The following is a 57,671-nucleotide window of genomic DNA, read 5'->3' as shown; positions in this document are numbered from 1 at the left end:
GCCCTGTACGAACACCTTGTGCTCGTACAGCGCGATCAGTTGGCCGAGGACCGAGGGGGTCAGCTCGGGTGCCAGGACGGTCGTCGTGGGGCGGTTGCCGCGGAACGTGCGGTGCGGCACCTGCTCCTCGGGCACCCCTTCGGCCCGTACCTCCTCGGCGGTCTTCCCGAAGGCCAGCGCCTGGCCCTGCGCGAAGAGGTTGGCCATCAACAGGTCGTGCTGTGCGGCGAGTTCGGGCTCCAGCTCGGCGACCGGGCGGGCGAAGCCGATGAGGTCGGCCGGGATCAGCTTGGTGCCCTGGTGCAACAACTGGAAGTAGGCGTGCTGACCGTTGGTGCCGGGCGTGCCCCACACCACCGGACCGGTCTGCCACTCGACGGGCAGCCCGTCGCGGCCCACGGACTTGCCGTTGGACTCCATGTCCAGCTGTTGCAGATACGCGGTGAACTTGGACAGGTAGTGCGAGTAGGGCAGCACCGCGTGCGACTGGGCGTCGAAGAAGTCGCCGTACCAGATCCCCAACAGGCCCAGCAGCAGCGGGGCGTTGGCCTCCGGCGGTGCCGTCCTGAAGTGGTCGTCGATCGTGCGGAAGCCGTCCAGCAGCTCCCGGAAGCGGTCCGGGCCGATGGCGATCATCAGGGAGAGGCCGATCGCCGAGTCGAAGGAGTAGCGGCCCCCGACCCAGTCCCAGAACTCGAACATGTTGTCCGGGTCGATCCCGAACTCGGTGACCTTCCCCGCGTTCGTCGACAGCGCCACGAAGTGCCGGGCCACCGCCTTCTCCGCCCCGCTCCCGATCCCGTTCCCGGCTCCGTCCGAGTGGGAGGTGCCCCCGTCGCCGAGTCCGGCCAGCAGCCAGGACCGCGCCGACGTCGCGTTGGTGAGCGTCTCGATCGTCGTGAACGTCTTCGACGCGACGACGAACAGCGTCTCCGCCTGGTCGAGGTCGCGCACCGCCTCGTGCAGGTCGGCGCCGTCGACGTTCGACACGAACCGCACGGTCAGCGACCGGTCGGTGTACGCCCGCAGCGCCTCGTACGCCATCGCCGGACCGAGGTCGGAACCGCCGATGCCGATGTTGACGACATTGCGGATACGGCGGCCGGTGTGGCCGGTCCAGTCGCCGGAGCGGACCCGGTCCGCGAAGGCGGCCATCCGGTCGAGGACCGCGTGCACGGCCGGAACGACGTTCTCGCCGTCCACCTCGACCACGGCGTCGCGCGGGGCGCGCAGCGCGGTGTGCAGGACCGGCCGGTTCTCGGTGACGTTGACGCGCTCGCCGCGGAACATCGCGTCCCGCTGCCCGAACACATCGGTCGCAGCGGCGAGTTCGAGGAGCAGCGCCAGCGTCTCGTCGGTGATCAGGTGCTTGGAGTAGTCGATCCGCAGATCGCCGGCGTGGACGACGTAGCGTTCGGCGCGCCCGGGGTCGGCGGCGAACAGCTCGCGCAGCGAGGGATGGAGCATCGGGCCCGCGCGGTGGTCCCCCAACCCGGCCCACTCCGGGCGCCGGTTGAGGCGGGGGGCGTCACTCATCGCCGGCGGCCTCCCCGGTGTGCTCGCCGCCGCGCAGGGCGATCTCGTACATCTCGTCCGCGTCGAGACGGCGCAGTTCCTCGGCGATCAGCTCGGAGGTGGCGCGCACCTTCAGGGCGAGGGTGCGGGACGGCTGGCCCGGCAGGGTCAGCGTGGCGAGCGGGCCCTCTGGGCGGTCGATGACGATCTCCCCGTTCTTCGTGCCGAGTCGCACACCCGTCACGACCGGCCCGGCGGTGACGACGCGCTCGACGGCGACGCCGAGACGGGCCTCCAGCCAGCGGGCCAGCAGTTCGGCGCTCGGGTTGTCGGCCTCGCTGTCCACGGCCGCCGAGGTGATCCTCGTGCGGGCCTGGTCGAGGGCGGCGGCGAGCATGGAACGCCACGGTGTCAGCCGCGTCCAGGCCAGGTCGGTGTCACCCGGCGTGTACGAGATGACCCGCTGCTCCAGCGCGGCGAGCGGGGACTCGACGGCGTACATGTCGGTGATCCGGCGCTGCGCCAGCGCCCCCAGCGGGTCCTTCGCCGGGTTCTCGGGGGCGTCCACCGGCCACCACACCACGACCGGGGCGTCCGGCAGCAGCAGCGGCAGCACGACGGAGTCGGCGTGGTCGGAGACCTCGCCGTACGTCCGCAGCACGACCGTCTCGCCGGTGCCCGCGTCGGCGCCCACGCGCACCTCGGCGTCCAGGTGCGACCGGGTGCGGTCGCGGGGGGTGCGGGCGTGCCGCTTGATGACGACCAGGGTGCGCGCGGGGTGCTCGTGCGAGGCCTCCTCGGCCGCCTTGATCGAGTCGTAGGCGTTCTCCTCGTCCGTCACGATCACCATCGTGAGGACCATGCCCACGGCGGGCGTGCCGATGGCCCGGCGTCCCTGCACCAGGGCCTTGTTGATCTTGCTTGCCGTGGTGTCCGTCAGGTCGAATTTCATGGCCTGCGCCAGCTCCGTCCGTCTCGTGCGAGCATCTCGTCGGCTTCCTCGGGGCCCCAACTGCCCGAGGGGTACTGCGCGGGCCTGCCGTGCTTGGCCCAGTACTCCTCGATCGGGTCGAGGATCTTCCAGGACTCCTCCACCTCCTGGTGGCGGGGGAAGAGGTTGGCGTCGCCGAGCAGCACGTCAAGGATCAGCCGTTCGTACGCCTCCGGGCTGGACTCCGTGAACGACTCGCCGTACGCGAAGTCCATGGTGACGTCCCGGATCTCCATCGAGGTACCCGGCACCTTCGAACCGAAGCGCACGGTCATGCCCTCGTCCGGCTGCACCCGGATGACGATCGCGTTCTTCCCCAGCTCCTCGGTGGCCGTGGAGTCGAACGGGGAGTGCGGGGCGGTCTGGAAGACGACCGCGATCTCGGTGACCCGGCGGCCGAGCCGTTTGCCGGTGCGCAGGTAGAACGGGACACCGGCCCAGCGGCGGTTGTCGATCTCCAGCTTGACGGCCGCGTACGTGTCGGTCCGGGAGTTCGGGTCGATGCCGTCCTCCTCCAGGTAGCCGACCACCTTCTCGCCGCCCTGCCAGGCCTGCGTGTACTGGCCGCGCACGGTGTGGGCGCCCAGATCGGCGGGGAGCCGCACCGACTTGAGGACCTTCAGCTTCTCGGTGAGCAGCGCCTCGGCGTCGAAGGCGATCGGCTCCTCCATGGCGGTGAGCGCCATCAGCTGGAGGAGATGGTTCTGGATGACGTCGCGGGCGGCGCCGATGCCGTCGTAGTAGCCTGCCCGGCCGCCGATGCCGATGTCCTCGGCCATGGTGATCTGGACGTGGTCGACGTACGACCGGTTCCAGATGGGCTCGTACATCTGGTTGGCGAACCGCAGCGCCAGGAGGTTCTGGACGGTCTCCTTGCCGAGGTAGTGGTCGATGCGGAAGACCTGGTCCGGGTCGAACACCTCGTGCACGATCTCGTTCAGTTCGATGGCGCTGGCCAGGTTGTGGCCGAACGGCTTCTCGATGACCGCGCGCCGCCAGGAGCCCTCGGGCGGGTCGGCCAGCCCGTGCTTCTTGAGCTGCTGGACGACCTTCGGGAAGAACTTCGGCGGTACGGAGAGGTAGAAGGCGAAGTTGCCGCTGGTGCCCCGCGAGGCGTTCAACTCCTCGACGGCCGAGCGCAGTTGCCTGAACGCCTCGTCGTCGTCGAAGTCGCCCGGCACGAACCGCATGCCCTCGGCGAGCTGCTGCCAGACCTCCTCGCGGAACTCGGTGCGCGCGTGCTCGCGCACCGCGTCGTGCACCACCTGCGCGAAGTCCTGGTCCTCCCAGTCCCGGCGGGCGAAGCCCACCAGCGAGAAGCCCGGCGGGAGCATCCCGCGGTTGGCCAGGTCGTACACGGCCGGCATCAGCTTCTTGCGGGACAGGTCACCGGTCACCCCGAAGATGACGAGGCCGGACGGCCCCGCGATCCGCGGGAGCCGGCGGTCGCGCGGGTCCCGCAGCGGATTGGTCCAGTCGGTTGCCGCGTACGAGGTCGTCTCCAAGGTCATTCCCCATCAACTCCCTTGCCGTTCATGGACTTCGCCACCGCGTCCAGCAGGTCCTGCCACGCCGCCGCGAACTTGGCGACGCCCTCCTCCTCCAACTGCCGCACGACCTCGTCGTAAGAGATGCCGAGCGCCTCGACGGCCGCGAGATCGGCGCGGGCCTGCGCGTAGCCGCCGGTGACCGTGTCACCGTGGATCACCCCGTGCGCGGCGGTGGCGCGCAGGGTCGCCTCCGGCATCGTGTTGACGGTGCCCGGCGCCACCAGTTCGTCGACGTACAGGGTCGGCTTGTACGCCGGGTCCTTCACCCCGGTCGACGCCCACAGCGGGCGCTGCCTGTTGGCGCGGGCCCCGGCGAGCGCCGTCCAGCGGTCGCCGCCGAAGACCTCCTCGTACGCCTGGTAGGCGAGCCGCGCGTTGGCGAGCGCGGCGCGGCCCCTGAGCCCGAGCGCCTCGTCCGTGCCGAGCAGGGTCAGCCGCTTGTCGATCTCGGTGTCGACACGGGAGACGAAGAAGGAGGCGACGGAGTGGACGGCCGACAGGTCGAGGCCCTTGCGCCGCGCCTTCTCCAGGCCCGCCAGATACGCCTCCATCACCTCGCCGTACCGCTCCAGCGAGAAGATCAGCGTGACGTTGACGCTGATGCCGAGGCCGACGACCTCGGTGATCGCCGGCAGGCCCGCCCTGGTCGCCGGGATCTTGATCATGACGTTGGGGCGGTCGACCAGCCAGACGAGCTGCCTGGCCTCGGCGATCGTCGCGCGGGTGTCGTGGGCCAGCCGGGGGTCGACCTCGATGGAGACCCGGCCGTCCCGCCCGCCCGTCGCCTCGTACACCGGGCGCAGGACGTCGGCGGCGGCGCGTACGTCGGCGGTCGTCATCATCCGGACGGCCTCGTCGACCGTCACCCCGCGCACGGCCAGGTCGTCGAGCTGCTCCTCGTAGCCCTTCCCGGAGCCGATCGCGGCCTGGAAGATGGACGGGTTGGTGGTCACGCCGACGACATGCCCGGACGTGACGAGTTCGGCGAGGTTCCCGGAGGTGACGCGCTCGCGGGAGAGGTCGTCGAGCCAGACGGAGACGCCCTCCTCGGAGAGACGTCGTAGGGGGTCCGCGGCGGCGGTCGCCGCGGTCGTTTCGGTGGTCACAGTGATCATCTTCCTTCAGGCGCTCGCGTCAACCGCGGACGGCGGCCAGGGATTCCCTCGCGGCGGTGACGACGTTCTCGGGGGTGAAGCCGTACTCGGTGAACAGGGTCTCGGCGTCGGCGGAGGCACCGAAGTGCTCCAGGGAGACGAGGCGACCGCTGTCACCGACGTACCGGTACCAGGTGAGACCGATGCCGGCCTCGACCGCCACGCGGGCCTTCACGGACGGCGGCAGCACGCTTTCGCGGTAGGCGCGCGGCTGCTCCTCGAACCACTCCACCGACGGCATCGACACCACCCGGGTCCCGACCCCCTCGGCCTCCAGTCGCTCCCGCGCGGCGACGGCGAGCCGCACCTCGGAGCCGGTGGCGAGGAGGATCACGTCGGGCGTCGGGGTGGAGGACTCCCGGAGCACATAGCCGCCCTTCGCGGCGTCGGCGTTCGGCGCGTACGTGGGGACGCCCTGGCGGGTGAGCGCCAGCCCGTGCGGCGCGGGGTGCGTGGTGTGCCGCCGCAGGATCTCCGCCCAGGCGATCGCCGTCTCGTTGGCGTCGGCCGGTCGGACGATGTTCAGGCCGGGGATGGCGCGCAGCGAGGCCAGGTGCTCGACCGGCTGGTGGGTGGGGCCGTCCTCGCCGAGGCCGATGGAGTCGTGCGTCCACACGTAGGTCACGGGGAGCTGCATCAGCGCGGAGAGCCGGACGGCGTTGCGCATGTAGTCGGAGAACACCAGGAAGGTGCCGCCGTAGACGCGGGTGTTGCCGTGCAGCGCGATGCCGTTCAGCTCGGCGGCCATCGAGTGCTCGCGGATGCCGAAGTGGATGGTCCGGCCGTACGGGTTCGCCTCGGGCAGCGGGTTGTCCGCCGGGAGGAACGACGACGTCTTGTCGATGGTCGTGTTGTTCGAACCGGCGAGGTCGGCGGAGCCGCCCCACAGTTCGGGGATGACGGCGCCGAGCGCCTGGAGGACCTTGCCGGACGCGGCACGGGTCGCGACGGACGAGCCCTCCTCGAACACCGGCAGGTGCGACTCCCAGCCCCCGGGCAGTCGGCCGGCCACCACTCGGTCGAACAGCTGTGCATGCTGGGGCTGGGCGGCGCGCCACTCGGCGATCCGCTTGTCCCAGGCGGCGTGCGCCTCGGCGCCCCGGTCGAGGGCCTCGCGGGTGTGGGCGAGGACGTCGTCGGCGACCTGGAACGTCCTGTTCGCGTCGAAGCCGAGGACCCGCTTGGTGGCCGCGATCTCCTCTTCGCCGAGCGCGGAGCCGTGCGCGGCCTCGGTGTTCTGCGCGTTCGGCGCCGGCCAGGCGATGATCGTGCGCATCGCGATGAAGGAGGGACGCGAGGTCTCCTCCCGGGCGGCTGTCAGCGCGTCGTACAGGGCGTGCACGTCGATGTTCCCGTTGAACGCCGGCTCGATCCGCTGGACGTGCCAGCCGTACGCCTCGTACCGCCCCAGCACGTCCTCGGAGAACGCGGTGGCGGTGTCGCCCTCGATGGAGATGTGGTTGTCGTCGTAGAGGAAGACCAGGTTGCCGAGCTTCTGATGGCCCGCCAGGGACGACGCCTCGGCGGAGATGCCCTCCTCCAGGTCGCCGTCGGAGACGATCGCCCAGACGGTGTGGTCGAACGGGGACGTGCCCTCGGGCGCGTCCGGGTCGAACAGACCGCGCTCGTAGCGGGCTGCCATCGCCATGCCGACGGCGTTGGCGACGCCCTGCCCGAGCGGACCGGTCGTGGTCTCGACCCCCGCCGTGTGCCCGTACTCGGGGTGGCCCGGCGTCTTCGAACCATGGGTGCGGAACGCCTTCAGGTCGTCCAGCTCCAGCTCGTACCCGGCGAGGAACAGCTGGGTGTACAGGGTCAGCGAGGTGTGGCCGGGGGAGAGGACGAAGCGGTCGCGGCCGGTCCACTCGGGATCGGCGGGGTCATGTCGCATCACCTTCTGAAAGAGCGTGTACGCGGCGGGCGCCAGGCTCATCGCTGTCCCGGGGTGCCCGTTGCCGACCTTCTGGACGGCGTCGGCCGCCAGCAGGCGCGCGGTGTCGACGGCACGTCGGTCGAGTTCTGTCCAGTTCATCTTCAAGAAGTCCTCGATAGGTGCGGCGGATTGGTCCTTTCGCCTTCAAAACTAAAAGTCTGACTTTTGAGAAGGAAGGTTGCCGTGTGCCACCCTTCGGTGAAACTGGGACACCGGCGGACCTGGGCGGGCGGGGGCATGAAGGACACGGGCATCGGGGACGGCGGCGACGTCGGGGAGAGCGGCCGCATCAGAACCTTCCCCTTCCCGGCGGACCTCAGCCTCTCCGGTGTCGGCATGCAGGTCGGCCCGATGGACGACCGCCGCACCTGGCACGCGGACGTCCCCCTGGAACGGGTGCACCGCATCGACTTCCACGTCGTGATGCTGTTCGACCACGGCCCCGTCACCCACATGGTCGACTTCACCGAGTACGAGGCGGACGCGGGCGATCTGCTGTGGATCCGCCCCGGACAGGTGCATCGCTTCTCACGCACCACCGGGTACCGCGGGACCGTCCTCACCATGCAACCGGGCTTCCTGCCCCGGGAAACGGTCGAGGCCACCGGCCTCTACCGCTACGACCTGCCGCCGCTGCTCCGCCCCGACCAGGCCCGACTCGCCGGCCTGCGCGCCTCACTGGCGCACCTGGAGCGCGAGTACGTCGACACCGCCACCCTGCCGCTCGGCCTGCACACCGCCGTGCTGCGGCACTCCCTGACGGCGTTTCTGCTGCGTCTGGCCCATCTGGCGGACAGCTCGGCCGAGGCGGCACCGAGCCACCACGACACGACGTTCACCCGCTTCCGGGATGCCGTGGAGCGGGAGTTCGCCACCAACCACAGCGTCAGCGCGTACGCCGACGCCCTCGGCTACTCGCGCCGCACCCTCGTGAGGGCGGTGCGCGCGGCCACCGGGGAGACCCCGAAGGGCTTCATCGACAAGCGGGTGGTCCTGGAGGCGAAACGGCTACTGGCCCACACCGACCTGCCCACGGGCCGTGTCGGCGCGGCGGTGGGCTTCCCCGACTCGGCGAACTTCTCCAAGTTCTTCCAGCTGCACACCGGGACGACGCCGGTGGCGTTCCGGGCGGAAATGCGCTGACCCCCGCGCCGTACGGGCGACGCACGGGGGGCGCCGTCCACGGGAAAGGGGCCCCGCCCGTGGACGGAGCCCCTCCCCGTGGGGTTCAGTTGCCCTTTCAGCAGCTCTCAGCGGCTCTCAGCGGCCGAAGTTGAACCAGTTCACGTTCACGAAGTCCTGCGGCTGACCGCTCGTGAAGGTCAGATACACGTCGTGCGTCCCGGTGACCCGGCTGATGTTCGCGGGCACCGTCCGCCAGGACTGCCAGCCCCCGGTGTTGGCGAGGGCGAAACTGCCGACGGGGGCGTTGGAGCGGCTGTCGAGGCGGACCTCGACCAGTCCGCTCACGCCGGCGTTCGCCCCGCTGGCCACCCGGGCGACGAACTGCGTGGCCCCCGTGGAGCCGAAGTCGACGTTCTGGTACAGCGCCCAGTCGCCGCCCGCGAGGGAGCCGATGTTCTGGCCGCCGCCGGAGTCGGACGTGCTCTCGGTGCTGACCCCGCTCTGACCGTTGAACGACTCGGCCTGGATGGCGCTGTACGCGTCACGGGTGCCCGACGGCGGGGGAGTGGTGGTGCCTCCGGCCGCCGACAGCACCTGGACGTAGTCCACCACCATGGGGACCCCGGAGCGGGTGTCGCCGTCCAGCCCACCGCCGAACGCGTCGGGGAAGGCGCCGCCCATGGCCACGTTGAGGATGATGAAGAAGCCGTGGTTGGTGGCGTTGGTCCAGGTCGTGGCGTCCACCTGGTTGGCGTTGACCGAGTGGAACTGTGTGCCGTCGACGGAGAACCGGATCGTCTCCGGGGTCACCGAGCGGTCCCACTCCATGGTGTAGGTGTGGAAGCCCGACTGGCAGGTGGTGCCCGGGCAGGCGGTGGAGCTGCCGATACCGGTCGTCTCGTTGCACGGGCCGCCGGGGTTGGTGCCGCAGTGCATGGTGGCCCACACCTGGTTGCGGCCCTGGACGTTCTCCATGATGTCCAGCTCGCCGACGCTCGGCCAGTTCTGGTAGTTGCCCCGGTAGGGCGCGCCCAGCATCCAGAACGCGGGCCAGTAGCCCTCGGCGGCCGTGCCCGTCACGTTCGGCGTCTGGAGCCGGGACTCGACCCTCAGCTTGCCGCCGGCCGGGGGCTGGAAGTCGGTGCGGTTGGTCTCGATGCGGCCCGAGGTCCATCGGCCCGCGGAGTCGCGCAGCGGGGTGATGCGCAGATTGCCGTTGCCGTCGAGCGAGACGTTGGAGGTGCTGTTGGTCATCGTCTCGACCTCGCCGGTGCCCCAGTTGGCGGGTCCGCCGGGGTACGAGGTCCCGGTGGCGTACTGCCAGTTGGAGGTGTTCACACCGGTGCCGGCCGAGCCGTTGAAGTCGTCGAGGAAGACCTGGGTCCAGCCGGAGGGCGGGGTGGGGGCGGCCCCCTGCGCGGCGGTCGCCCCCGCCGTGGCCAGCGCCACCGCGCTGACGACGGCGAGGAGCACGCGCCGGAGCGGGCGGCGACGACGACGCCCGACGGGTATGCCGGAGGGTTCACTCATGGCGGCCTCTTTGGGGTGGGGAGTACGGAGTGAGGTGCGCGGGTGGAGAACGCTCTGCTCGGTCCCGTTCGTTGAGAGCGCTCTCAGAAGAGGAGCGTGCGGCCAATGTGCGCTCCGCCGCCGCGGCCGTCAAGAGTTAAAGCGGAGAAAGTGCTTGCGGGAAGGGCGAGTTCACCCTGTGAAGGCGGCGGCGTCGCGGGGGTGGTTTTGCACGGACGCTGTGAGCGGACCGGAACATATTCGGTGGCTCGGCTCCCGGCCGAGCCGCTAGCTTCGCCCCCATGGTGGACACTCACGGCACGTGTACGGATCGATTCACGCCGGTGCGCTCGGCGTTGGCCGCCTCGCTGGCCGACAAGGACGTCGGGGCCTCGGTGGCGGTGTTCGTGGACGGTGAGCCGGAGGTCGACCTGTGGGGCGGCCACGTCGACGCGGACCGCACGATCCCCTGGCAGCGGGACACCCTCACCAACGTCTGGTCCAGCACCAAGACGATGACCGCGCTCTGCGCGCTGATCCTCGCCGACCGCGGCGCCCTCGACCTGGACGCGCCGGTGGCCGCGTACTGGCCCGAGTTCGCCGCCGTGGGCAAGGAGGGCGTACGGGTGAGCCATCTGCTCTCCCACACCGCAGGGCTGCCCTTCTTCGACGCGCCGACCACGCTGGAGGACCTCTACGACTGGCCGACGGTCACCGCCCGGCTCGCCGCGCAGGCGCCCGCCTGGGAGCCCGGCACCGACGCCGGGTACCACGCGGTCACCCAGGGGTATCTCATCGGCGAGGTCGTGCGCCGGGTCACCGGCCGCAGCCTCGGCACGTTCTTCGCCGAGGAGGTCGCCGGGCCGCTGGGCGCCGACTTCCACATCGGCCTCGGCCCCGAGCACGACCAGCGGGTCGCGCCGATCCTCCCGCCGCCCTCCTCCCCGCCCCGCGGGGGCCCGAAGCCCAACCCGGAGATCCCGCCGGCCACCGCCAACACCCTCGCCTGGCGGCGCGCCGAGATCCCGGCGGCGAACGGCCACGGCAACGCCCGCTCGATCGCCGCGGTCCAGTCGCTGCTCGCCTGCGGCGGCGAGGCCCGAGGCGTGCGGCTGCTCTCGGAGAAGGGGTGCGAGCGGGTCCTGGAGGAGCAGTTCGACGGCACCGACCGGGTCCTCGGCGTACCGATGCGCTGGGGCCTGGGCTACGGCCTGAACGGCGGCCAGCTCCCCAACCCCCGCACCTGCTTCTGGGGCGGCTGGGGCGGCTCCCTCGTCCTCGTCGACCTCGACGCCCGGATGTCCGTCGCCTACACGATGAACCAGATGATCGACAACGGCGGCATCGGCGACGACCGCGCGTTCCTGATACTGGCATCGGTCTACGAGGGACTCATGGCCTGAGAAACCCGGCACGGCGCCCGGTGCCGGCGCGGGCGGCCCTCAGGAAGGCGGGGCGGACGGCGGCGTCGGCCGGGGCGTGGATACGGCGGAGCGGCCCGGGATCAGGGATCCCCGGCCGCTGCCGCCGCTGTTGACGCCGCCGCGGCCCGCCCTCGGCGTCGACGCCTCGTCCGGCTGCCAGCCCAGGGCTCGGGAGATGCCCCTCGCCGCGACCCGTACCGCCGGGGTCAGCACCGGGACCTGCGCGCCCGCCTGGGGCACGACCACCGACACGGCGGCGACCACCGCCCCGCCCGGTCCGCGGACCGGCGCCGCCACCGACAGCGCGTCCTCCGTGACCTGACGGCTGCTCACCGCCACGCCCGTGCGCCGGACCTCCGCCAGCACCCGGCGCAACCGGGCGCCGTCGGTGAGGGTGTACGGCGTGAAGGCGGCCAACTCCCCCTGGCAGTAGGTCTCCTGGGCCGTGGGGTCGTCGTGTGCGAGCAGCGCCAGCCCCACGCCCGTCGCGTGCAGCGGCCAGCGCGCGCCGACCCGGATGTGGACGCCGACGGCCGACCGCCCGGAGAGCCACTCGATGTAGACGACCTCGTCGCCGTCCCGCACGGCCAGCTGCACGTTCTCGTGCGTCGCCTCGTACAGGTCCTCCAGGTACGGCAGCGCGATCTGCCGCAGCGCGAGTCCGCGCGGGGCGAGCGCCGCGATCTCCCACAGCCGCAGGCCCACGTGGTAGATCCCGTCCGCGTCCCGTTCCAGGGCGCCCCACTCGGTGAGCGCGCCCACCAGCCGGTGCGCCGTGCTGAGGGTCAGCCCGGCCCGGCGGCTGATGTCCGTCAGGGACAGCGCCGGATGGCCGTGGTCGAAGGCGGCCAGCACGGCGAGCAGCCGCTCCGGGGCGGAGCGCGCGGCCCCCGGCTCCGGCAGCGCGCCGGCGGTCATCGGCACCGGATCACCCCAGCCCGGCCTCGGCGACCTTCTGGAGCAGGACGTGGAGCGCGTCGCGCTCGGCGGTGTCCAGCGGCTCCAGCAGCTCGTCGGTGACGCGCCGGCCGGCCTCGTCGGTGTCCCGGAGGAAGGCGCGGCCGTCCTCGGTCAGCACCACGATCCGGCTGCGGCGGTCGTCGGGGGAGGGGCGCCGCTCGGCGAAGCCCAGCTTCTCCAGGTCGTCCACCAGGCCGACGATCGCGCTCGGGTCGTAGCCGAGGGACGCGCTCAGCTCCCGCTGGAGCGCGCCCGGCGTGGTGGTCAGGAAGCGCAGCAGCGCGTAGTGGCGCAGCCGCAGCCCCGACTCCTGCAACGAGGCGTTGAACAGCTGTCCCGAGCGCTGTCCCAGGCGGTACAGCAGATAACCCGTGTCCGCGTGCAGCCCGCGCATCCACGGCTCACGCGCGTCGATCGAGGCGGAGTTCTGAGTCTGCTGGCCGGCGATGGCGGGCTCCCTGGTCGAGGCCCCCTGCGGGGCGGCGCGTGTGGTGCTGCTCCACAGGATGCCCCAAAGACCTCGGCTCAACAACTATTGACGTCAACAACTATTGCTCTTAACTTCGATTTCGAAGCCGCGCAGCCATCCGCGCTGTCACTCCGAAGGGACCCCACTCGTGCCCAGCATCGATCTCACCGGCAAGGTCGCCGTCGTCACCGGCAGCGGCCGCGGCCTCGGACTCGCCTACGCCCAGGCCCTCGCCGCCGCCGGTGCCTCCGTGGTCGTCAACGACATCGACGAGGCCGTGGCCGAAGCGGCCGTGAAGTCCATCACCGAGGCGGGCGGCACGGCCGTCGCCGAGGTCGTCCCGGTCGGCACCACCGAGGCCGCCGACCGGCTGGTGGGCCGCGCCGTGGAGGCGTTCGGGCGGCTCGACATCCTCGTCACCAACGCGGGCATCCTCCGCGACAAGGTGCTGTGGAAGATGTCCGACGACGACTTCGACGCCGTGATCACCACCCACCTCAAGGGCACCTTCACCTGCGCCCGCGCCGCCGCGATCCGTATGCGCGAGCAGGGCGAGGGCGGCTCCCTGATCCTGGTCGGCTCCCCGGCCGGCCAGCGCGGCAACTTCGGGCAGACGAACTACGCCGCCGCCAAGGCCGGCATCGCCGCCTTCGCCCGCACCTGGGCGATGGAGCTGGGCCGCGCGAACATCACGGTCAACGCGATCATCCCGGTCGCCGCCACCGCGATGACCGAGACCATCCCGGTCTTCGCCCCGTACGTGGAGGCCCTGCGCGAGGGCAAGCCGTTCCCGGACTTCCTGCGCAAGGGCGAGGGCTTCGGCACCCCCGAGGACTGTGCCGCCCTGGTCCCGTTCCTCGCCTCCGAGGCCGCCCGCGGTGTCACCGGCCAGGCCATCGGCATCGGCGGCGACAAGGTGGCACTCTGGTCGCACCCGCAGGAGATCAAGACGGCGTACGCGAACGGCGGCTGGACGCCCGAGGCGCTCGCCGACGTCTGGCCGACCTCGCTGGGCGCCGAACCGCAGACCGTGGGCATCCCCGCCCCGAAGATCCCGGAGGCGTGATGAGCACCGCAGGTCCCGCCATGAACGTGGACGAGCTGGTCGCGATCGACGTCCACACCCACGCCGAGGTGTCGTCGAAGAAGGGCACGTCGTCGCTGGACGACGACCTCCACGACGCCTCCTCCGCCTACTTCAAGGTCGAGGGCAAGCGCAAGCCCACCCTGGAGGAGACGGCTGCCTACTACCGCGAGCGGAAGATGGCCGCCGTGATCTTCACGGTGGACGCCGAGTCCGCGACCGGCACCGAGCCCGTCCCGAACGAGGAGGTCGCCGAGGCGGCCGCGGCCAACGCGGACGTGCTGATCCCCTTCGCCTCCATCGACCCCTTCCGCGGCAAGGCCGGGGTGAAGCAGGCCCGCCGGCTGGTCGAGGAGCACGGGGTGAAGGGCTTCAAGTTCCACCCCAGCATCCAGGGGTTCTTCCCCAACGACCGCTCGGTGGCCTACGACCTGTACGAGGTCATCGAGGAGACCGGCACCATCGCCCTCTTCCACACCGGGCAGACGGGCATCGGCGCGGGCGTCCCCGGCGGTGGTGGCATCCGGCTGAAGTACTCCAACCCGCTGCACGTGGACGACGTCGCCGCGGACTTCCCCCACCTGAAGATCATCCTGGCCCATCCGTCCTTCCCCTGGCAGGACGAGGCGCTGGCGGTGGCCACGCACAAGCCGGGCGTCCACATCGACCTGTCCGGCTGGTCCCCGAAGTACTTCCCGCCGCAGCTGGTGCAGTACGCGAACACCCTGCTCAAGGACAAGGTCCTCTTCGGCTCCGACTACCCCGTCCTCACCCCCGACCGCTGGCTCGCCGACTTCGAGAAGCTGACGATCAAGGACGAGGTCAAGCCGAAGATCCTCAAGGAGAACGCCGCCCGGCTGCTCGGGCTGACGAAGCCGTGACCACACCGTGAGGGACACCCCCATGTGCAACGACGGACAGGGGCACAGACATGCGCAATGAGGGACTGGGGTCGTGGCCCGCCCGGCGGGCCCGCAAGACCCCGCAGCGCACCGCGCTGATCCACGGCGACACCAGCATCACCTACGCGGAGCTGTACGAGCGCACCACGCGCCTCGCGCACGCCCTGCGCGCCTCCGGCGTCCGGCGCGGCGACCGCGTCGCCTACCTGGGGCCCAACCACCCCTCGTACCTGGAGACGCTGTTCGCCGCCGGCACCCTCGGCGCGGTGTTCGTCCCGCTCAACACCCGCCTCGCCGGGCCCGAGATCGCCTACCAGCTCTCGGACTCCGGCGCCAAGGCCCTCGTGTACGCGCCCGGGTTCACCGGGCTCGTCGCGGGGCTGCCGGGTGGCACCGACGTCCGTACGTACGTCGAGACCGGCGCCGAGTACGAGGCGCTGCTGGCCGGGGCGGAGGCCGAGCCGATCGACCAGCCGGTCATCGCCGACGACACCTGCATCATCATGTACACCTCGGGGACGACCGGCCGCCCCAAGGGCGCCATGCTCACGCACGGCAACATCATCTGGAACGCCGTCAACGTCCTCGTCGACCAGGACGTCATCGCCGACGAACGCGCCCTGGTCTCCGCCCCGCTGTTCCACACCGCCGGGCTGAACATGCTCACCCTGCCCGTGCTGCTCAAGGGCGGCACCTGCGTCCTGGTCGAGTCGTTCGTGCCGGAGGCCACCTTCGACCTGATCGAACGGCACCGGATCACGTTCATGTTCGGCGTGCCCACCATGTTCGACCAGGTGGCCCGGCACCCGCGCTGGGCCGACGCGGACCTGTCGTCGCTCAGGATGCTGTCCTGCGGCGGCTCCCCGGTGCCGACCCCGCTCATCGCGAAGTTCCAGGAGCGGGGCCTCACCTTCCTCCAGGGCTACGGCATGACGGAGGCCGCGCCCGGCACGCTCTTCCTCGACGCGGAGCACGCCGTGAGCAAGGCCGGTTCCGCGGGCGTCCCGCACTTCTTCAGCGATGTGCGGGTCGTACGGCCGGACATGACACCGGTCGACGTGGACGAGCCCGGCGAGGTCGTGGTGCGGGGCCCGCACGTCATGCCCGGGTACTGGGGCCTGCCGGAGGAGACAGCCGCGGTGTTCGCCGACGGCTGGTTCCGCAGCGGCGACGCCGCCCGCGTCGACGAGGACGGGTACGTCTTCATCGTCGACCGCATCAAGGACATGATCATCTCCGGGGGCGAGAACATCTACCCCGCCGAGATCGAGGACCAGCTCCTCGCCCACCCCGACATCGTCGAGTGCGCGGTCATCGGCGTACCCGACGACAAGTGGGGCGAGGTGCCGCGCGCGGTGGTCGTCCCGCGCGAGGGCTCCGCCCTCGACCCCGACGAGGTGCTGGCCTCCCTGGCCGGGCGGCTCGCCAAGTACAAGATCCCCAAGTCGGTCGTGATCGCCGAGGAGCTGCCCCGCACCGCCTCCGGCAAGTTGCTGAAGGCCCGGGTGCGCAAGCGCTACGGCAACAGCTGACCCGTCATCAACTCTTCTCGAAAGCAGGGAACATGAGCATCACCGTGAACGGCATCGACGAGCTGAAGAAGCTCGGCGGCAGCGACCTCGGCACCAGCGAGTGGATCGAGGTCACCCAGGAGCGCATCAACACCTTCGCCGACGCGACCGGGGACCACCAGTGGATCCACGTCGACCCGGAGAAGGCCGCCGAGGGCCCCTTCGGCGCCCCCATCGCGCACGGCTACCTGACCCTGTCGCTGTTCATCCCGCTGTTCACCGAGCTGCTGGACGTCGAGGGCGTGTCGACGAAGGTCAACTACGGCCTGAACAAGGTCCGTTTCCCCTCCCCGGTGAAGGTCGGCTCCAAGATCCGCCTCGTCGGCAGGCTGGCCTCGGTGGAGGACGTCCCGGGCGGCGTGCAGATCACCGTCGACGGCACCATCGAGATCGAGGGCGCCCCCAAGCCCGCGGCCGTGCTGCAGAGCCTGTCGCGGTTCTACGCCTGACGAAGCGCCCCGGACCGGGGCCCCTCGGCTACGCCACAGGGCGGAGCACTCCCCCATGGGTGCTCCGCCCTGTGGTGTGAATTCAGCCACTGACATCTCCTGGTGGCGCAGGGTGGTTCGTTCTCCGACGACCCGAGGCTGGCCGTCGCCGACACGGTGCGACAAGGGTTTCCGCGCAGCTGGGACGCTGGGACGGCCGTCACACGACCGGCCTGCGGCGTTCTCCGGCCGCTGGGACGGCGCTGGGACGGGACCACAAACGGATCCCGGTCGTCCGCCCGGAAGTGGCTGGAGTTTGCCGGGTTCCGGCCGTCTGTTTCTGGCACAGTGTGCTCGGGCGCGGGGATCGGGGGATCCAGGGGGGCGCCTCTCATCCGTGAACACACCGCGCCGCCGTCCGACCACGTGCGGCGCCGCCGTCACGCGCGGCAGCAAGGGGAAAAAGGGGGGACGCCCGTGTCCGAGTGCACGGAGTCCGAGCGGTTCGCCGCATGTCTGCGCTCGCTCAAGGAGCGCTCGGGACTCAGTTACGCGGCCCTCGCCGCGAAGGCCGGAACCAGCGGGTCCAGCGTGCACCGCTACTGCCTGGGCGGTTCGGTACCGCAGGACTACGGCACCGTCCACCGGCTGGCCGTGGCCTGCGGGGCGACCCCGGAGGAACTGCGGACACTGCACCGCCTGTGGGCCCTGGCGGACGCCGCCCGGGAACCGGAGCCGACGCCGTCGGCGGCGGAACCGGAGAACGCTGGGCGGGAGCCGCGGCCCGCCGAGTCGGAACCGCTCGCCCCCGCGCCGGAACCGAAGGCCGCGCGGCAGGCGCCGCAAGCCGCCCGGCCGGCCTCGGAATCCTCGCGGCCCGAGCAGCCGGCCGCCCGGCGGGCCTCGGAATCCTCTGGGCCGGAGCGGGAGCCTGAGCCTGAGCCCGACTTGGTGCCGGAGGCCGGCCGACAGGGGCCGGGCACAGGGGTGTCCGAGGCGCCGCACGGGACGGTGGACGCGTCCGTGGCCGCATCCGGGACCGGGACCGGGGCCGGGGCCGTACGGTCCGGTGGGCGACGCGGACGCGTCGCCCTGGCCGTCGGCCTGGTCGTGCTGTTCCTCGGCGGAATGGCCTGGACCCTGCCGTCCCTGGGCTCGGCCGAGGACGGCGACGGCCCGGACAAGAGCGCGGCCGCACCGGGGAAGAAGGACAGCCGCACCCTCTTCACCCCCGCCTGCCGGGAAGTGGTGGCCATGGGCCAGCACGACACCTGCGTCCGCGAGGTGCAGCGCCTGCTGGAGGACAAGGGCGCGGTCATCGGGGTGGACGGCGACTTCGGCCCGCAGACCCTGCGCCGCGTGACCGCCTTCCAGGTGATCGCCGGGATCGAACCGCCCAACGGCGTGGTCGGCGACACCACCAAGCGGGCGCTGTACGCGTCCGAGGCGCGTATGAACACCTGGACACCGGACAAGGTGCGCAAGCGCATCCGCGAGGTGTTCACCGAGGAGCCGGACCGCGCGGTCGCGATCGCCGACTGCCAGTCGTTCCTCGACCCGCTGCACATCCTCCCGAACACCAACGGCACCCGGAACTGGGGCCTGTTCCAGATCTCCGACGCCCGGCTGAGGGACCTGAAGGGCACCCCGCGCCAGGCACTCGACCCGGAGTGGAACATCCGCGCGGCCAAGCGGCTGTGGAGCGAGGACCGCGACTTCCACGACTGGCCCCACTGCGACCGGGCGTTCAGCCCGAGTCCGTCACCGTCCCGGTAGGGGCGACGCACCGAGGAGCGCGGGGGCCGCCGGACCGTCACCGGTCGTACGGCCCCCCGCGCCCTCACGCGGACCCGACGCTCACCGCACGTCCACGAACACCGGGTTGGTGTAGAACCACGTGTCCTGCCACGGGTCGCCGTCGCCCGGGGTGTGCGGGATCGGGCCGTTGGGGTCGACGGAGGCACACAGGTAGCCCGCGCCGTTGCGGTTGCCGTCGCTGCCCCGCAGCCGCAGGTAGAACGGCTCGTCGCCGACGGTGATCGGCACGCGCAGGGTGTAGGTGCCCTCGCGGCCGCTGACGTCCTTGGTGTGCACGACGCGGGTGTCCGGCGCCCGCCAGGAGTCCCGGTCGGTCACCGGGCCCCTGACCGTGCCCCGGATGACGTCGACATGGGCCAACTCCGGGAGGATTCCCCGCGGGTTGCGGCGGGAGGCCGTGGTCACGGTCACCGTCAGGGTGAGCTTCTCGCCCTTGCGGGCGTGCAGCCGGCCGCCGAGCGTGACGCCCCGGCCGGGGGTGCGGTCCCGCTTCACCCGGACCTCCAGGCCGTCCAGCAGATGGCCGTGGTCCAGCCAGACGCGGCCCGCCCGCAGCCCCGCCATCACGGCACGGTAGCCGTACCGGGTGACACCCACGTGGGTGCGGCTGAACTGGCCGGGCCAGAAGTCGCTGCCGGGCTGCGGGGTGTCCGTGTTCACCGGGTCGGGCAGCCTGCCGGTGGTGTCGAAGTTCTGCCCGGCGGGCCAGTCGCCGTTCTTCCAGGTGTCGAACACGATCCGGTGGGCGTCCGAGTTGGTGGTGATCGAGAACAGCCGGCCCTCGGCGAGCAGGGAGTCCCACAGGCCGCCCACGGTCGCCGTCGACCAGTCGAAACCGCCGTACGTGAGGTACGCCTCCGCCGGGTAGCCGGGCCAGGACTGCGCGGACGGCTTGTTCTCGTACTCGCCGCGGATGGAGTTCGCGCCCCGCCAGCCGGGAATGGCGGCGCCCTGGGCGCCGGGCGCGCCCTCCATGCCGATCATGATCTCGGGGGCCGCGTCCCGCCAGGCGCGCAGTTCGTGAGGGGAGTCGATGCCGAGCCGCAGCGGGTGGTTGGCGAGGACCAGCACGTCGTCGACGTACCCCGAACGGCGCTGTTCCGCGAGCCACCGGACGGCCTTGACGGCGTGCGCCTCGTTGCGGGCGGTGTCCGCGCCGCCCACGGAACCGTCGGTGTAGCCGAGCAGTTTGCCGTCGTACGCCCGCTCGAAGCCAGTGAGCAGGTCGACCTCGTGGGGGCCGGGCGTCGTGAAGACCGTGCAGTGCTCGGCGGCCGGGATGTACCACTCCAGGCCCTGGAAGATCAGCTGACGGGGGTTCTCGGCGCGGGCCCGGAGGATCTCCCGGTGCTCCAGCGCGGCCCCGAAGTCGGCGTGCCCGAAGTTGGAGTGCTCCGTGAACACCATCCAGTCGAGGCCGTACTTCGCGCCCGCCGCGGCCAGTTGGGAGAACGTGTACTTGGCGTCGTGGCTGTACACGGAGTGGATGTGGTGGTCGCCGACGAGATAGGCGAGGCGGGGGTCGTCGCCCCCGTGGTGCCCGGAGTCGGCGGCCGCGGGTGTCGCCAGGGAGCCCAGCGCGAAGGCCGCGCCGAAAAGGCCCGAGGCGCGCAGGAGCCCGCGGCGCGACAGGCCCTGCGCGTCGAGATCGGCGGGGGAGACGGACGGATCGGCCCAGACGGGCAGTTGCTGCTCGGACATGGTCGTGCGAACCCTTCCGGGGGTGGTCAGTGGTTCATGAACGAGGTGACGGGCAGCGCCCGTCCGACGACGCGGACGTCACCGAGCCGTCCGTGCAGGATCTGGTCGATCTTCCCCGCGTACTCGTAACCGCCGAGGATCCACGGCAGCCCGACGGAGGTGAGGCCGACGGCCGCCGCCCTGGGGTTGCGGACGACCGGGCAGCCCTGGACGTACAGGGTGGTGTGCCGGCCGTCGTTGACGACCGCGAGGTGCCACCATGTCTCCAGGGGGGTCTCCTGGCCCCAGTTGGTGGCGATGCCCTGCTGGTTGAGCGGGCGTACCGCCCACTGGGGTTCGCGGTCGTTGGACAGCGACAGCGTGGCGAGCGGCTCGTCGGGGTCGTCCTGGGTCTTGCCCGCGGCGCCGCCCGTGCCGGTGCGGCCGAGGATGCCGGCCCAGGCGTGGTGCGCCGGGTCCCAGTCGGCGGGCAGCCGGTAGAACGCCTCGATGGTGTACCCGTCCTCGAACGTCGCCGAGTTGAGGGGCGCCCCGTCGACCGTCCGCAGGTAGGCACCCTTCAGCGGCGGTTTCCCGCCGTGGAACTCCAGGCTGCCGTGGCCCGGCTGGTCCGGGTGGTGGTCGGCGGAGTAGGTGAGGGTGCCGCCGCCGACGGTGACCAGCGTGAGGTCGTTGCCGTGTCCGGAGCGGTCGCGCACGATCCCGTCGACCCTCGCCCCGTCGGCCTGGCCGTCGAACCGCCAGTACGCGAGGGTGCCCCGCACCAGCACCCTCGACACCGGCCGTGCGGGACGCGCGGGCACCGGGGCGAAGCCCGAGAACCGCTTCTCGAAGTCGAGGTCGACGGTGAACCGGTCGGCGTCGCCGGAGAGTTCGCTCTCCTGCCGCTCCAGCTCGTTGAGGTTCTTCGCCGCCCGGCCGAGGATCCACGGGGAGACCGTCTCCACGTCGATGGTGTTCCGGTCGAGGTCGAAGCGGTAGAGGCGGATCATCGCGGCGCCGCCGAAGTACCGGTTCTGGTAGTTCGTGAGGTGCAGATGGACGTCGTTGCCCGCGGCGTTCTTCCGGACGGCGCGGCCGGCCGGCCAGTAGTGCCCGTTGAGGGTGAGGAAGATCTGGTCGTGGTCCGCGATCAGCCGGTCCCACAGCTGCTGCCCGTACGGGGAGAGGGAGTCGTCCCCGTCGACCAGCTCGTGCGTGGTGAGCACGACCGGTGTCCTCGGGTGCTTCGCCAGGACCTGCTCGGCCCACGCGTAGCCCTTCGCCGACAGCCGCCAGTCCAGGGCGAGCACCATCCACTGCCGGCCGCCGGCCTCGAAGAGGTGGAAGGAGTTGTAGCCGTCCGGGGAGGCGCCGCCGAACGTCCGCCGGCTCTTGAACCGGTCGGGGCCGAACACGTCCAGGTAGGGGGTCGGGCCCCGCTGGTCGTCGGTGGACGAGCGGACATCATGGTTGCCCGCGAGGACGCTGTAGCCGACGCCCTCCCGGTCGAGCAGCCGGAACGCCTCGCCGATCGCCGCGCACTCCCGCTGCGCGCCGTTCTGGGTGAGGTCGCCCAGGTGGGACAGGAAGACGATGTTCTCCTCCCGCCCGTGCTCCAGCAGATACCGCAGGGACGCCTCCACGGGCGCCTTGTCGATGCTCGGCCCGTCGAAGAGGTACTGCGTGTCCGGCATCACCGCCAGCGTGAACCGGCGGCTGTCGGGATCGGGCCGCCAACGCGCCGCCGACGCGGGCGACTCGGCGGCGGCCGACGCGGTCCCGGCCGCCGGGACGACCGCCGCCACCGCACTCATCAGCGCGGTCGCCCGCAGGAAGTTCCGTCTGCCTGCGCCGGCCTGCGGGGCCGCCTCGCCCTGGTCGTGCTCATGCGAAGTACACACCTGTGCTCCGTGGGAAGTCCGTGAAGGTCCGAGAGGAAAGGGGAGAGGGAAGGACGAGGGGGGTGGGGTTCAGAGCGCGCGCAGCGTCCACGACCAGCGGTGGACACCCGGCGGGACGAGATACGACGGCGAGGTGTCGGGCCCGCACGACGCCGTGCCGAGGCCCCGGTGCGCGGCGTCGATGTGCACCACACAGCCCGGCCGGGGCACCAGCTCGTCATGGTGCGCGACGGCCGCGAGATCCTCCGCGCGGTACCGGTTGACCGAGACCTGCCGGGGCCCGTCGAGCCGTACCGACAGCTCGTGTCCGGCCCCCGACAGAGTGAAGTGCCGTACGCCGTGCCGTCCTCCGCTCTCCTGCGGGCGCAGATACGGCGTGAACAGGTCGTCGACGGCGGCCGAGTGGTGCCCGACGGGAGCCCCGGCCGCACGGTCCGGGTAGCTCTCCCAGGGGCCCTGCCCGTACCAGGCGAGGTGGTCGAACCCTGCGGTGGTCTCGAACACCGTGCCGACGCGGGCGACGTCCGTCAGCTCCTCGGGCAGCGCGGCGATCTCCTCGACCAGGATCCGGCCGTCGACCAGCGCCGTGAACGTCTGCTCGTGCTCGACGGCCCCGGCACCCGTCAGCAGGCGCGACCGCACCCGCACCACGGGGCCCTCGCGCTCCACGGACACCGTCTCGCGCGCCGGGCTGTCGAGGCCCCAGGCCCGCCAGCGCTCGGCCATGCCACCGAGGACGTCGTTGTCGGTGGGGGCCCGCCACAGGCTCAGCACCGGCGGGGCGGCGAGCAGCGGATGCAGCAGCAACCCCTCGTCGTCCGTGCGCGGCGGGGGCACATGGCCCTGGGTGTCGTCGGCGCCGACCACCGGCTCGCCCTCGTCCGCCTCGTACCACCGCACCTGCGGGAAGCACACCTCGGTGCCGCGCGGCGCCCACGGCTCGTCGACGGCCGTCGTCACCCGCAGCGTCAGCCAGATCTCACCGGCCCCGTGCCGCACCTCGGGCCGGTCGATGACGGCGGAACCGCCCGCCGGTACGTCGGGCAGCTGGGCCGGCACCGTCCAGGTGCCGCCGTCGGCCGCGGCGAACTCCCACTCGGCCGCGAGCCACGAAAGGTCCCGGAAGTGCTGCCTGTTGTGGACCCGCAGCACCCGCCAGATGCCCTCGCCCTCCACGGACAGCCGTACCGGGGCGGCGATCTCGCGGTGTTCGTACATCACCGGCTTCGGGGTCCGGTCGGGGAAGACCACCCCGTCGGCGATGAACGCGCCGTCGTGGAGGGTCTCGCCGAAGTCACCGCCGTACGCCCAGCGCAGTCCGGGGGCGGCGACACCGTTGTCATACAGCCCGGCGCCCCCACGCCCGGCCGGTCTTCCGTCGTTCACACGCTGGAGGATGCCGTGGTCCCAGAACTCCCAGATGAACCCGCCCTGAAGACCCGGGGTCGCCTCGATGGCCGCCCACGTGTCGGCGAGCGTGCCGTTGCTGTTGCCCATGGCGTGCGAGTACTCGCACTGGATCAGCGGCCGGGTCTGCCCGCCGGAGAGCGCGTGCGCCACACACTCCTCGATCGGCGCGTACATCGGGCAGGCGATGTCGGAGGCGTCGTCCGTGGCCGCCCAGTCCAGCTTCGTGGCGCCCTCATACTGCACCGGCCGCGTCGGGTCGTGCCGCCGCAGCCAGCCCGCCGCCGCGTCGTGGTTGGCCCCGTAGTCGGACTCGTTGCCCAGCGACCAGATGATCACCGAGGGGTGGTTCTTGTCCCGCAGGACCATCCGGGACACCCGGTCCACGAACGCGTTCAGATAGCGCGGGTCGTCGGCGATCTCGTGGGCGTGGTCGTGCGACTCGATGTCCGCCTCGTCCACCACGTAGAAGCCCAGCTCGTCGGCGAGGTCGTACAGCGCCGGGTCGCTCGGATAGTGGGAGGTGCGGATCGCGTTGAAACCGAAGCGCTTCAGCGTGACCAGGTCGGCGCGCAGATCGTCGTACGACACCGTCCGGCCCGTCAGCGGATGGAAGTCGTGGCGGTTCACGCCCCGGATGTAGACGCGCTCCCCGTTGACCAGCAGGTCCCGGCCGCGCACCTCGACGTCGCGGAAGCCGATCCGGTGGTGCGAGGTGTCCGCCACCGTGCCGTCGGCGCGGTGCAGCCGGACCGTGAGGTCGTACAGCTCGGGCGTCTCGGCGTTCCAGGTCCGCACCTCGGGGACGACCGTCTCCATCCGTGCCTCGCCGAGGAAGTCGGAGACCCGCTCGTCCTCGGCGTTGGCCCGGTCGAACCCGGTGTCCTGGGCGAGCGCCAGACCGTCCAGCTCACCGCTGACGTACCACCCGGCGGGCAGCGCGCCCGTGCCCTCGGTGGTCCGCACCCGGCAGTCCACCCGCAGCGCGCCGTCGCGCCGGGCCCGCACGGTCACGTCCGCGAGATGCAGCGGGTCGGTGGCGTACAGCAGCACCGAGCGGGTGACGCCGCCGAGCCACCACTGGTCCTGGTCCTCGATGTGGGAGGCGTCGGACCACTTCACGACGGTGAGCCGTACCGTCGACGGCGCTCCGGGGCGCACGAGGTCCGTCACGTCGAACTCGGCCGCCAGATGGGAGTCCTTGGACATGCCGACGGGCCGCCCGTCCACATGGACGAGCAGCACGCTCTCCGCCGCGCCGACCTGGAGGACGATCCGGCGGCCGGCCCAGTCGGCGGGTGTCTCGACCTGCCGTTCGTACACGCCTGTCGGGTTGGCGGCGGGGGAGTGCGGCGGGAACTCCGGCCACGGCATACGGACGTTGGTGTACTGCGGGGGGTCCTCGGCCGCGTGCAGCGCCCAGGAACCGGGAAGCTCCGCCCAGGACCAGGTGGGGCCGGGCTCGTCGCCGGGCGACGGCAGCAGCTGGAACCGCCAGCGGCCGTCGAGCGACCGGGCCCGGGAGCGCCGGTCCACGGCGGACATGGGCAGCCGCCCCCAGGAGGTCACCTCGGGGGCGGCCCAGGGGCGCAGGGCGATCAGGGGGTCGCCGGCGTGGGGCCCGGCGGTCGACGGATCGTTCATCGGTGGGCGGCCTCCGTACCGAGGCCGCCGGTGGCGTGGTCGGCCGGTGGGTGGGCGGGGGCGAGGAGTGCGTCGGTCATGACCGTTCCGGGGGCGGGGGCGGGGGCGATATGGGGTCCGGGGCCGGCCGGGGCAGGACGTGGCCCGCGAGGTTCCACTCCGGGTCGACGGGGATGCCGAGCCGGTCCAGGGCGGTGGGGGCGATGTCGACGAGCCGGGGTTCGTCGAGACGGGTGCCGCCGGGCATGCCGGGCTCGGCGAGGACGACGAACACCTCGCGCTCGGCGTGGCTGTCGCCGCCGTGGCCGCCGCCGTCACGGTGCCCGTGGTCCGTGGTGACCAGCACCGTCCACCGCTCGTCCGCGCGGGCGGGGTCGGAGCGCCGGGCCTCGAGGGCGTCCAACAGCCGCCCGAGGTGGGCGTCCTGGTCGAGGAGGGCCTGGTCGTAGGCGGGGGAGAGGGGGCCGGTGTCGTGGCCGGCCTCGTCGGTGGCGCCCAGATACACGAACAGGGCGTCGGGGTCCCTCTTGGTGAGCCAGCGCAGGGCGGTGCGGGCGACGAGGCGGTCCGCGGTCCCGTACCCGCGGCGTTCGCCGTTGAAGCGCACCCGGCGGCCGATGCCGCGGCCGAGGGTGCCGCGGCGGATCAGGGTCGGCCAGGACACCGCGGCCGCCGTGCGCAGGCCCGGCCGCACGGAGGCGGCGCGGGTGAGGAAGTCGGGGTAGCGGGCGTAGTCGGCGCCGACGAAGTCGTTGCCGGTCACCCCGTGCCGGTCGGGCCACACCCCGGTCATGATGCTCGACCAGCCCGGCCCCGAGTCCGTGTAGGCCATGCTCGTGGTCGGCCCGTGCCCGGCCTCGCCGTCCGCCTCGCCATAGGGCAGCAGACTGCTGCCGTAGGCGCCGGCGGCCATCAGGCCGTGCAGGACGGGAGCCGTGGACGGCGACCGCATCAGCCGGTCGAAGCGCAGTCCGTCCATGCCCACCACGAGCACCTTGCCCCGCTCCGGTCGTCCCGCTCCGACGACATCCACCACGGTGCACCTCTCTCTCGACAGGGTGTGTCAGGTGCCTTGTACCGCACCTTCGGTGGCTCCCGCGATGAATCCGCGGGCGAAGACGGAGAACACGATCACCAGCGGGAGGGACGCCATGAGCACACCGGCCATGACCATGCTGTAGTCGGTGTTGTGGCCGACGTTGAGCTGGGCCAGCTCCACCTGGAGCGTGACGTGGTCCGGGTTGGTGAGCACGATCAGCGGCCACACGTAGTCGTTCCAGGCGCCGACGAAGGCGTAGATGGCGAGGAACGACATCGCGGGTTTGATCATCGGCAGGGCGACGTTCCAGTACTGGCGGAAGAACCCGGCGCCGTCGATGCGGGCCGCGTCGAGCAGTTCGTCGGGCACGCCGTTCTCGATGTACTGGCGCAGCCAGAAGATGCCGAAGGCGTTGGACAGGGCGGGCCACACCAGTGCCTTGAGCATGCCGACCCAGCCGACCTCCGACATCAGGATGAACTGCGGCAGGACGGCCAGCTGGAGCGGCAGCATCATGAACACCAGCAGCGTGGCGAAGAGGATTTTGCGCCCGGGGAAGTCGAACTTGGCGAAGGCGAAGGCCGCGAGGGAGTCGACGAACAGCACCAGGACCGTGGTGACGCAGGCGACGAGGATCGTGTTGAGCATCGACCCGAAGAAGTCGACCGTGTCGAGCACACCCCTGATGTTCTCCAGCAAGTGGGAGCCGAAGGTCAGCTTCGGGGGGCTCTTGTAGATGTCGCGGGTGGTGTTGGTCGCCATCACGATCGTCCACAGGAACGGGAAGACCGAGATCGCGACGGCCAGGATCAGGAAGAGGTGGGCGGACAGGCCCCTGGGGCGACGTGGCCGCTTCGCGCCCGTGGCCGGCCGTGGCGTGACGGCTGTCGTCATGGCTTCCTCCCTCGTTGCACGATGCGCCAGTTGACGGCGACGAGCACGATGATCAGTACGAAGAAGGCCCACACGATGGCCGCGCCGTAGCCGTAGTCGTTGTCGAGGAAGGCCGACTGGTAGAAGTACAGCAGCGTGGTCAGACCGGCCTGCCCCGGCCCGCCGAGGTTCTGGTTGGCGGCGTTGCTGGCGAACAGGACCTGGGGTTCACTGAAGCTCTGCAGACCGTTGATGGTCGAGATGACGACGGTGAACAGGATGATCGGCCGCATGATCGGAATGGTGATCTGGAAGAACGTGCGGATGGGTCCGGCGCCGTCCATCCTGGCCGCCTCGTAGACCGACTGCGGGATGGCCTGGAGGCCGGCCAGGTAGATGATCATGTTGTAGCCGGTCCACATCCAGGTCATCAGCAGCGCGATGACCACCTTGATCAGCCATGGATCGCTCAGCCAGGGCACCGGATCGATGCCGACCATGCCCAGGATCGCGTTGACCAGACCGAAGTCGTTGCTGAACACCGCCGCGAAGAAGATCGCCACGGCGACGATCGACGTCACGTTCGGCACGTAGAGGGCGATGCGGTAGAAGCCCTTGAAGCGGCGTACCGAGTGCAGCAGCGTCGCGAGGACGAGGGCGCCGAAGAGCGTGGGGACGGTCGACAGCACCCAGATGACCAGGGTGTTGCGGATCGACAGCCAGAAGACGGGGTCGTTCCAGAGGAACTCGAACTGCTGGAGCCCCACGAACTGCTTGGTGCCCAGGCCGTCGTAGCGCTGGAAGGCCAGATACAGCGAGTAGAAGACGGGCCCGAAGGAGAAGACCGTGAAGATCAGATAGAAGGGCGAGATCGCCAGGTACTGCCGCCAGTACGACAGGATCCCGCGGCGTGCGGGCCGAGCGGCGCCCGCGGGCGGGGTGCGCCGCGGGCGGAAGCGGGCCGGGCCCGGCCCGCCGCGGTGCTCGCGCACCGCGGCGGGGCCGGTGACCGGAGGTGACGACACCTCAGCTCACCCCCTGTCGCCGGGCGATCTGCTTGGCCTGGGAGACCGCGTCCTTCCAGGCGTCGTCGGGCTTCTTGCCCTTGGCCTCGATGCTGGTCAGCTCGGCCATGAAGGGCGCCATGACCGCGGAGTCGGCGGGCGCCTCGTAGCTGACGGGGATGGCCTCGGCGGCCGGGCCGAAGACCTCGATGATCTTCTGTCCGCCGAAGAAGGCGTCGGGGCCCGTCATGGCCTCCATCGCGTACGTGGCCGGGGAGGCGGGGAAGATGGTGGCGTCGGCGAAGCTCTTGGCGTTGTTCTCCGGGCTGAGGATCCAGCTGATGATCTTGAACGCCTCTTCGGGGTTCCGGCACTGCTTGGGCAGGGTCAGATACGAGCCGCCCTGGTTGGCTGGCCCGCCCGGAGTCGCGCAGACCCGCCATTTGCCCTTGGTGGCCGGGGCCGCCGACTCGATGTCCAACGCGTGCCAGGCGGCGCCCACTTCGGTGGTCAGGGTCTTGCCGACGGCGGAGTTCCAGCTCTGGTCGTTGATCTTGGCGTCGAGGCCCAGCCGGTAGGCGCGGACCGCCGTGTCCCAGGCGGCACGGATGTGCTCCTGGTCGCCGATGAAGTGGTTGTCCTGGTCGATGAACCGCTTGGTGCCCTGGCCGACGGCGATGCTGAACACCGAGCCCATGTTGTTGATCAGGAAGGTGCCCGGCAGGGCCTTCTTCAGTTCGGTGCCGAGCGCGAAGTAGTCCTCCCAGGTCTTGGCCTCGGCGGCGACCTTGTCCGGCTCGCTGGGCAGCCCGGCCTTGTCGAACTGGTCGGCGCGGTAGAAGAGCGCGGTGGGGCCGATGTCGATCGGGAACCCGATCTGCTTGCCGTCCTTGGTCTGGGCGAGCTTCGTCTTCCACTCCAGGTACTGCGACGAGAGCTTCTTGAAGCCCAGCTCGTTCAGGTCGAGGAAGCGGTCGGCGTTGGGCAGGAAGGACGCGATGTCCTCGCCCTTGATGCCGGTGATGTCGGGGACGGAGGAGCCGCCCGCCGCGAGGGTGGTGGTCAGCTTCTGCTTGAAGTCGCCGCCTATGGAGGCGCTGGTCAGCTTGATCTGGCTCTTGAAGTGCGTCTTGGCCTCGGCGACCACCTTGTCGCTGAGGGCGCCGCCCCAGTACCACATGGTCAGGTTCTTGCCGTTCTTGGTACCGCCGGACTCCGAGTCGCCGCCACAGGCGACGGTCAGTCCGGAGGCTGCCGCGGTGAAGACGGCGGCCTGGAGGAAGCCTCTACGAGAAAGGTCCACGGGACACTCCTGTTTGTTCCTGTTCGTGGTACTGAGGGGCGTTTTTCCGGGGGGTTCAGGGCAGCCGTGCGGGTGGGGTGACCGGGGCGTGGCGCACCGGAGGTCCGGTGTCCGCGGGGATGCGGTCCGCGAGGAAGCCGTAGGTCTTCTTGAGGGCGGGGTCAGTCAGCGAGCGCCACCAGCGCTCGACGCCGTACCAGCCGGGGGCCGCGAGTGCCCCGCCGTGGTGCCGTACCGACAGGCCGGCGGCCAGGACGGCGAACCGCAGCCGTTCCTCCAGCGGCCAGCCGCCGAGGGAGGCCGCGACGAAGCTCGCGCCGAACACGTCCCCCGCGCCGGTCGTGTCGAGGACGTCCACGTCGAGGGCGGGGGCCTCGGCGTACTCGCCGGTCGTCTGGTCGACGCCGATCGCGCCGGCTCCGCCGCGGGTGACGACCGCGACCGGCACCAGCTCGGAGAGCGTGCCGAGCGCGGCCACCGCGCCGTCGGTACGGGTGTAGGCCATCGCCTCGGTCTCGTTGGGGAGGAAGGCGTGGCACAGGGCGAGTTGGTCGAGGAGTTCACGCGACCACTGCTGGGTGGGGTCCCAGCCGACGTCCGCGTAGATGTGTGTGCCGTTCGCTGCCGCCTTCGCGAGCCACTCGCGCGGCTCCGCCTCGATGTGCACGAGCGCGGTACGCGACTCGGGCGGGTCGCCCATCAGCGCGTCCTGCGAGTACGGCGGCTCCTGGCCGTGGGTGACCAGGGCCCGGTCGTGGCCCTGGGCCAGGGAGACGGTGACGGGGGTGTGCCAGCCGTCCGCGGTGCGCGAGAGCGAGAGGTCCACGCCCTCCTGCCCGGCGAGGACCTCACGGCAGTACGCGCCGTAGTAGTCGTCGCCGAAGACCGTGGCCAGGGAGGTACGCAGGCCGAAACGGGCGGTGGCCACCGCCAGGTTGGCGATGCCGCCTGGTCCGCAGCCCATGCCGTCGGTCCAGATCTCCTCGCCGGGAGTCGGCGGCCTTCCCAGCCCCGTGAGCACGAGGTCGTAGAAGAGCAGCCCGGTCAGCAGCACATCGGGCCGGTCGTCGTCCACGCGTGCACCTCTCGTCAGAACTCTTCAAATTCGATGCCGGGAATCGTGCGCTGATCCGAGAGATTGGTCAATACCCGAGCAGAAGTGAGCATGGAAATGATTGGGGATGACGAGTACTGTTCAGCGCGTGCTGGCAGAGAGACGACACCAACTCATCCTGCGGGCCCTGCGCTCAGGTGGCCCCGCTGCCGTGACCGATCTGTCCGAACAGCTCGGCGTGAGCCCGGCCACCATCCGGCGAGACCTCGTCAAGCTGGAGGAGGAAGGGCTGCTCACCCGGGTGCACGGCGGGGCGGTCGTGGACGAGGGCGACCAGCCCTTCGCCGAGGTCGCCGAGGTCCGGGTGGCCGAGAAGGACGCGATAGCGGCGCGGGCCGCCTCCATGGTCCGCGACGGCCAGTCCGTCCTGCTCGACATCGGGACCACCGCCTACCGCCTGGCCCGGCAGCTGCACGGCCGCAGGCTCACCGTGATCACCAGCAACCTGGTGGTCTACGAGGAACTCGCGGACGACGAGGGCATCGAGCTGGTGCTGCTCGGCGGCATGGTCCGCCGCGAGTACCGCTCCCTCGTCGGCTTCCTCACCGAGGACAACCTCCGCCAACTGCACGCGGACTGGCTGTTCCTCGGCACCAGCGGGGTGCGGCCCGGCGGCCAGGTGATGGACACCACCGTCGTCGAGGTCCCGGTCAAGCGCGCCATGATCAAGGCGAGCGACAAGGTGGTCCTGCTCGCCGACTCCGCGAAGTTCCCCGGTACGGGGATGGCGCGGGTCTGTGGCCCCCGGGAACTCGACGTCGTGGTCACCAACACGCCCGTGGACGGGACGACCTGCTCCTCCTTCGAGGAGGCCGGGGTCGAGGTCGTGACGACATGAACCGCGCACCGGGCACCCACCGCGCCGCCGGAGGCATGATCCACCGCTCAGGCGGCATGCTCCCCCGGGGCGGCGGTGCGGTGCGCGACGACGGCCCGGCCCGCGTCCGTCACCGCGACCACGGCGGCACAGGCGCGCGGCGGGCTGACACGTGTCCCGGTGACCGGCACCCCCCGCGCGCCACGGCGCGGGTCCTCCGCGCCGGGCGGCCCCACGGCCGCACGGCGGGCCCCGCGCCTGCCCGCACACATGCACGATCGGCAAAGGTGGTAGTTGCGTGAAGCTGACGATTCTGGGCGGCGGAGGATTCCGGGTGCCCCTCGTGTACGGGGCGCTCCTCGGGGACCGCGCCGAGGGCCGGGTCACCCATGTCGTCCTGCACGACCTGGACGCCGAGCGGCTCTCCGCCGTCACCCGCGTCCTCGCCGAGCAGGCCGCCGACATCCCCGACGCCCCCGAGGTGACCGCCACCACCGACCTCGACGAGGCCCTCACCGGCGCCGACTTCATCTTCTCCGCGATCCGCGTCGGCGGCCTGGAGGGCCGGGCCCACGACGAACAGGTGGCCCTCGCCGAAGGCGTCCTCGGCCAGGAGACCGTCGGCGCCGGCGGCATCGCCTACGGGCTGCGCACGGTCCCCGTCGCCGTCGACATCGCCCGGCGCGTGGCCCGGCTCGCCCCCGACGCCTGGGTCATCAACTTCACCAACCCGGCCGGCCTGGTCACCGAGGCCATGTCCCGCCACCTCGGCGACCGCGTCATCGGCATCTGCGACTCACCCGTCGGCCTCGGCCGCCGTATCGCCCGGGTCCTCGGGGCCGACCCCCGCGAGGCCTGGATCGACTACGTCGGCCTCAACCACCTCGGCTGGGTCCGCGGACTGCGTGTCGCCGGCCGCGACGAACTCCCGCGCCTCCTCGCCGACCGCGATCTCCTCGGCTCCTTCGAGGAGGGCAAACTCTTCGGCGTCGACTGGCTCCAGTCCCTGGGCGCCGTCCCCAACGAGTACCTGCACTACTACTACTTCAACCGCGAGGCGGTCCGCGCCTACCAGGCCGCAGAGAAGACCCGCGGCGCCTTCCTCAAGGACCAGCAGGCCCACTTCTACGAGGAGATGCGCCGCCCCGACGCCCACGCCCTCAAGGCATGGGACCGCACCCGCGCCGAGCGCGAGGCCACCTACATGGCGGAGAACCGTGAGACGGCGGGCGCCGGCGAACGCGACGCCGACGACCTCTCCGGCGGCTACGAGAAGGTCGCCCTCGCCCTGATGCGGGCCATCGCCCGCGACGAGCGCACCACCCTCATCCTCAACGTCCGCAACCGGGCCACCCTCTCCGTCCTCGACACCGAGGCGGTCATCGAGGTGCCCTGCCTGGTCGACGCCAACGGCGCCCACCCGGTCGCCGTCGCCCCGCTGCCCGACCACGCCACCGGCCTGGTCTGCGCGGTCAAGGCAGTCGAGCGCGAGGTCCTCGCCGCCGCCGAGTCGGGCTCCCGCACCACCGCGGTCAAGGCCTTCGCCCTGCATCCCCTGGTCGACTCGGTCAACGTCGCCCGACGCCTGGTGGAGGGGTACACGGCGGTGCACCCTGGCCTGAAGTACCTGAAGTAGGCTCCTCCGCGACGGGAGTGGGAAAGCGCTTTCCGTCCCCGTGTCGTTCCACCCCCCGACCCCGGCCCTCCCCGACTCCTCGACCGCTCACCCTTCGCCCCCTCTCCCCCTTCTCCCCCCTGCTTCCGCTGCTCGGCCCTCTTCCTGGAGACCTCTCATGCATGACGAACGCCGCCGGATCGAGGAACGCGTAGAGCGCGTCCACACCCAGCGCGTCAAGCCCGCGATCTACGCGGCCTCCGTCCCCTTCACGGTCGAGGCCTGGCAGGCGCCGGGGGAGCCCGTCCCCTTCGAGGAGGCCGCGGCAGCCCCGTACACCCCCTTCGCGATGGACACCCCCTGGGGTCCGCCCTGGGGCACGACCTGGTTCCGGATGCACGGCCGGGTGCCCGCCGAGTGGGCCGGCCGCCGAGTGGAGGCCGTCGTCGACCTCGGCTTCGTCGGCGACTGGCCCGGCAACCAGGCCGAGGCCCTCGTGCACCTCACCGACGGCACCCCGCTGAAGGCGGTCAACCCGCTCAACCAGTACGTCCCCGTCGGCAACCCGGTCCGCGGCGGCGAGGTGATCGACTACCTCGTCGAGGCGGCCTCCAACCCCGACATCCTCGCCGACAACTTCTCCAAGGTCACCCCGCTCGGTGACGTCCTCACCGCCGGTGACAAGCCGCTCTACACCTTCCGGCGCGCCGACCTCGCCGTCCTCGACGAGGAGGTCTTCCACCTCGACCTGGACCTCCAGGTGCTGCGCGAACTCATGGTCCACCTCGGTGAGCACGAGCCCCGCCGTCACGAGATCCTGCACACCCTGGACCGGGCCATGGACGCCGTCGACCTCGACGACGTCTCCGGCAGCGCCACCGCCGTCCGCGAGATCCTCGCCCCGGCACTCGCCCGGCCCGCCCACGCCAGCGCCCACACCATCTCCGGAGTCGGCCACGCCCACATCGACTCGGCCTGGCTGTGGCCCATCCGCGAGACCAAGCGCAAGACGTCCCGCACCTTCTCCAACGTCACCGCGCTGGCCGACGAGTACGAGGACTTCATCTTCGCCTGCTCCCAGGCCCAGCAGTACGAATGGGTGCGCGACAACTACCCGCAGGTGTGGGAGCGCATCAAGAAGGCCGTCGAGAAGGGCCAGTGGGCACCCGTCGGCGGCATGTGGGTGGAGTCCGACGGCAACCTGCCGGGCGGGGAGGCCGTCGCCCGGCAGTTCGTCCACGGCAAGCGGTTCTTCATCGAGAACTTCGGCATCGAGACCAAGGGCGTCTGGCTGCCGGACTCCTTCGGCTACAACGCCGCCTACCCGCAGCTCGCCAAGCTCGCCGGCAACGAGTGGTTCCTCACCCAGAAGATCTCCTGGAACCAGACCAACACGTTCCCCCACCACACCTTCTGGTGGGAGGGCATCGACGGCACCCGCATCTTCACCCACTTCCCGCCCGTCGACACCTACAACGCCCGCTTCAGCGGCGAGGAGATGGACCGCGCCGTCCGCAACTACCGGGAGAAGGGCGCCGGCACCCGTTCCCTCGCCCCCTTCGGCTGGGGCGACGGCGGTGGCGGCCCCACCCGCGAGATCATGGAACGGGCCCGGCGCCTCGCCGACCTCGAGGGCTCCCCGAAGGTCGTCATCGAGCACCCCGACGAGTTCTTCGCCAAGGCCCGCGCCGAGTACGAGGACGCCCCCGTCTGGAACGGCGAGCTGTACCTCGAACTGCACCGCGCCACCTACACCTCGCAGGCCCGCACCAAGCAGGGCAACCGCCGCAGCGAGCACAAGCTCCGCGAGGCCGAACTGTGGGCCACGACGGCCGCGCTCCACGCGCCCGGCTACGCCTACCCGTACGAGAAGCTCGACCGCCTGTGGAAGACGGTCCTCCTCCACCAGTTCCACGACATCCTGCCCGGCTCCTCGATCGCCTGGGTGCACCGCGAGGCCGAGGCGGAGTACGCGCGGGTCGCCAGGGAGCTGGAGGAGCTGACGACGGAGGCGGTCGCGGCGCTCGGCGCCGGGGACGCGCGGGTCTTCAACACCAGCCCGCGGGACCGGGCCGAGGTCGTCCGCACCTCCGAGGGCGCACCCGTGTACGTGGAGGTCCCCGCGAACGGCAGCGCGCCCCTCGCCGCCGCCGAGCCCCCGCACCCCGTCACCGTCGACGGCCTCACCCTCGACAACGGCCTGGTCCGGGTGGAGTTCGCCGAGGACGGCACCCTGGCCTCGGTCCGCGACCTGGCCGCCGACCGCGAGGTCCTCGGCGACAAGGGCAACCTGCTCCGCCTGCACACCGACCTCCCCAACTACTGGGACGCCTGGGACGTCGACAAGCACTACCGGAACCGCTACACCGACCTGCTGGACGCCGAGTCCGTCACGGTCGTCGAGGACGGCCCCCTCGTCGGCGCCGTCCGCGTCGAGCGGTCGTTCGGCAAGGGTTCCCGCATCACCCAGACGATCACCGTCCGGGCCGGCAGCCGCCGCATCGACTTCGAGACGGACATCGACTGGCACGAGGCCGAGAAGTTCCTCAAGGCCGGCTTCCCGGTCGACGTCCGCGCCGCGCACTCCTCCGCCGAGATCCAGTTCGGCCACGTCCAGCGCCCCACCCACACCAACACCAGCTGGGAGTCGGCCCGCTTCGAGGTCTCCGGCCACCGCTGGGTGCACGTCGGCGAACCCGGCTACGGCGTCGCGGTGATCAACGACTCGACGTACGGCCACGACGTCTCCCGCACGGTCCGCGAGGACGGCGGTACGACCACCACGGTCCGCCTCAGCCTCGTCCGCGCCCCGCGTATCCCGGACCCCGAGGCCGACCAGGGCAAGCACCGCCTCACCTACGCGCTGCTGCCCGGCGCGACCATCGAGGACGCCGTCGCCGAGGGCTACGCCCTCAACCTGCCGCTGCGCGTCACCGACGCGGCGGGCGCGCCCGAGCCGGTGGTCTCCGTGGAGGGCGAGGGCGTGACGGTCGAGGCGGTCAAGCTCGCCGACGACGCCTCCGGCGACGTGGTGGTCCGCCTCTACGAGTCGGGCGGCGGCCGGGCCCGTGGCGTCCTGCGCACCGGCTTCCCGCTCGCCGGGGCGCACCTCACCGACCTGCTGGAGCGCCCCCTGTCGGAGGCGGCCACGGACGGCGACGGCGTCCCCGTGACACTGCGCCCCTTCGAGGTGCAGACCCTGCGCCTCGCGGTGGGCCGACGCTGACGGGACTGCCGGGCACGCCCTGAGCGGGTGGCGCTCTCGGGTCGTGGCGGTCGGGGCAACCCGCCCGCCGCGACCGGTCGGGCCGACGGCCCGTCGCGAGCTCGACCGTCCCCCTCGCGCCGGGACTTCGCGGTGACGGGGCCGCCCCTTGCGGCCGGGCCCTGGCTGTACCTGGGCCGTCCCCTCCGGCGGGACCTTGGCCGTGAGCGGGCTGTCCCTCGGCACCGGGCCTTGGCTGTGCCTGGGCCGTCCACGGTCGCCGGGCCGCAGCAGGCCCGGCGCCCTTTCGCGGCGGCGATTCCCCTAGCCCGGGACATCGTTGTCACGGAGTGTGTTGCGTGGCCAGGGCCCTGATGAGGCGGTGGTAGCGGTAGAGGCCCGGTTCCGGTGACTCCAGGAGCGCGGCGTCCACCAGGGTTTCCAGCAAGGCCTCCGCCGTCGCCCCGTCCACGGCGAGGACGGCGGCGGCGCGGGCCGGGCCGACGCTCTGTCCGCCGGCCGTGGCGAGCAGCCTGAACGCCCGCGCCTGCCAGGGCGTCAACCGCCGGTACCCCGCCTCGCAGACCGCCTCGACGGTCAGATCGCCCACCCGCAGCTCGCCCGGCAGCCGGCGCTCGTCGGCGAGCCGGGCGGCCAGCGCGGCGAAGGTCCAGCCCGGCCGCTCCTCCAGCCGCCCGGCCGCGATCCGCACCGCCAGCGGCAGCAGACCGCAGGCCGTCACCAGCCGCAGGGCTGCGGCGCGCTCCCGGTCGAGCCGGACGGGGCCGAGCACGGCGGCGAGCAGGGCGAGCGCCTCGTCCGGCGTGAAGACGTCCAGCCGGAGGTGGTCGGTCAACGGCAGCCCGGTGAGCGGTGCCCGGCCGGTGACGACGACCCCGCACCCGGGCGCACCGGGCAGCAGATCCCGCACCTGGGCGGCGCTGCCCGCGTCGTCCAGGACCAGCAGCATCCGTCTCCCCGCCAGCAGGGAGCGCAGCAGTCCGCTGCGCTCGGCCGAGGTCCGGGGAACCGCCGCCGCCGGCACGCCCAGCGCCGTGAGGAAGGCGCCCAGGACGGCTCCCGGCGCACGGGGCTCGGTCCCCGTCCCGCCCAGATCGGCGTACAACTGCCCGTCGGGATACGCCGATCGCGCATGGTGCGCCAGCCGCAACGCCAGCGCGGTCTTACCGACCCCGCCCATCCCGGTCACCCCCACGATGACCGCCGTCCGCCGCCCCGAGGCCGTCAAGCAACCGCCGAGCCGCGCCAACTCACCCGTACGACCACTGAAGTCGGGCACATCCGGCGGCAACTGCGCCGGTACGGGAACGGCGACCGTCGGCTTGGGCGGCGCCTCGGCCCCGAGCACGGTCCACGCCCGCCGCGGCCTTCCGCTCACGCCCCCCGCACCCTCGTTCCCGCTCCCGCCCGCGCCGTTTCCGTTCCAGGCCGTCTCGTTCCCGAGCCGGTGTCCGTCGTCGGCGGGACCCTCCCCGCCCGCCGACGGCTGGTCCTCCGCCGGCTCCCGTCCGGGCCGCTGCCCATCGTCGTGCCCTCCTGCGCTGAGAACCGCCCTCTGACCGTCGCCCGCCGGGCTCCCCTTCGCGGCCGTCCCCGGACCCACCGCCGCGCCGCTCCCTCGCGCAGCCTCCTGCCGGCCCTCAAGGATCATGCGGTGCACGGCGTTGAGGGCCGCGCCGGGGTCGATGCCCTGCTCGTGGGCCAGGCGGTTGCGGTAGGCGGTGAAGACGGCGAGGGCGTCGGCCTGCCGTCCGGCGGCGTGGAGGGCCCGCATGAGGAGGCCGTACGGCCGCTCGCGCAGCGGGTGGGCGGCGGTGAGTTCGGTCAGGCCGGGGATGGCGAAGTGGTGTCGGCCCAGGGAGAGTTCGTGGTCGTAGCGCTCCTCCAGGGCGGCGGTCCTCAGCTCCTCCAGACGGTCGCGTTGCCGCTGGGCGAAGGGGCCGGGGACACCGGTGAGGGAGTCTCCTCGCCACAGGGAGAGCGCGGTGGTCAGCAGGTCGCTCGCCCGGTCCCTGCGACCGTCGTCGCGGGCCCGGGTCGCCTCGTCGATCAGCGATTCCGCCTGCCGGGCGTCGAGCGCGGCCGGGGGTGCCGTCAGCCGGTAGCCGTTGCCCGCGGAGACCAGGACCGTCGGGGACGAGGGGTTGTGCTCCAGCAGTCGGCGCAACTGCCAGGCGTACGTGCGGATCGTGGTGACCGCCTTGGCCGGCGGTGCGTCCCCCCACAGCGCGTCGACCAGCCGCGCGGCCGACACCGGATGCCCCAGCCGCAGCAACAGCGCCGCCAGCATGGCCTGTTGCTGGGGCGGGCCGACCCTGATCTCACTGTCGCCCCGCAACACGTGCACGGTGCCCAGCACGAGGAAGCGCAACCGGTCCGGCATCCGTCGCTCGTCTCCTTCGCTCGCCCCGTAACTGATCCGCATCACAAGGAAGTTGGTGCTGTCGATACACATCCACACTCTGGTGAACGGTGTTGCGGCGGACCCGGTTGCCTGCGCGTTGATCCCGCATGGATCGGCTGCTGATCGCCGCCGCCTAGCGTCGGCAGCCAAACGCACTCCAGGGAAGGCGGATAGATGCGAAACAGGACGGCTCTGCTGGCCGCTGCCGCGACCCTCTCGGCCACCGCGCTCGTCGGCACCACCGCGACCGGCGCCACCGCCCAGGGGCCCGAGAGGAACGTCGTGCCGATCTCGGACGTGGTGCCCGCGGCCGATCTCGCGAGAATGACCGAGCAACGGCCCCTCGTGGAGGCGGCGGACACCATCAGATGGGCGCAGGAGCGCGGCGGGTACGCCGGTTTCACCGGCATCGGGCTGGAGGCGGGCCGGGTCGCCCTGTGGTGGAAGGGCGAGGTGCCGGCCAAGGTCCGGAAGGCGATCCAGGAGGCGCGCGAGACGGCGCCCGTGCGGATCGTCGAGGCGAAGTACTCCTTGCGCGAGCTGAAGGCCGCCTCAGCGCGCTTACAGGCGGAACTGGCCGAGAACCCGTCCCTGGGCCACACCGTGAACATCCCCACCGACGGCGCCGGGCTCGTCCTGGCCACGGACGGAGCCGACTCGGGATCCGGTTCCGGTTCCGGGTCCGCCTCCGGTTCGGCGGGGAAGCGGGCTGCCGCGGTGCGGGCGACCGCGTCCGAGGTGGCGGGGGTCCCCGTCCGTACGGTCGTCGAGACGCGCTCCGAGGAAGTGTCCCGGAACAACGACTGGTCCCCGTGGTGGGGCGGTGCGCGCATCCAGCGGCCCGGCGCCGGCTGCACCTCCGGCTTCGGCGTCACCGACAACACCGGAGCGCAGTACCTGCTCACCGCGGGGCACTGCGGCAACTTCGGCGACCCCTTCAGCAGCGGCGCGGGCACCTACATCGGCACCCCGTCCAAGATCAACAAGACGCACGACATCATGCTCATCCAGGCCAACGACGTCACGAACTTCATCTACACCGGCACCCCGGACGACAACGTGGGCGTCCGCGTGGACGGGTGGGACTGGGTCTACCCCGGCGAGTTCCTGTGCCAGTCCGGCTCCACCAGCGCCGGGGTCGTGGGCGGCGCGATCTGCAACATCAAGGTGCTGTTCTTCTACAACGACTCCGAGGACCTGGTCGAGGCCGAGCAGATGAACGGCCAGACCGCGGCCCGACCCGGTGACAGCGGCGGCCCGATCTACTCGGGCTCCGCGAGCGGCGGGGCCATCGCCAAGGGCACGACGACCCGTGTCGCGGGTGCCCGCCTCGGCTTCCAGGACTTCGGCACCGCCTGGCGCGACTTCGGCATCTGGATCGCCTCCTGACCCGTGCCCGCCGCGTACCCGCGGCATCGCCGGGGACCGGCGGGCGCTGAGGCCCCGCGACGGGCGGCGGTACGCAAGACCGGAGGGCGGCTGTCGGCCAGGACAGCCGCCCTCCTTCGTCGTCCGAGCGGGGTGTGGGGCCCTACACGGCCAGGGGCCGGTCGGCGGCCGAGCAGGCGGTCGGCGACGAGGCGCGCGGCGCGGCGTCCGGCGGCGCCACGGCGAGCGACCGGGCCTCCACGGGCTCCACCGCGCCCACGGGCACCTCGACCACCATCGGCAGCCCCACGGCTCCCGGCACCTCGACGGCCCGGGGGATGTCCGCGACGGCCGGCGCATCGGCCGGCACCGGCGCACCCGCGCCGTGACCCACGGCCGCACCCGCCCCCACGCCGTGACCGATGCCCTGGCCCACGCCCGCGTCGGCGGTCGCCGTGTCGTCGGTCTGCTGGGGCAGGGCCACCGGGCGCACCGGCCGCGGCCCCGACACCACGGTGTAGTCCTGTCCGAGCCGGGTCGGCAGCACGTCACCGGTCTCCTCGCCGAGCGCCAGCCGCACCGCGGCCCACGGCGCGTTGATCCCGCACAGCGCCAGCTGGTGCAGACCGCCCGCGGGACGCGTGTTCACGTCCATCAGCACCGGCCGGTCCCCGAACATCCGGAACTGGATGTTGGTCAGGTGGTGCAGGTCGAACGACTCGGCCAGCCGCCGGGCCGGCTCGATCCAGGCGGGGTTGAGCGAGAAGCCCCGGCGCCGCCCGTTCTTCGTGCGGCCCACCGCCATCCGCACCCGCCCGTCGGTGCCGGTGAGGCAGTCGACGGACACCTCCGGCTGTTCGAGACGCGGCATCACCAGCCAGTCGACGGGCTCCTCGGCGTCCCGCAGGGCGGCGACCACCATGTCGAGCGATACGTACGGGCCGGGGAAGCCGCTGAGGTGATCCAGCGAGAAGGGGGTGCGGGTCACCACGCGGAAACCCACACCGCCCGCCCCGGACGCGGGCTTGAAGCACGCCCGGTGCCCGTCGGCCTCCAACTCCTCGACGGCGGCGACCAGTTCATCGGCGTCGGTCACCCGGAACCACGGGGGGACGGGCACCCCGTACGCCTGGACCGCCTCGTACGCGGTGACCTTGTCCTCGAAGACCTCGATCGACTCTGCGGGCGGCGCCAGCAGTGCCGTACCGACGGCCGTGAACTCCTCGCGGTGCGCGGCGATGGCCGCCTGGTGCAGGCGCGGCACGAACACGTCGATACCCCGCTTGGCGCACTGGTCGAGCGCGTACTCGACGTACGCGGCGGGGGAGAGGCCCTCGGGCTCCAGATCGGCGGTGTCGGCGGCGGCCAGTACGGGGGAGTCGGCGTCACCGTGGGTGGCATGGATGTCCACCGGACGAGCGTGCGGATTATTCCGCAGCAGATCCATGAAGAAGACGTTCTCCGCGTACGTGCGGTTGAGCCAGACGCGTACGCGAGAGACCATGCAGGCCGCCTTTCCAAGGTTCGCGGGCACGGCGGAGCAGGCCGTGCCCGGCCAGGGGGGATGGAGGTACGCCGAACCGCCGACGCGAACGACGGGCGTGACGGTGGTGTTGGGGCAGATCATAAGGCCACCGGGACCCATGTTTCTGTCACGCGCGTGTTAATCCTCGTGCGACGGGCGTGCCGCGGCGTGGGCAAGCGCTCAGCCAGTCACTCTTGTCCGTCGGTGCGCACTTGTGTTCTCGTGTTGCCATTCGGTGTCGCGGAGGGAGTGAGGGTGGAGTCGACGGTGGGCCGGCACGGGAACCTGCTGGCCATCAGCGATCTGCACATCGGCTATCCCGAGAACCGCGCCCTGGTCGAACAGATGCGCCCAGAGACGGACGACGACTGGCTCCTCGTGGCCGGTGACGTCTCCGAGAAGGTGGCCGACATCCGCTGGGCCCTCCAGACCCTCGCGGGACGCTTCGCGAAGGTGGTGTGGGCGCCGGGCAACCACGAGCTGTGGACCCACCCCAGCGACACCGTCCCCCACCGAGGTGTCGCGCGGTACGAGCATCTCGTCGCGCTCTGCCGGGAGTTGGGCGTCGTCACCCCCGAGGACCCGTACCCCGTGTGGGAGGGCCCGGACGGCCCCGTCGTCGTCGCGCCGCTGTTCCTGCTGTACGACTACTCGTTCCTGCCCCAGGGCTGCGCGACGAAGGCCGAGGGCCTGGAGTACGCGCACGGCACCGGCGTGGTCTGCACCGACGAGCACGTCCTGCACCCCGACCCCTACCCGAGCCGCGACGCCTGGTGCCGCGCCCGGGTCGCCGAGACCGAGCGCCGGCTCTCCGAGATCCCCGCCGACCTGCCCACGGTGCTGGTCAACCACTACCCCCTCGACCGGCACCCGACGAACGTCCTGCGCTACCCCGAGTTCGCCATGTGGTGCGGCACCGATCTGACGGCCGACTGGCACCGGCGCTTCCGCGTCGAGGTCATGGTCTACGGCCATCTGCACATCCCGCGGACCACCTGGCTGGACGGGGTCCGCTTCGAAGAGGTGTCCGTGGGTTACCCCCGCGAGTGGCGCCCGCGCCCGGAACCCCCGGGACGGCTGCGCCGGATTCTGCCGATGGAGGTCGGAGCCGTTGATCGAGGAGCTGCTCCCGGAGTCGGTCGTGGCCGTGGAGGCGTACGACGATGACACGACCGGGGGAGCCGACGGGATCGAGCTGTACCCGGAGGAGGCGGCGATCGTGGCCCGCGCGGTGCCGAAGCGGCGCCGCGAGTTCGCCGTCGTCCGGGCCTGCGCCCGGCGGGCCATGGAGAAGCTCGGCGTGCCGCCCCGGCCGATCCTGCCCGGTGAGCGCGGTGCCCCAGGCTGGCCGGAGGGCCTGACCGGCAGCATGACCCACTGCGACGGGTACGCCGCCGCCGCACTGGTCCGCGCCACCGACCTCGCCTCCCTCGGCATCGACGCCGAACCCCACAGCGCCCTGCCCGAGGGCGTCCTGGAGGCCATCGCGCTCCCCCCGGAGGAAGCCCGACTGCGCCGACTCACCGCCGACCACCCCTCGGTCCACTGGGACCGGCTGCTGTTCAGCGCCAAGGAGTCCGTCTACAAGGCGTGGTTCCCGCTCACCGGCCGCTGGCTGGACTTCTCCGAGGCCGACATCGAGGTGTCCGTCGACCCCGGCGGCCACGCGGGCGCCCTGCGCGCCGCACTCCTCGTGCCCGGACCGGTGGTGGACGGCCGGCGTCTGACGGCCTTCCACGGGCGCTGGAGCGTCCGCCGGGGGCTGGTGGTGACGTCGGTGTCGGTTCCCTTCCCCCTGCAGAACGAGGCCCGCCGGTGAGTTCCCTCGCGTACGCGGACCTGCACGGACGGATCGCCGCGGAGATAGACGCGGAGATCGAACACGCCCTGGAGGAGCTGGGCCCGGCCGCCACCGCGGTCCGAAGATCCATCGCGGGGCTGCTCCGCCACCAGCGGATGAAGTACCCCCTGTCGGTGCTCCCGCTGCTCGTGCACGGGGCCGAGACGGGCGCCCCCGAACCGGCCGTTCCCCTGTCGGCCGTGCACGTGCTGTGGTGGACCTCCGCGTGCTACCTCGACGACCTGGCCGACGGCCACGGCACACACACCCCGCGGGGGCTCGGCTCGGACGAGGCGCTGCTCGCGGCCGTCCTCAGCGGCCAGGCCCTCCCCATCCGGGTCGTCCAGGCCCAGTCCGTCTCCGACGCCCTGCGCAACGCCCTCACCTGCGAGATCGTCAACTGCTGGATCGGCGCCGTGGAAGGGCAGTTGCGGGACCTCCGCGGTGACCTCGGCGCGGCCTCCCCGGTCTCCGTCGTCGAGGCGTACCGGGGGAAGTCCGGAGCCCCCTTCGCGATGATCACGGCGATGGCCGCGCTCCTCGCGGGCGCCGACCACGACCGCACCGAACTGTGGCGGGAGTTCGGCGACGTCTTCGGCGTGCTCTGGCAGCTCTTCAACGACCAGGAGGACCTCCTCTCCGGCCGCGACGAGGACCTGCGCAACGGCACTGTCACCTATCTGCTCGCCTGCGCCCTCGACGAGGCGTCTCCCGGCACCCGGGACCGCCTCGTCGAACTGAGCGCCGCCGCACGGGAGTCCGAGTCCGCGCGGGACGAGCTGCGGGCGAATCTGCTCGCCCCGGCCGTCCTCCGCCGCTACGAGAAGGACCTCGGCACCTACCGCGACGAGGCGTACCGCGTCCTCGACCGGCTCGGCGGCCATGCGCCACACGTCTCGGCCCTGCGGCAGCTGGTGGACCAGTCCGCGGGGATGTATCTGACGTAGCCCCGCGCACGGGGGCCGATCCGCCGGTGCGGCCGGCGGACCGTCGGGCGGGGCTCAGGGTCACACCCCTGGGCACCAGCCGCGCAGCAGCCGGAAGAACTCCTCCTCGTTGCCCGCGAGACCCGCCTCCGCCAGCGCCTGCTCCGCCTCGGCGAGCGCGGCCGTCGGCACCACGGGTGGTCGGCCCTCCGGCGGCCCGTCGAACGCGGCTCGTACGGTCCCCAGCAGCCGCAGATAGGCCTGGACGGCGGTCCGCTCACGGTCGGTCAGCACGGCGGTCGGCATCGGACGGCTCTCCCCTCGATGGATGAGTGACACCCCACCAGCTTGCCGCCCGGCACTGACAATCCCGTTCTCCCGCACGCCGGTTCGCTCGGTCAGCGGACGGCGGAACCGTCCTACTGCGCCGCGCCCGGCACGATCTCCCGCTCGCGGTCCGTCAGCGGCGGCCCCGTCAGCGGATCCTTGACGGGGCCGCGCAGCACCGCCAGCACGACCTCCGGCCTGACCAGCGCGGCGGCCGGCGCGGAGAGGGTGATCACCCCGAGGAAGGCCCGGAACACCAGGGGCCGCCCCACCGCCGTACGCATCAGCCGCTGCACATACAGCCCGAACAGCCTCTGCACGGCGTTCGGCCGCTTGCCGATGGCCTCGGGGTAGCGGATGTCCGTGCCCGTGGCCAGTTCCCAGGCGAGCGTCACCGGTACGGCGACGGCCCGCTGGATGCGGCGCGCCAGCCCCGGCGCGGTGATCCCGTGCTCGGCGACCTTCTCGCGCAGCCCGAGGGCGCCCTGCGCGGCAACCGACATCCCGTGCCCGTAGATCGGGTTGTACGTCGCCACCGCGTCGCCGATCGCCACGAACCCGTCGGGCCAGCGGGACACCTTCTCGAAGTAGCGGCGCCTGTTGATCGTGCTGCGGGTGACGACCACGTCGGTCAGGGGTTCGGCGGCGGATATCAGCTCGCCCACGACGGGATGCCTGACGTTGCGTGCGAACTCGACGAACTCCTCGGCCTTCGCGGTCGGTTGACCGCCACGGGTGCCCGACAGGGTCACCAGCCAGCGTCCCCCCTCGACGGGTACGAGCGTCGCGCTCTGCGCCGGCACGGGATCCTCCGCGTTCGGCTGGACGTTCACCACCGGGTACTCCTCGGTGCCCTCGGGCGCCCGGAAGATCCGGCTGGCGTACACCAGCCCGGAGTCGACCTCCTCCATCGGCGCGGGCGGCACCCCCATCGCGTCGAGCCAGGCGGTGCCCCGCGATCCCCGCCCGGCGGCGTCCACCACCAGGTCGGCGGGCAGCAGCCGCTCCTCACCATCGGCCATCCGCACCCGGACGCCCGTCACCCGGGACGCGTCGCCCGTCAGCCCCAGGATCTCGGTGCGCTCCAGGACGGTGACCCAGGGACCGGCCAGCAGCCGGGCGCGGACCACCGACTCCAGCAGATCCCGGCTGCACGCGATCATGAACTGCATCTCGGGCCAGCGCCGGACCCAGCCCTGCGCCGACAGCGACACCAGGCCCGTCGGCAACGGGATGCGCCGGGCCCCGGCCGCCAGCCACGCCTCCGTCACACCGGGCAGCAGCTCCTCCATCGCGCGGGCCCCGCCGGACCACAGCAGATGGGCGTGGCGGGCCTGCGGCACACCCTTGCGGGCCTCGGGCCCCTCGGGCAGCGCGTCACGCTCGACGACGGTGACCTCGGCGTGGTCGCGCAGCGCGGCCGCGGCCAGCAGGCCGGCCAGGCCCGCGCCGACGACGACGGCACGCCGCCCGGTGCCTGTCGCGGTGTCGTGTGGACCGCTAACGGGTTCGCTCATGGAAGTCGCTCTCTGACCTGGTCGCGGCGGCCCAGGTGCGGGCGGCCGCTACGACGGGGGACTGACGCAGGGCGATGGACATCCGCACCAGGTCACGGGGGTTCTCGGCGGGCAGCGTGGGCGTGTCGGCGACCGCCGAGCTGATCACGCGGCCCTCCGGGTCGTCCTGCCGGGCGCGTACGGCCGCCGTCAGCATCGCCGCGTCGGCCTCGGCCCGCGCCTGCACGGGCTCCGAACCCGCCGCGACGGCCGCCTCGTAAGCCCTCGCGCGCACCTCGGAGTCGAAGTACGGGTACAGGCTGAGCATGCCGTCGTGGATGTCGGACTCCCGCTGCGTCATCAGCAGCTGCGCGGGCGCCCACCAGGAGATCCGCACCTCGTGGCCGGCCTCGGCCCACACCGGCCGCAGCTCCCGCCACAGCGGGCCGAGCCTGCGGTACGTGGACCAGGTGGTCCATGCGTCGCCGATGCGCTGACCGGCCAGCGGCAGACAGAAACCGATCGCGCTGACCTGCGCGCCGAGCGACGCCAGCGCGGGGGCGAGATAGGTGCTCAGGCCGTCCAGGTCGGCGCCCTGCCAGCGGGCCGCGACGGCGACCAGCTTGACCGCGGCGAAGGGGACGTTGACGAGATAGCCGAACGCGATCACCAGCAGCCCGGCCCGCAGCCAGCCGCTCACCTGGAGCGCCCAGCGCCAGCACATGACGTGCATGGCGACACCGGCGACGGTGAACCCGATGAGGTACAGCACGATCATCTCGCGCAGGAACGGCGTGTTGGCGTAGTACGTGTCGAAGTCCCGCACCCGCTCCACCGGCGCGTCCCCGAGCACGAACAGCACCACGATCGCCGCGCACACCCCGGCGTACCCGCCGATCCAGCGGCGCGAGAGCCGCCGGGTGACCTCGGGGGGACCGCCCCGCCAGTTGGTGATCAGCACCAGGCAGGAGCCGCTGAACGCGCTCAGCAGGACGTACACCAGGGCCGCCGACATGTTGGTGACGCCGGTGAGGTGGTTGACCTCGGTGATCGTCGGGGGCGCGGCGAAGAAGAACACCAGGGACGCCAGGGTCATCAGGGCGCACACGGACCTGATGAGGGGATCGCCCCAGTTCCGCAGCAGCGCGGGCATCTTCAGGGCGAGGGCGATGGCCATCGCGGCGGCCGGTACGTAGTAGCTGTGCCCGTCCATGGTGTCGGCGGCTGCCTCAGCCCTGCGGGCCGCGGTAGCCCAGCGAGGCCCCGATCCGGCCGGCCAGGTGATCGCGCCGCACGGGCCCCCGCAGCGCGGAACCGGCGAGCCACGTACGGCACTTGCTCGCGAGGAGCAGGCCGAAGCTCTCGGCGTCCTGTTCGTCGGCCAGGTCGAAACGGGTCCGCGCGGCCACCTTCAGGACCGTCGCCTGGAGATCGGCGTCCACGTTCAATAAGCGCGCGGCGACCGCGGCGCCCTCCGCGCCCTCCACATGGTGGCCGCAGTGCCCGGCCTGCATGTGCCACAGCTCATGGCCGAGGATCACCAACTGGTGGTCGGGGGCGGTGCGTTCCTCGATGACGACGAGGTCCTGCTCGGCCATGTCCAGCCACAGCCCACTGGCCGTGCCGGGCGGGAAGGCGGCCGTACGGTAGTGCACGGGGCGGCCGCGGCGTCTGCTCATGGCGTCGCACAAGGCGCTGTAGAGGTCGGCGGGGTCCGCCGGCGCCGGGAGCGTCAGCTCGCCGACCAACTCGCCGCACAGACGGCGCATTTCCTTTCCGATGCCCACAGAAATTCCCCCGGTCAGGACTCGGGCCGCTTGACGCTCTCCAGCAGCATGTCCAGCCACTCCGCCACCTTGTCGCGGTGCTGGTCGGTGGGCAGCTGGGCCGCCCGCCAGGCGATGGAGCGCACACCGTGGTTCTGCAGCAGCCGTTGCAGCGGGTCGTCGGCCGCCTCGGCCGCCGCGCGCTCACGGTCGGCGAGCTGCTGGAGGAGCTCCTGCTCGGTGCGCATCAGGGCGCTCGCCAGGGCCTCCGGGTCCTCCGCGGTGAGGAAGCCGGCATGGACCCGGAAGAAGCGCTGGATGGCGTCGCAGTGTTCCATCGTGGGCCGCCGGTCGCCGTTGATCAGGGCACCGGCCTGCTGGCGCGACATGCCCGCGCCGTCGGCGATCTCCTGCTGGGTGTACTTGCGCCCATTGGGTTTGAGCCGGGTGCGCCGCAGCAGGTCCAGGCGTTGCAGGAAGCGGGCCTGGATGTCCGGCTCACCGGCGCGCTGCCCGCTCAGCAGGGCCTTCACCACCGCCTCGGGGACACCGGAGGCGACCGAGAGCCGACGTGTGTCGAAGACCTCGGAGTGCGCCACGCCCAGCTTGTCCGTCAACGCGGTGACGCGGGCCACGACGGCCGGCAGCAGAACCGTCGCCGCGGCGTCCGGAACCTCGAAGCCATCCGTCACCGACAGATCTCCTACGTCTCTCTCAGGCCAATTTCGCGGTACTGCGGAATCCGTGGATCCAAGCCTGGCGCGAGACCCTGGTCCCGGCAAGTACACCGTGAACTGCGGGGAGACTAGCCGCTTCGTCGAACTCACATCCAGGTCTCGCCACAACTGTGGCGAGATTCAGCCGTCAACCGGCGTCGAATGCCACGATAGTTGACACGACTCCGCCGGGGGCACGAGGATCAAGAGGCCGCGTGAAGGCCGCAGAGGCAAGAGGGGTGACCTCCCGATGGCATATCAGGCAGGAGGGCAGCGGTCGGTACCGCGGCCCGTCCCCGACAGTCTCGAAGCCCAGGAAGCGCAGGCCTATCTGCTGGACTACGCCGCGCTGCTGGAGTCCGTCTCCTTCCCGTCCGTCGTCCTCGACCACGGCTGGGACGTCGTCCTCACCAACTCCGCGTTCCGGAAGCTGTTCGGCGGCGTGGGCCCGCACCCCACGGCCATGCCCAGCGACAACTTCCTGCGCTTCGTGCTGTTCCACCCCGACGCCGCCTCGGTCCTCGGCGACCACGAGTCCAGCTGGTGCCTGCCGATGCTCGCCCACTTCGCCACCGCCGTGGAGCGACACGCCCAGGACCGCGGCCTGCAGTCGATCCGCCGGGACATCGCCCAGGACCCCATCATGGACGCCGCCTACCGCCACGGCGTGCCGCACTGGCTGCGCACGGTCGGCCCCGGCGCCGCACGGCACGACGGCGCGGTCCGCCCGCTCGTCCACCCCGACCCCCGCTGGGGCGCCGTCGACTGCCGGGTCGTCGACGAGACCCCCGACACCCTCCGCGACCTCGGCTACACCCGTATGACCCTCGTGCTGCGCAAGGCCGGCCGGCCGTCCGAGTCCCCCCGCAGGCAGCGCCGCTCCCGGCGGGCCACCGCGGGCCACCTCAGCGTGGTGCCCTCACCCGGCCGGTGAGCAGCACCCCCTCCGGTGCCGCCGGCGTTCAGGTCGCCGACGGCACCGGAGGTCAATCCTTCTCCCGCCCGGGCCGGTGGCGCTACAGGTCGAGCACCAGCCGTGGCCCCCGGCAGCGGGACACGCAGATGAGCATGGTCTCCCCGGCCTCGCGCTCCTCGTCGCTCAGCACCGAGTCACGGTGGTCGGGGGTGCCGTCCAGGACGTCCGTCTCGCACGTCCCGCAGGTGCCCTCCGTGCACGAGTAGAGCACCTCGACCCCGGCGGCCCGCACGGTGTCCAGCACGGAGACCCCGACCGGCACCGTCACCGTCTTCCCCGACCGCTCCAGCACCACCTCGAACTCGCTGTCCGGGCCCGTCTCCTGCTCCTTCGGCTGGAACCGCTCCACGCGCAGCGCCCGCCCCGGACACCGCTCCTCGACCGCGTCGAGCAGCGGGCCGGGACCGCAGCAGTACACGAGGGTGTCCTCGGGCAGTCCGTCGAGCACCGACCCCAGGTCGAGGAGGCCCGTCTCGTCCTGCGGCGCGACGGTCACCTTGTCCCCGTACGCGGCCAACTCGGCCCGGAACGCCATCGATCGACGGCTGCGCCCGCCGTACAGCAGCGACCACTCGGCGCCCGCCGCCTCGGCCGCGGCCAGCATCGGCAGGATCGGCGTGATGCCGATGCCGCCGGCCACGAACCGGTAGCGGGGCGCGCTCTCCAGGGCGAAGTTGTTGCGCGGCCCGCGCACCCGCACCTTGTCGCCCTGGCTCAACTCCGTGTGCACGAAGGCCGATCCACCGCGCCCCTCGGGCTCCCGCAGAACCCCGATCCGCCAGGTGTGCCGGTCCGCCGGGTCACCGCACAGCGAGTACTGCCGCTCCAGCTCCGGGCCGAGCAGCACATCGATGTGCGCGCCGGGTTCCCAGGAGGGGAGTTCCTCGCCGAGCGGGTGGCGCAGGGTGAGGGTGAGTACGCCGTCGGCCACGAACTCGCGTGACTCGACAAGGAGTTCGGCCTCGTGCGGCGACGAGGGCGAGGACGAGGTCATGAGCTGTTCCCTTGCGGCTCGTGTCCTTGGGGGTGGGCGAGCATCCACTCCCACATCTCGATCGGGTCCTGCGAGGTGTGCTCGCGTCCGCAGTGGCAGGTGCCGTGCAGGACGTCGGTGCCCGGCAGCCAGTCCACGCGGTAGATCTCACCGGTCCGGAAGGGCGCGGCGGAGGAGGCGCTCACTGGACCTTCTCCACGGGCTTCGCGCCCTCCTCGACCAGCCGGGCGAGGATACGGCGGGCGGCCAGACCACCGGTGTCGATGTTGATGCTCAGCTCCTGGTAGCCGGTGCGCTCGGTGCCGAGCGTCTTGTGCAGCAGGTTGAGCGCGTCGACGTCCTGCATCACGACGGTGTGGTTGTTGTTCCGCAGGAACTCGGTGACCTCGTCGTCCTCGATCGCCCAGTCGCGCGAGACCATCCAGAAGTCGTACACCTTGCCGTCGGTCGACGGGGTGATCGCGTACGTGATCTCGGTGTGGAAGCCGTTCGGGTCGCTGCCGTCCGCCTCGGGGACCACGCCGACCGGGGCGACCCGGCTGTGCAGCAGGTAGAGGCAGGGGGCGAAGTACTCGATGTCCTGCCAGCGGGTGATGCGGCCGGAGATGCCGGTGGACCTGGCGTAGAACGGCGGGCACTCGGCGTCGTCCATGTGCCGGCTCACCCGGACGATGCCGGCGCCCTCGTCGACCTCGGTGGTGATCGGCGTCTCGGCGACCTCCGGGGTGCCGATGTAGCCGCCGTGCAGATACGTCTCGTGGGACAGGTCGAGCAGGTTGTCGACGAGGAGCCCGTAGTCGGCGTCGATCGGTTCCATGCCGCGTATGGTGACCCAGCCGGGGGAGTCCAGGTGCTTGGCCCGGGGGATGGTCTGCGGGTCGGCGAGCGCCGGGTCGCCTATCCACACCCAGATCAGGGAGTCCTGCTCGACCACGGGGTAGGAGGCGACCCGCGCGGTCCGCGGCACCCGCTTCTGTCCCGGCACGTACACACAGGTGCCGGTCGTGTCGTACGTGAAGCCGTGGTAGCCGCACACGATCCGGTCGCCGTCGAGCCGGGTGGGGGCCTCGGACAGCGGGAACCGCCGGTGCACGCACCGGTCGTGCAGCGCGACGGGCGTGCCCTCCTCCTCCGTCCGGTAGAAGACGAGCGACTCGCCGAGGATCGTCCGGCCGAGCAACTCCCGGCCGACCTCATGGGCGTAGGCGGCGACGTACCACTGGTTCCTGGCGAAGGCGGTCGTGTGCGGCATGAAGGTTCCCGTCCCTGTCGGCGGGGCGTCGTCGCCCCGCGTGCCGTGGTTGGGAACAGGTTCCTGACGGCTGTGGTCGCCGCGCAAGGCGGCTTCTGCCAGGCGGAAGTGTCTCTGAGAAGGAGCTGGTCAGATCCTTGTCACGCGTCTGCGGGCTGTGGCTGTCGGCGGACTGCCGCGGCCTTCGGGGGACTCCTGTGACGGCGACGCGCCCCACCGTGCGGTGACCGCGCTCAGAGGGTCGGGAAGACCGCAGAGAAGAAGAACCACAGCAGTACGGCCCAGAAGGCCGCGGCCGTCAGCGACACGAGCAGGGAGCTGCGCCATCTCAGCACCAGGAACGGGAAGAGCGCCGGGAGCGCCCAGAAACCGGCCACGTCGACCGACAAGCGGGCGGCCTGGCTGAGGGTTGCCGCGTGCCCCGCGGAGATACGCCGCAACAGCCGCTGGGAGACGAAGCCGTACAGGCCGAAGACGATCGGGAAGAACCACAGCGGAGTGATCGTGACCAGTTCGGACTCGTCGAGCTCGTTGAACATGACCAGATAGACGCAGGCGGCCCCCAGGACACCGGCGACCACGGCGGTCACGTAGAGGGTGGTCAGGGCGGACGGTTCCACCGACGTGGTGGGCCGGGGAACAGGGCTGGGCGTGAGCGCGGGCGAGGCGTACGGAACATGGGCAGCGGGAGCCGGGACCACCCGGTGGCAGTGGGGGCAACGGACGTTCTGCCCGGCGAGGTCGGCCGGGGCTGAGATCAAGTGCCCGCATGAGGCATGGAATTCCGTTTGCTGACGGTTCACGCGTTGGCTTTCCTTTACCGCTCTGGTGCTGCTTGCCGGCCGACGTGCGGCTCGTGAACGAGTTTCCGCACCGTGTGGCTCCCTGACATCGGTGGAAATACATAATCGCTCACGATGTCCGTGAAGCATGTGCCCACGTTCCGGCGTTGTTGACGAGCAGCGCGGTGCGGGGCCTGGCCGAACGGAAGCAGCGGCCCGTCGGCAGGGCCGCCATGGCCGTCGTCCCGCTGCTCATCGCGACTCCCTCGCGGTCGTGCTCGGTGTCCTGCGCGAGGTCGTGTCCCTGGTCGACTCCGGTGGTGTGCCGGCGATGCTGCGGCTGCGTCCGCGGAACTCCGCGATCACCTCGCCGCCGCGCCGGACGCTCACGTCGTAGATGCCGCTGCGGCCGAACAGGGTGCGTTCCTCGGCGGTCGCCAGGAGCACGTCGCCCTCGTACGCCGGTGCGACGAAGGTGATGTCGGCGCCCGCCGCGACGGTCACGGGACCGCGGCTGTTGCAGGCGCAGGCGAATGCCGTGTCGGCGAGCAGGAACACATATCCGCCGTGGGCGATCCCGTGTCCGTTCACCATCGTCGCGGTCACCGTCATGCGGAGCACGGCGGTCCCCTGGCCGTGTTCGAGCAGCTCGATGCCCAGCCCTCGGGACGCCTCGTCCGCGGCGAACATCGCCTCGGCAGGGCTGAGCTGAGTGTTCCTTATCGCGATTTCTGCCACCTTGTCTCCCGACCGAACATTCGGTTAGCGTGCGGCTCGGCTTAGTAACCCAGTCAGACCAATGCGTGTCAAGAGGTGGACCACATGCCGTACAAGTGGCCGAACGGCCCTGATTTCTCCGCATGCCCCCGCATGCTGCTGGACCAGGGGGTCGCAGCGACCACGAGCCGGGACCACCGGACGCCGCATGCGTCGACCGACGACTACCGCGGGCCGCTGGGCAACCTGGCCTCGCGGCTGGATGCGACCGCCGACCGCGAGACCGACACCGGTGAGTGGTTCGGGCCCGACTCCTTCTTCGTCGGCACCGATTCCACCGAGCACAGCCTCTCGGCCTTCCGGGCCGGCACCACCCTGTCCGCCCGATCCCGCCGAGGAGTCCACCCATGCCCGACGACGTCTTCCTGATCGACGGCGCGCGCACCCCGCAGGGTCGCTACGGCGGCGCACTGGCCTCCGTGCGTCCCGACGACCTGGCCGCTCTGGTGGTGGGTGAGGCCGTGCGCCGCGCGGGGATCCCGGCCGGGGCCGTGGACGAGGTGGTCCTGGGGGCGGCCAACCAGGCCGGTGAGGACAACCGGGACGTGGCGCGCATGGCCGTGCTGCTTGCGGGGCTGCCGCACACCGTCCCCGGCTACACGGTCAACCGGCTCTGCGCCTCCGGTCTCACGGCGGTCGCGAGCGCAGCCCAGGCGATCCGCTCCGGGGAAGCGGACCTGGTGGTCGCGGGCGGGGTGGAGTCCATGACCCGCGCCCCCTGGGTGATGGCCAAGCCCGGCACCCCCTGGGCCAAGCCGGGGGAGGTGCACGACACCTCACTGGGCTGGCGCTTCACCAATCCGCGCTTCGTCGCCGTCGACCGGGCCGTGCCCGCGGGGGCCGGTCCCGAGACGGTCAAGGTGACCCTCGCGATGGGGGAGACGGCCGAGGAGGTCGCGGCCCTGGAGGGCATCACCCGTGCCGAGTCCGACGCGTTCGCGTTGCGCAGTCACCAGCGGGCCGTCGCGGCACAGGAGGCGGGGCGCTTCGACCGCGAGATCGTGCCCGTCCCGGTGAAGGGCGGCGAGGTCACCCACGACGAGGGGCCGCGGCCCGGCACGACGCTGGAGAAGCTCGGCGCTCTGCGGACCATCTTCCGCGAGGACGGCATCGTCACCGCCGGTTCCTCCTCGCCGCTGTCGGACGGCGCCGCCGCGCTGGTGGTCGCGAGCGCTGAAGCGGTGCGGCGGTACGGGCTCACCCCTCGGGCACGGATCGTCACCTCCGCGTCGGCCGGCGTCCAGCCCCAGCTCATGGGCCTCGGCCCGGTCCCCGCCACACAGAAGGCCCTGGCCCGCGCCGGATGGCAGGCCGGGGAGGTGGACGCGGTCGAGCTGAACGAGGCGTTCGCCGCCCAGGCGCTGGCTGTCATGCGCCGTCTCAAGCTCGACGAGGAGAGGGTCAACGCCGACGGCGGCGCCATCGCGCTCGGCCACCCCCTCGGCTGCTCCGGTGCCCGCATCCTGCTGACGCTGATCGGCCGGCTGGAGCGCGAGGACGCCCGGCGGGGCCTGGCGACGTTGTGCGTGGGAGTCGGCCAGGGAGTCGCCATGCTCGTGGAGCGGGTGTGAGCACCGCCTACGAGACGCTGCTCGTCGAGGAGCGAGAAGACCGGGTCGTCGTCACACTGCACCGTCCTGAGGCCCGCAACGCCATCAGTGGCAGCATGATCGCCGAACTGCACGAGGTGTGCGGTCTGCTGGAACGCGATCCGAAGCTGCTGCTGCTCACCGGCCACGGCAGGGTCTTCGCGGGCGGCGCCGACATCGCCGAACTGCTGCGACGGGGCCGCGACGAAGCCCTCGAGGGCATCAACAGCCGCCTGTTCGAGCGGGTGCGCAGGCTCCCCATGCCCACGCTCGCGGCCGTCGACGGCTGGGCGCTGGGCGGCGGCGCCGAACTGTCGTACGCCTGTGACCTGCGCATCGCCGGACCCGACGCCGTGTTCGGCAACCCCGAGCCGGGGCTCGGCATCCTCGCCGCGGCCGGGGCCTGCTGGCGCCTTCCCGAGCTGGTCGGCGAGTCGATCGCGAAGCAGGTGCTGCTCGCCGGGCGAAACCTCGACGCGGCCGCGGCACTGGCGGCCGGTCTGGTCATCGACGTCGTACCGGCTCCGAAGCTGCTCGAGGAGGCACACGCCCTGCTCGACCGCATGGCCCGTTCCTCCGCCACCGCTCTGCGGTTGACGAAGCTCGTCGTCGACGCACCCGGCGCCCACCCGGTCGCCGACGACCTGGCCCAGGCCGTGCTGTTCGAGGGGCAGGACAAGAAGGACCGCATGACACGCTTCCTGGAGAAGAGGAGCCGGGCATGACCTCAGCACCCGCAGTCGTCGGGGTGATCGGCGGCGGCCGCATGGGCGCCGGTATCGCACAGTCCTTCGCGACGGCCGGTTCGGTCGTCACCGTCGTGGAGAGCGGCGAGCAGGCCGCGGCCGCGGCACTGGGCCGCGTGGCCGCCGGGCTGAAGAGAGCGGCCGAACGCGGCGCACTCGCCGAGGCCGCCGAGGAGGTGCTGGCCAGAGTGACGACGGTTCCTTCCGTCGACGCCCTGCCCTCGCACGCCGACCTGGTCGTCGAGGCGGTCCCCGAGGACGCCGCGCTCAAGGCCCGGCTCCTCGCCGCGGCCGAACGGGCGGTGAGCCCCGGCACGGTACTGGCCAGCAACACCAGTTCCCTGTCGGTCACCGATCTCGCCGCCGCGCTCACCCGGCCCGACCGCTTCCTGGGCATGCACTTCTTCAACCCCGTGCCCGCCTCCGAACTGGTCGAGATCGTCGTCGCACCCGGCACCGGGGCCGACACCGTCGAGGCGGCCCTCGGCTGGACCCGCTGCCTCGACAAGAAGGACGTCGTCGTCAAGGACTCGCCCGGCTTCGCCAGCAGCCGCCTCGGCCTGGCCCTGGGCCTGGAGGCGATCCGCATGGTCGAGGAGGGCGTCGCGGAACCGGACGCGATCGACGACGCGATGCGCCTCGGCTACAAGCACCCCATGGGGCCGCTGCGCCTGACCGACCTGGTCGGACTCGACGTACGCCTCGCCATCGCCGAGCACCTGCACGCCACGCTCGGCGACCGCTTCGCCCCGCCCCGGCTGCTGCGGGAGAAGGTCGCCCGTGGCGAGCTGGGCCGCAAGACCGGAAAGGGGTTCTACACATGGGAATGAGCGCCACGGGCCGGCCTCCGGCCGACGAGACCCGGCACGGCGTCGGCTACACCCTGGACGGCGGCGTGGCCGTCATCGAACTGCGAAGGCCCTCCGGGGGAAACGCCCTGGACGGGTCGTTGCGCGCCGGGCTGCTCGGCGCCGTGCGCCGGGTGCGCGGCGACGGCGATCTCGTCCGGGCGGTGCTGCTCACCGCCGAGGGCCGGCACTTCTGTGTCGGCCAGGATCTCAAGGAGCACGCGCGGGCTCTTGAGAGCGCGCCCGCCTCCGCCTTCGCCATCGTCCGGGACGAGTACAACCCGCTCGTCGAGGAACTGCGCGCGCTGCCGCAGCCCGTGGTCGCGGCCGTCGAGGGCGCCTGCGTCGGTGCCGGCCTGGGGCTCGCCCTCTGCGCCGATCTGCGGGTCGCGGGAGCCGGTGCCCGCTTCTCGACCGCGTTCACCGGGATCGGCCTGGCCGCCGACAGTGGTCTGAGCGGGGCTCTGGCGCAGGCGGTCGGTCCCTCGCGGGCCGCCGCCCTGATGCTGCTCGGCGACCGCTTCGACGCGGAAGCGGCGCAGCGGTGGGGCCTGCTGCACCGCGTGGTGGCGGACGGAGGCGCCGCCGCGGAGGGTCTGGCTCTGGCCAAGCGTCTCGCCGTCGGCCCCACCTCGGCGTACGCCGAGGTCAAGGCGTTGCTACGGGCCGACGGAGCACCCTTGCCCGTCGTACTTGAACGCGAGGCGGCGGCCCAGGAGCGACTGGGTGCGACCGAGGACCACCGGGCTGCCGTGCGGGCCTTCCTCGAAGGCCGGCAGCCGTCCTTCAACGGACGCTGACCCGAGTGCGGCACTTGCCGAAGCACGTAGAACTCATCCACGATGTTAGCCGAACGAACGTTCGGTAGGGAAGGTAGGGGAGATGCCCGCGATACACGCCGACGCGTCGGCGGGCCGCGCAGAGCCGGAGCTCCAGGAGCACTTCGAGGCGACGATCGCGCGGGACCAGCGGATCGAGCCGCGTGACTGGATGCCGGAGGGCTACCGCAGGACGCTGGTCCGGCAGATCGCGCAGCACGCGCACTCGGAGATCATCGGCATGCAGCCGGAGGGGGAGTGGATCACGCGTGCGCCGTCCCTGCGCCGCAAGGCGATCCTGTTCGCCAAGGTCCAGGACGAGGCGGGCCACGGTCTGTATCTGTACTCGGCGGCGGAGACCCTGGGCGCCGACCGCGCGGATCTGACCGAGCGACTGATCGAGGGCCGCCAGAAGTACTCGTCGATCTTCAACTACCCGACGCGGAACTTCGCCGATGTCGG

General features: G+C 71.8%; 50 protein-coding genes (1 of these 50 running past the window's edge). 21 read left to right on the top strand and 29 right to left on the bottom strand.

The window, feature by feature from the left end; translation table 11 throughout:
• The 5 genes in view from pgi to tkt are tightly spaced (at most 19 nt apart) and all read right to left on the bottom strand, a layout consistent with a single transcriptional unit that may run on beyond the window.
• Positions 1–1,536: the 5' portion of a glucose-6-phosphate isomerase gene (pgi, locus tag M8J73_RS04665; RefSeq protein WP_055539501.1), read on the bottom strand. It extends 231 nt beyond the left edge of the window; only the first 1,536 of its 1,767 coding nucleotides appear in the window; the start codon lies at positions 1,534–1,536; its stop codon lies beyond the left edge, outside the window.
• On the bottom strand, positions 1,529–2,467 hold the full coding sequence (gene opcA, locus M8J73_RS04660; protein WP_055539500.1) for a glucose-6-phosphate dehydrogenase assembly protein OpcA: 939 nt from the start codon (positions 2,465–2,467) through the stop codon (positions 1,529–1,531). Before opcA ends, pgi begins: the two co-directional genes overlap by 8 nt.
• Complete coding sequence (zwf, locus tag M8J73_RS04655) at positions 2,464–4,017, bottom strand: glucose-6-phosphate dehydrogenase (protein ID WP_055539499.1); 1,554 nt, start codon at positions 4,015–4,017, stop codon at positions 2,464–2,466. The genes opcA and zwf overlap by 4 nt, the downstream gene beginning before the upstream one ends.
• Complete coding sequence (gene tal / locus M8J73_RS04650; protein ID WP_055539498.1) at positions 4,014–5,171, bottom strand: transaldolase; 1,158 nt, start codon at positions 5,169–5,171, stop codon at positions 4,014–4,016. The genes zwf and tal overlap by 4 nt, the downstream gene beginning before the upstream one ends.
• Before the next feature lie 19 nt (positions 5,172–5,190).
• Positions 5,191–7,242, bottom strand: coding sequence for a transketolase (tkt, locus tag M8J73_RS04645; protein WP_055539497.1), 2,052 nt, complete (start codon positions 7,240–7,242; stop codon positions 5,191–5,193).
• A gap of 138 nt (positions 7,243–7,380) precedes the next feature.
• Between tkt and M8J73_RS04640 the strand changes: the two genes are divergently transcribed.
• The gene (locus M8J73_RS04640; protein ID WP_055539503.1) at positions 7,381–8,286 is read left to right on the top strand and encodes a helix-turn-helix domain-containing protein; all 906 of its coding nucleotides are present in this window, start codon (positions 7,381–7,383) and stop codon (positions 8,284–8,286) included.
• A 117-nt stretch (positions 8,287–8,403) separates the two neighbouring features.
• Here M8J73_RS04640 and M8J73_RS04635 read toward each other — a convergent pair whose 3' ends face one another.
• Positions 8,404–9,798 (bottom strand): glycoside hydrolase family 16 protein, encoded by a 1,395-nt coding sequence (locus M8J73_RS04635; RefSeq protein ID WP_055539496.1) that lies wholly within the window; start codon positions 9,796–9,798, stop codon positions 8,404–8,406.
• A gap of 281 nt (positions 9,799–10,079) precedes the next feature.
• On the opposite strand from M8J73_RS04635, the gene M8J73_RS04630 reads away from it, so the two are divergent.
• On the top strand, positions 10,080–11,180 hold the full coding sequence (locus M8J73_RS04630) for a serine hydrolase domain-containing protein (protein WP_249828276.1): 1,101 nt from the start codon (positions 10,080–10,082) through the stop codon (positions 11,178–11,180).
• A 39-nt stretch (positions 11,181–11,219) separates the two neighbouring features.
• Here the strand turns inward: M8J73_RS04630 and M8J73_RS04625 are convergent, their stop codons facing one another.
• Positions 11,220–12,119 (bottom strand): IclR family transcriptional regulator, encoded by a 900-nt coding sequence (locus tag M8J73_RS04625; protein WP_055538248.1) that lies wholly within the window; start codon positions 12,117–12,119, stop codon positions 11,220–11,222.
• A 10-nt stretch (positions 12,120–12,129) separates the two neighbouring features.
• Positions 12,130–12,555: a MarR family winged helix-turn-helix transcriptional regulator gene (locus M8J73_RS04620; protein WP_055538247.1), complete on the bottom strand. Its 426-nt coding sequence runs from the start codon at positions 12,553–12,555 to the stop codon at positions 12,130–12,132.
• 223 nt (positions 12,556–12,778) lie between these two features.
• On the opposite strand from M8J73_RS04620, the gene M8J73_RS04615 reads away from it, so the two are divergent.
• The 5 genes from M8J73_RS04615 to M8J73_RS04595 all read left to right on the top strand — a co-directional run bounded on the left by M8J73_RS04615 (position 12,779) and on the right by M8J73_RS04595 (position 18,391).
• On the top strand, positions 12,779–13,696 hold the full coding sequence (locus M8J73_RS04615) for an SDR family NAD(P)-dependent oxidoreductase (RefSeq protein WP_055538246.1): 918 nt from the start codon (positions 12,779–12,781) through the stop codon (positions 13,694–13,696).
• 20 nt (positions 13,697–13,716) lie between these two features.
• Positions 13,717–14,595: an amidohydrolase family protein gene (locus tag M8J73_RS04610; protein WP_055538249.1), complete on the top strand. Its 879-nt coding sequence runs from the start codon at positions 13,717–13,719 to the stop codon at positions 14,593–14,595.
• 50 nt (positions 14,596–14,645) lie between these two features.
• Positions 14,646–16,148 carry an o-succinylbenzoate--CoA ligase gene (gene menE, locus M8J73_RS04605; protein ID WP_055538245.1) on the top strand — a complete coding sequence of 501 codons (1,503 nt, stop codon included), beginning with the start codon at positions 14,646–14,648 and terminating at the stop codon, positions 16,146–16,148.
• Positions 16,149–16,180: 32 nt separating this feature from the next.
• A complete protein-coding gene (locus tag M8J73_RS04600; RefSeq protein ID WP_055538244.1) occupies positions 16,181–16,636 on the top strand; it encodes a MaoC family dehydratase in 456 nt (151 codons plus the stop codon).
• Positions 16,637–17,092: 456 nt separating this feature from the next.
• Complete coding sequence (locus M8J73_RS04595) at positions 17,093–18,391, top strand: helix-turn-helix domain-containing protein (RefSeq protein ID WP_055538243.1); 1,299 nt, start codon at positions 17,093–17,095, stop codon at positions 18,389–18,391.
• A gap of 81 nt (positions 18,392–18,472) precedes the next feature.
• Here M8J73_RS04595 and M8J73_RS04590 read toward each other — a convergent pair whose 3' ends face one another.
• The 8 genes from M8J73_RS04590 to M8J73_RS04555 all read right to left on the bottom strand — a co-directional run bounded on the left by M8J73_RS04590 (position 18,473) and on the right by M8J73_RS04555 (position 30,362).
• Positions 18,473–20,134: a PHP domain-containing protein gene (locus M8J73_RS04590; RefSeq protein WP_055538242.1), complete on the bottom strand. Its 1,662-nt coding sequence runs from the start codon at positions 20,132–20,134 to the stop codon at positions 18,473–18,475.
• Between the two features lie 26 nt (positions 20,135–20,160).
• Complete coding sequence (locus M8J73_RS04585) at positions 20,161–22,017, bottom strand: LamG-like jellyroll fold domain-containing protein (protein ID WP_055538241.1); 1,857 nt, start codon at positions 22,015–22,017, stop codon at positions 20,161–20,163.
• A gap of 69 nt (positions 22,018–22,086) precedes the next feature.
• Positions 22,087–25,068: a glycoside hydrolase family 2 TIM barrel-domain containing protein gene (locus M8J73_RS04580; RefSeq protein ID WP_249828275.1), complete on the bottom strand. Its 2,982-nt coding sequence runs from the start codon at positions 25,066–25,068 to the stop codon at positions 22,087–22,089.
• Between the two features lie 76 nt (positions 25,069–25,144).
• Positions 25,145–26,104, bottom strand: a complete 960-nt coding sequence (locus M8J73_RS04575; protein ID WP_249828274.1) for an alkaline phosphatase family protein — start codon at positions 26,102–26,104, stop codon at positions 25,145–25,147.
• Between the two features lie 27 nt (positions 26,105–26,131).
• Positions 26,132–27,001 carry a carbohydrate ABC transporter permease gene (locus M8J73_RS04570; protein WP_055542176.1) on the bottom strand — a complete coding sequence of 290 codons (870 nt, stop codon included), beginning with the start codon at positions 26,999–27,001 and terminating at the stop codon, positions 26,132–26,134.
• Positions 26,998–27,882 (bottom strand): carbohydrate ABC transporter permease, encoded by an 885-nt coding sequence (locus M8J73_RS04565; RefSeq protein ID WP_055542177.1) that lies wholly within the window; start codon positions 27,880–27,882, stop codon positions 26,998–27,000. The genes M8J73_RS04570 and M8J73_RS04565 overlap by 4 nt, the downstream gene beginning before the upstream one ends.
• A 124-nt stretch (positions 27,883–28,006) precedes the next feature.
• Positions 28,007–29,287, bottom strand: coding sequence for an ABC transporter substrate-binding protein (locus M8J73_RS04560; RefSeq protein WP_055542175.1), 1,281 nt, complete (start codon positions 29,285–29,287; stop codon positions 28,007–28,009).
• Positions 29,288–29,342: 55 nt separating this feature from the next.
• Positions 29,343–30,362, bottom strand: coding sequence for a carbohydrate kinase family protein (locus tag M8J73_RS04555; protein ID WP_249828273.1), 1,020 nt, complete (start codon positions 30,360–30,362; stop codon positions 29,343–29,345).
• 127 nt (positions 30,363–30,489) lie between these two features.
• Between M8J73_RS04555 and M8J73_RS04550 the strand changes: the two genes are divergently transcribed.
• From M8J73_RS04550 to M8J73_RS04540, 3 genes are all read left to right on the top strand, one after another.
• Positions 30,490–31,239, top strand: a complete 750-nt coding sequence (locus M8J73_RS04550) for a DeoR/GlpR family DNA-binding transcription regulator (RefSeq protein ID WP_055522116.1) — start codon at positions 30,490–30,492, stop codon at positions 31,237–31,239.
• Between the two features lie 277 nt (positions 31,240–31,516).
• Positions 31,517–32,854, top strand: coding sequence for a 6-phospho-beta-glucosidase (locus M8J73_RS04545; protein WP_055538250.1), 1,338 nt, complete (start codon positions 31,517–31,519; stop codon positions 32,852–32,854).
• 157 nt (positions 32,855–33,011) lie between these two features.
• Positions 33,012–36,059, top strand: coding sequence for an alpha-mannosidase (locus M8J73_RS04540; protein WP_055542402.1), 3,048 nt, complete (start codon positions 33,012–33,014; stop codon positions 36,057–36,059).
• 322 nt (positions 36,060–36,381) lie between these two features.
• Here the strand turns inward: M8J73_RS04540 and M8J73_RS04535 are convergent, their stop codons facing one another.
• Entirely contained in the window at positions 36,382–38,514 is a 2,133-nt protein-coding gene (locus tag M8J73_RS04535; protein ID WP_249828272.1) for an AfsR/SARP family transcriptional regulator, read from the bottom strand.
• Positions 38,515–38,637: 123 nt separating this feature from the next.
• On the opposite strand from M8J73_RS04535, the gene M8J73_RS04530 reads away from it, so the two are divergent.
• Entirely contained in the window at positions 38,638–39,852 is a 1,215-nt protein-coding gene (locus M8J73_RS04530; RefSeq protein WP_055536944.1) for a trypsin-like serine protease, read from the top strand.
• Between the two features lie 142 nt (positions 39,853–39,994).
• On the opposite strand, the gene M8J73_RS04525 is transcribed toward M8J73_RS04530, so the two are convergent.
• Positions 39,995–41,335, bottom strand: coding sequence for an ATP-grasp domain-containing protein (locus M8J73_RS04525; protein WP_055536967.1), 1,341 nt, complete (start codon positions 41,333–41,335; stop codon positions 39,995–39,997).
• 276 nt (positions 41,336–41,611) lie between these two features.
• On the opposite strand from M8J73_RS04525, the gene M8J73_RS04520 reads away from it, so the two are divergent.
• From M8J73_RS04520 to M8J73_RS04510, 3 genes are read left to right on the top strand one after another with little or no spacing between them, the layout of a single operon-like run.
• A complete protein-coding gene (locus M8J73_RS04520; protein ID WP_055536945.1) occupies positions 41,612–42,523 on the top strand; it encodes a metallophosphoesterase family protein in 912 nt (303 codons plus the stop codon).
• Complete coding sequence (locus tag M8J73_RS04515; RefSeq protein WP_055536946.1) at positions 42,468–43,175, top strand: 4'-phosphopantetheinyl transferase family protein; 708 nt, start codon at positions 42,468–42,470, stop codon at positions 43,173–43,175. Before M8J73_RS04520 ends, M8J73_RS04515 begins: the two co-directional genes overlap by 56 nt.
• Positions 43,172–44,143 carry a polyprenyl synthetase family protein gene (locus tag M8J73_RS04510; RefSeq protein WP_055536947.1) on the top strand — a complete coding sequence of 324 codons (972 nt, stop codon included), beginning with the start codon at positions 43,172–43,174 and terminating at the stop codon, positions 44,141–44,143. Before M8J73_RS04515 ends, M8J73_RS04510 begins: the two co-directional genes overlap by 4 nt.
• 60 nt (positions 44,144–44,203) lie before the next feature.
• Here M8J73_RS04510 and M8J73_RS04505 read toward each other — a convergent pair whose 3' ends face one another.
• The 5 genes from M8J73_RS04505 to M8J73_RS04485 all read right to left on the bottom strand — a co-directional run bounded on the left by M8J73_RS04505 (position 44,204) and on the right by M8J73_RS04485 (position 48,403).
• Positions 44,204–44,428 (bottom strand): hypothetical protein, encoded by a 225-nt coding sequence (locus M8J73_RS04505; RefSeq protein WP_055536948.1) that lies wholly within the window; start codon positions 44,426–44,428, stop codon positions 44,204–44,206.
• Positions 44,429–44,541: 113 nt separating this feature from the next.
• Entirely contained in the window at positions 44,542–45,966 is a 1,425-nt protein-coding gene (locus M8J73_RS04500; protein ID WP_055536949.1) for an FAD-dependent oxidoreductase, read from the bottom strand.
• A complete protein-coding gene (locus M8J73_RS04495; protein ID WP_055536950.1) occupies positions 45,950–47,158 on the bottom strand; it encodes an MAB_1171c family putative transporter in 1,209 nt (402 codons plus the stop codon). The genes M8J73_RS04500 and M8J73_RS04495 overlap by 17 nt, the downstream gene beginning before the upstream one ends.
• Before the next feature lie 16 nt (positions 47,159–47,174).
• Positions 47,175–47,714 carry a hypothetical protein gene (locus M8J73_RS04490; protein ID WP_055536951.1) on the bottom strand — a complete coding sequence of 180 codons (540 nt, stop codon included), beginning with the start codon at positions 47,712–47,714 and terminating at the stop codon, positions 47,175–47,177.
• 32 nt (positions 47,715–47,746) lie between these two features.
• Positions 47,747–48,403 carry a helix-turn-helix domain-containing protein gene (locus M8J73_RS04485; RefSeq protein ID WP_055536952.1) on the bottom strand — a complete coding sequence of 219 codons (657 nt, stop codon included), beginning with the start codon at positions 48,401–48,403 and terminating at the stop codon, positions 47,747–47,749.
• 274 nt (positions 48,404–48,677) lie between these two features.
• On the opposite strand from M8J73_RS04485, the gene M8J73_RS04480 reads away from it, so the two are divergent.
• Positions 48,678–49,361 carry an MmyB family transcriptional regulator gene (locus M8J73_RS04480; RefSeq protein ID WP_055536953.1) on the top strand — a complete coding sequence of 228 codons (684 nt, stop codon included), beginning with the start codon at positions 48,678–48,680 and terminating at the stop codon, positions 49,359–49,361.
• Between the two features lie 82 nt (positions 49,362–49,443).
• Here M8J73_RS04480 and M8J73_RS04475 read toward each other — a convergent pair whose 3' ends face one another.
• The 6 genes from M8J73_RS04475 to paaI form a co-directional block, all read right to left on the bottom strand.
• Positions 49,444–50,397 carry a PDR/VanB family oxidoreductase gene (locus M8J73_RS04475; protein WP_055536954.1) on the bottom strand — a complete coding sequence of 318 codons (954 nt, stop codon included), beginning with the start codon at positions 50,395–50,397 and terminating at the stop codon, positions 49,444–49,446.
• Positions 50,394–50,582 (bottom strand): hypothetical protein, encoded by a 189-nt coding sequence (locus M8J73_RS04470; RefSeq protein ID WP_055536955.1) that lies wholly within the window; start codon positions 50,580–50,582, stop codon positions 50,394–50,396. Before M8J73_RS04470 ends, M8J73_RS04475 begins: the two co-directional genes overlap by 4 nt.
• Positions 50,579–51,649 carry a Rieske 2Fe-2S domain-containing protein gene (locus tag M8J73_RS04465; protein WP_055536956.1) on the bottom strand — a complete coding sequence of 357 codons (1,071 nt, stop codon included), beginning with the start codon at positions 51,647–51,649 and terminating at the stop codon, positions 50,579–50,581. Before M8J73_RS04465 ends, M8J73_RS04470 begins: the two co-directional genes overlap by 4 nt.
• 233 nt (positions 51,650–51,882) lie before the next feature.
• Entirely contained in the window at positions 51,883–52,410 is a 528-nt protein-coding gene (locus M8J73_RS04460) for a hypothetical protein (protein WP_240500932.1), read from the bottom strand.
• Between the two features lie 151 nt (positions 52,411–52,561).
• Complete coding sequence (locus M8J73_RS44665) at positions 52,562–52,687, bottom strand: hypothetical protein (protein WP_274757592.1); 126 nt, start codon at positions 52,685–52,687, stop codon at positions 52,562–52,564.
• A complete protein-coding gene (gene paaI / locus M8J73_RS04455; protein WP_055536958.1) occupies positions 52,684–53,121 on the bottom strand; it encodes a hydroxyphenylacetyl-CoA thioesterase PaaI in 438 nt (145 codons plus the stop codon). The genes M8J73_RS44665 and paaI overlap by 4 nt, the downstream gene beginning before the upstream one ends.
• Positions 53,122–53,253: 132 nt before the next feature.
• Here paaI and M8J73_RS04450 point away from each other — a divergent pair, with 132 nt between their 5' ends.
• The 6 genes from M8J73_RS04450 to M8J73_RS04425 form a co-directional block, all read left to right on the top strand.
• Positions 53,254–53,577 (top strand): hypothetical protein, encoded by a 324-nt coding sequence (locus tag M8J73_RS04450; RefSeq protein WP_055536959.1) that lies wholly within the window; start codon positions 53,254–53,256, stop codon positions 53,575–53,577.
• Positions 53,556–54,779 carry a thiolase family protein gene (locus M8J73_RS04445; RefSeq protein WP_055536960.1) on the top strand — a complete coding sequence of 408 codons (1,224 nt, stop codon included), beginning with the start codon at positions 53,556–53,558 and terminating at the stop codon, positions 54,777–54,779. The genes M8J73_RS04450 and M8J73_RS04445 overlap by 22 nt, the downstream gene beginning before the upstream one ends.
• On the top strand, positions 54,776–55,522 hold the full coding sequence (locus M8J73_RS04440) for an enoyl-CoA hydratase/isomerase family protein (RefSeq protein WP_055536961.1): 747 nt from the start codon (positions 54,776–54,778) through the stop codon (positions 55,520–55,522). The genes M8J73_RS04445 and M8J73_RS04440 overlap by 4 nt, the downstream gene beginning before the upstream one ends.
• Positions 55,519–56,373, top strand: coding sequence for a 3-hydroxyacyl-CoA dehydrogenase family protein (locus M8J73_RS04435; RefSeq protein WP_055536962.1), 855 nt, complete (start codon positions 55,519–55,521; stop codon positions 56,371–56,373). The genes M8J73_RS04440 and M8J73_RS04435 overlap by 4 nt, the downstream gene beginning before the upstream one ends.
• Positions 56,364–57,191, top strand: coding sequence for an enoyl-CoA hydratase/isomerase family protein (locus M8J73_RS04430; RefSeq protein ID WP_240500935.1), 828 nt, complete (start codon positions 56,364–56,366; stop codon positions 57,189–57,191). Before M8J73_RS04435 ends, M8J73_RS04430 begins: the two co-directional genes overlap by 10 nt.
• 82 nt (positions 57,192–57,273) lie before the next feature.
• Positions 57,274–57,671: Phenylacetic acid catabolic protein (locus M8J73_RS04425; RefSeq protein ID WP_249828271.1), on the top strand; the 398-nt coding region annotated here is incomplete at its 3' end.

This window comes from Streptomyces neyagawaensis (genome assembly GCF_023516595.1).
In the GTDB taxonomy this organism is placed as follows: domain Bacteria; phylum Actinomycetota; class Actinomycetes; order Streptomycetales; family Streptomycetaceae; genus Streptomyces; species Streptomyces neyagawaensis.
The sequence above is the reverse complement of the archived record's forward strand: the minus strand, read 5'-3'. Positions and strand labels throughout refer to the sequence as shown.

Coding starts and splice junctions, on each gene's coding strand:
- tal (WP_055539498.1), bottom strand. CDS start 5,171: ATGATCACTGTGACCACCGAAACGACCGCGGCGACCGCCGCCGCGGAC.
- M8J73_RS04500 (WP_055536949.1), bottom strand. CDS start 45,966: ATGAGCGAACCCGTTAGCGGTCCACACGACACCGCGACAGGCACCGGG.
- M8J73_RS04450 (WP_055536959.1), top strand. CDS start 53,254: ATGCCGTACAAGTGGCCGAACGGCCCTGATTTCTCCGCATGCCCCCGC.
- M8J73_RS04580 (WP_249828275.1), bottom strand. CDS start 25,068: ATGAACGATCCGTCGACCGCCGGGCCCCACGCCGGCGACCCCCTGATC.
- menE (WP_055538245.1), top strand. CDS start 14,646: ATGCGCAATGAGGGACTGGGGTCGTGGCCCGCCCGGCGGGCCCGCAAG.
- M8J73_RS04445 (WP_055536960.1), top strand. CDS start 53,556: ATGCCCGACGACGTCTTCCTGATCGACGGCGCGCGCACCCCGCAGGGT.
- M8J73_RS04465 (WP_055536956.1), bottom strand. CDS start 51,649: ATGCCGCACACGACCGCCTTCGCCAGGAACCAGTGGTACGTCGCCGCC.
- M8J73_RS44665 (WP_274757592.1), bottom strand. CDS start 52,687: ATGAGCAGCGGGACGACGGCCATGGCGGCCCTGCCGACGGGCCGCTGC.
- M8J73_RS04590 (WP_055538242.1), bottom strand. CDS start 20,134: ATGTCCGAGCAGCAACTGCCCGTCTGGGCCGATCCGTCCGTCTCCCCC.
- paaI (WP_055536958.1), bottom strand. CDS start 53,121: ATGTTCGCCGCGGACGAGGCGTCCCGAGGGCTGGGCATCGAGCTGCTC.
- M8J73_RS04630 (WP_249828276.1), top strand. CDS start 10,080: ATGGTGGACACTCACGGCACGTGTACGGATCGATTCACGCCGGTGCGC.
- M8J73_RS04635 (WP_055539496.1), bottom strand. CDS start 9,798: ATGAGTGAACCCTCCGGCATACCCGTCGGGCGTCGTCGTCGCCGCCCG.
- M8J73_RS04505 (WP_055536948.1), bottom strand. CDS start 44,428: ATGCCGACCGCCGTGCTGACCGACCGTGAGCGGACCGCCGTCCAGGCC.
- M8J73_RS04480 (WP_055536953.1), top strand. CDS start 48,678: ATGGCATATCAGGCAGGAGGGCAGCGGTCGGTACCGCGGCCCGTCCCC.
- M8J73_RS04600 (WP_055538244.1), top strand. CDS start 16,181: ATGAGCATCACCGTGAACGGCATCGACGAGCTGAAGAAGCTCGGCGGC.
- M8J73_RS04435 (WP_055536962.1), top strand. CDS start 55,519: ATGACCTCAGCACCCGCAGTCGTCGGGGTGATCGGCGGCGGCCGCATG.
- M8J73_RS04535 (WP_249828272.1), bottom strand. CDS start 38,514: ATGTGTATCGACAGCACCAACTTCCTTGTGATGCGGATCAGTTACGGG.
- opcA (WP_055539500.1), bottom strand. CDS start 2,467: ATGAAATTCGACCTGACGGACACCACGGCAAGCAAGATCAACAAGGCC.
- M8J73_RS04475 (WP_055536954.1), bottom strand. CDS start 50,397: ATGACCTCGTCCTCGCCCTCGTCGCCGCACGAGGCCGAACTCCTTGTC.
- M8J73_RS04640 (WP_055539503.1), top strand. CDS start 7,381: ATGAAGGACACGGGCATCGGGGACGGCGGCGACGTCGGGGAGAGCGGC.
- M8J73_RS04430 (WP_240500935.1), top strand. CDS start 56,364: ATGGGAATGAGCGCCACGGGCCGGCCTCCGGCCGACGAGACCCGGCAC.
- M8J73_RS04525 (WP_055536967.1), bottom strand. CDS start 41,335: ATGGTCTCTCGCGTACGCGTCTGGCTCAACCGCACGTACGCGGAGAAC.
- M8J73_RS04540 (WP_055542402.1), top strand. CDS start 33,012: ATGCATGACGAACGCCGCCGGATCGAGGAACGCGTAGAGCGCGTCCAC.
- M8J73_RS04610 (WP_055538249.1), top strand. CDS start 13,717: ATGAACGTGGACGAGCTGGTCGCGATCGACGTCCACACCCACGCCGAG.
- M8J73_RS04570 (WP_055542176.1), bottom strand. CDS start 27,001: ATGACGACAGCCGTCACGCCACGGCCGGCCACGGGCGCGAAGCGGCCA.
- M8J73_RS04620 (WP_055538247.1), bottom strand. CDS start 12,555: ATGCGCGGGCTGCACGCGGACACGGGTTATCTGCTGTACCGCCTGGGA.
- zwf (WP_055539499.1), bottom strand. CDS start 4,017: ATGACCTTGGAGACGACCTCGTACGCGGCAACCGACTGGACCAATCCG.
- M8J73_RS04530 (WP_055536944.1), top strand. CDS start 38,638: ATGCGAAACAGGACGGCTCTGCTGGCCGCTGCCGCGACCCTCTCGGCC.
- M8J73_RS04625 (WP_055538248.1), bottom strand. CDS start 12,119: ATGACCGCCGGCGCGCTGCCGGAGCCGGGGGCCGCGCGCTCCGCCCCG.
- M8J73_RS04495 (WP_055536950.1), bottom strand. CDS start 47,158: ATGGACGGGCACAGCTACTACGTACCGGCCGCCGCGATGGCCATCGCC.
- tkt (WP_055539497.1), bottom strand. CDS start 7,242: ATGAACTGGACAGAACTCGACCGACGTGCCGTCGACACCGCGCGCCTG.
- M8J73_RS04490 (WP_055536951.1), bottom strand. CDS start 47,714: ATGCGCCGTCTGTGCGGCGAGTTGGTCGGCGAGCTGACGCTCCCGGCG.